This is a genomic window from Chryseobacterium sp. CS2K3, from assembly GCF_059515185.1.
The window spans coordinates 1-57671 of the sequence record NZ_JCAKRW010000016.1 but is presented as its reverse complement, the minus strand read 5'-3'; the positions used below and the strand labels follow the sequence as shown (position 1 = coordinate 57671).

Sequence of the window (57671 nt, the reverse complement as noted above, 5' to 3'; positions counted from 1 at the left end):
TCCGCCATGATTTGTAAATTTTACTCGTTAATAATATTTTGTGATTCAGTGATTGTGTAGCAAATATAGAGGCTCTTTTTTTCTAAAAAAAACTTTTAACTATAAATGTGAAAAATTGTAGTAGTTCTACGACTTTTTGTAGTAATTCTACGACATTGGATATAATAACTCTACTTAAACAGCCTAAAACAAACACTTTCAAAACATTTGTAAAGCATTGATAAAAAGGTTACTTTCCCACATACCGGAGAAATATTAAGATCTCTTTAAGACAATTTAGCATGCTTTAACAAATCGTGAAAAAACACAAAAAAAGCCGTCAATAACTGCGGCTTTCTTTATTTTTAAGCAAAAATTAAATTTATTGCTGAACTCCACTTCCTTCTTTTATTGATCTTGAAAGGATTTTAGTTTTTCTTAAAAGGAAATCGGGCATTAAATCGGTAGGAAGATAGAATGTACTTTCTCCTTTTTGCTGTAATTCCTGTACAATTCCGGGGTTCCAGGCAAGAATTTTGTCAACCTCTACATTCAGTTCATCAGCAATTACGTTCAGACTGAATCCTGCATTAATTTCAGTTTCTGAAAGGGAAGTATCCATTACTTTTCTGTTTCCGCCTTCAAAGAAAACTTTATTAAGTCTTGAGGAGTTATAATTAGTCAATACACTTTCAAGTTCTCCTGTTGCATAGCACGCATTCAGGTATTTCTTTACATGATTAATTGTTTCTCCCGGAAGATATTTAGAAAACTCGTGATAGTGTGAAGATCCGGCTGTCTGCATTGCTTTGGCAATATTTCCTTCTCCACAGTTGTAGGCGGCTACTACAGTTACCCAATTGTTGTACTTCTTATAAAGGTTAGCTAATGAAACAACGGCAGTTTTTGTACTTTTATAAATATCTGTACGGTTTTGTTCTGAAAGTCCGTACTGATTTGCATGTGCTGTCATAAGCTGCCAGATCCCTACTGCTCCGGCGCTTGAAGTAATATTTCTGTTAAAATGAGATTCAATCAGAGCCAGATTTCTCAAATGTTTCGGAAGTCCTTTCTGTAATAGTAACTGCTCAATAAATTCAACAAGATCTTTATTTGAATTAATGATCCCCTGATATTTTTTTACGCTGGTTTCTGAAGTATCGGAAGCAGCAAGAAACTGTCCGTTTACAAAAACAGTAGTTCCCAACAACATGACACCTGTAAAGATATTCCTGATTATCGTTTTCATCTTAAATGTATTTATAAAGCAGAAAGACAAATCTGCCTTTCTGCTATTTTATTTCTCAATTAATCTACTTTCCAGCTTAATTTTTCCTCTTCTTTGTTCCAATCTACATGAATGGTCTGCCCGGATTTCACTTCTTCTCTTACGATCATTTTGGAAATTGGTCTCGCAAGCTGTGCACGTATCACACCGGAGATTTGTCTGGCTCCATATTTACTGCTGAACCCGCCCAATGCAAGATTTCTTACTGCATCATCACTTATTTTTAAGGCAATTCCTAGTCTTGTCAATGAAGTATGAAGTGATTTTAGCTGGATGTTAAAGATTCTTTCCGCGATAGATTCCGTGATTGGTGCAAAAGGAATAATTTCTGTAATTCTTGCTAAGAACTCCGGTCTGAATCTTCCTGAATTAGACATAATTTGCATCAGTGATGATGATTCCGGTATTTTTCCTTCTTCAAACTGTTTTACAATTTCTTCACTTCCGATATTGGATGTAAACAGGATTAAAGCGTTACTGAAATCTCCTTCTTTTCCTAATTTATCATGTACTTTACCTTCATCCATAATCTGAAGGAATACATCAAAAACGGAATGGTGAGCTTTTTCAATTTCATCAAATAAAACAACGGTATAAGGCTGCTGTCTGATCTTATTCACCAACATCCCTCCTTCTTCGTACCCTACGTATCCCGGAGGCGCCCCATATAATAATGCTGCTGAATGTTCTTCTTTAAATTCCGACATATCAAAACGAACCATTGCTTTTTCATCATTGAAAAGTAATTCTGCCATTGATTTTGCAAGCTCTGTTTTTCCGGTTCCGGTAGGTCCTAAAAGGAAGAATGATCCAATAGGCTGTCCCGGTTTATTTAATCCGCTTCGGTTTTCAACAATAGCATCGGAAAGGATTTTCAGTGCATGATCCTGCCCTACTACTCTGTTTAATAAAAGAGATTCCATATTCAGGAGCTTTTCTTTTTCCTGAGCCTGAATTTTTCCAATTGGAATATTGGTTTTGGCAGCCATCACCGCAGCCAGCTCCAGGCGGTCTACTTTTTCTCTTTTTTTCGCAGCATGCTGTAAAAGTTCAGCATAAGTATCTTCAATAATCTTCTGGATCTGATCTACCGGCATAGAATTATCTATTGCAGGCTGCTCACTTAATGAACCCCATAAAATAGGGCTTATTTTGTCTCTTAATAAATTATAAGTCCAGATCAGTTCATCTGCTTTGTCTTTATTATCAAGATATTCTTCTTGTAAGATTTCATCATAGCTTGTTTTCCAGCTTTCCAGTTCTTTTTCTGAAAGTTCGTCAAGCATTTTAATTGCTGCCATTGTTCTGTCTAACAAATCGATTGCTGCATCTGGCAATTTTTTACCTTTTGCATATCTTTTTGCTAAGCGAACACATTCCGGAAGGGCTGTTTTTTCTACTTCGATGCCGTGGTGTTTTTTATAGCCTTCTAAAAGAACGTCAATCATTTTCACGCAGGTTTTTTCGTCCGGTTCATTTACGGTTAAAACCTCAAAACGACGGTTGAAAGCCTGTTCCGGCTCGATGATTTTTCTGTATTCTTCCTGAGTAGTTGCTCCGATTACAGTGATCTCTCCTCTTGCCAATTCCGGTTTTAAAAGGTTGGCAACATTTCCTATACTTCCTTTTGGGTCTAAAAGAGTGTGGATTTCGTCAATGAAAAGTATTGCTTTTTCGATTTTCTTACATTCATTGATTACTTTTTTCAGACGGTCTTCAATTTCTCCTTTGTAAGAAGTTCCTGCCAGTAAAGCTCCGGTATCCAGTTCTAAAAGGGTACCGTTTTTCAGCATATCAGGAACATTTCCTTTTGTAATTTCAATAGCAAATCCTTCTACTAAAGCGGTTTTTCCTACTCCCGGTTCTCCGATGATAATTACATTGGGTTTGCTTCTACGACAAAGAATTTCGACTAGCATTCTCAGTTCTTTGTCTCTACCGATAATATTTTCAAGGTTTCCGTTTCTTGCCTGTGCTGTTCTGTCTACACAATAGCTTTTAATAGACGGAAGGGATGAATCTGAGAATTCTGATCCATTGGAAAATAAAGAGGCAAAGTCTCCGTTTTCTGATACGGTGAAAGGAGTGTCTTTTCTGTATAAATTAAAAATATCGTGTTCTCTTAATGGAAGAGATTTCAATTGTTGAAGTGAAAATACAACCTGAGGTTTCACAATGGCTGTAAGGATACAGATTGGAGTGATCTCATCCAATCCTAGTTTTAAACGGATATCGTCTGCTTCTTCTATAAGAGTATCTACCGCTTCATCCTGACCTACCTCATCGGGAAGATGGCTGGTTTTTGGATATTCTTCAATACGAACATCTGCCCATTCGTAGAAATAGCCGGGATCTTTATCTATGCTTTTTAAAAACTCGTTAAGACCAATATCTTTGTGCATTAATGCCTGTAAAATATGTGGTCCGCCATAGGTTCCGTTATAGTTTTCCCTCGCTATCGACTGAGCAATATGAAATAGCTGTTTTACTGTTTCGTTGGTTACTAGTACTCCCATTTATAATTTTTCTTATATTAATATATTTGCGTTCTGTTTTAATTTTTCTTTCAGATCAACTGATTGAAATGTGGCTTTTCTCCTTTGGTGTTCAAGAAGTCAAAAGTTGTTTTTTATTTTGCTAAAATTAAATATTTTATTCTAAACGAGATAAAGATAGGTAATTCTTCAATTAGAGAAGTAATAACGCACTTTTTTTATTGATACAGGCGTTTCCAAAAATGGGTAAAATCTCCAAAATCTTACTGTAGAAGCATCTTTTTATCTTAGATATTCAAAAAGTACATTAAAATAAGACTCAACCATTGAAGTCCGATATAAATATAAAATAACATTGCAGACGGCTCTGCCAGCTCTTGCAGTTTTTCAATAAGTGTTGTCTTAATGATATCATCAAAGTTTGTATTTTCATCGCCCAGATTCAATTCATCAAATTTCACTTTATTTAAAGCATAGCTTAGAATGCGTTTCAATATTTTATTTTCCGAATTGTTTTTAAATTCATTAAGCAATCTGGTTTTTGCTAAAGCATAATCTGCACTATTCCGTACAACCACGGGCTGATTATTTTTAAATTTTTCAACAATTTTATCAATAAATGGAATTAATATCGTTTTTGAATGGTCCTGAACCAATCTGCTAATAATCTTTGACATGCCATATTTGGTAGAAAATATAGCAATACAAAATGGTGCTGCGATCATTAAAAGGTAAAAAAGTCCGGCTGATAAAGGTTTTGCCATCACTGTTGCTATCAGAAATGCCAAAGCTCCGCTATGTCCCAAGGAGGCTCCTAAGCTCTCTGCAAGAATATATATTCCCAGCGTAAAAGTAATAAGGGTGGATAGAATTCCTATTGCATAGATCTTAAATAAACTAATGATAAATATGCCTGAGAGTTTTGAAAAGTATTTTAGGTGAATTGTAATGGTGTTCATTGATGTTCAGGTTATTGTTTTAAAGCTTTTCAAGATAAGAAAATTATAGAAATTATTATTTCGACTACAAATACAAAATTATTTCCTTAATATTTTTCTAAATCTAAAAAACTTAAATCCTGAATTTTTGGCAATATATCGATTTTAATGTTTTTCTTCCTTCTATTTAGAATTTTATCCGACCCCAGCTCCTGATCAAATTCTACTTTGGTTTTTGTTAAAAGATCAATTTCCGTTTCAGATGTGGTATTTTTTCCATCCCAGATCACCCGTGAAATTTTTATCAGTTCAAAATTATTCTGTTTATATCGGAATTCATATATGCTTTTCCGGCTATTAATATCGGTGAGCATTTTTAAGTTACCATCTTCAATAATAAAATCCGGAATAGTGTTTCCGTTATGTTGTCCTTTTTTATCTTTAGGGTATTCACTTTCAATTAATTTTGTTGAAGAAACTGCCAACTTAAGTTTATGATCAGGTTGCGTGAGGAATATCTGTAATCTTAACGGTCTGGTTTCATCCTCCAGATCCATTGCTAAGACTATTCTATCATCATACTTATCCTTATTTAAATCTCCTTCTTCTGTTTGTACCAGGAATGTATAATGATCTTTCTGAACCGGTTTTTGCGAATATAAACCTGTTTTCATTAAAAGAAAAAATATAATAAAGTATGGGGTTGGTTTTTTCATGGTTCTTTTTATTACTTTAATAATTTTCCATCATCCAATAGTTATCTGCTAGATAAGATAAGCAACTACCTGAGCAGGGAATTTTTTAATAATCTCATTAAGAAGATGGGAAACCACATTATATATTTTTACTTTGCCACCATCTTGGAGATATTCTATTTTCTTTTCCTCAAGTAAACCTAAATTAATCATGCTTTCGTAGAAAAGGCAAGTTCCTGCTCAGAAAATTCATTTAATGTCTTTTGTATCTTATCCATTACCATTCAATCTTTTTCTTGATAATTTCTGATCGATTTTTCACTTTCCCTAAATTCATTATTATTTTAATAATTTTACATCCTATTTTACTTTATAGCTGAAATTTCTCCTGTTTCCGAATTAATTTTTGCTAAATATTTCAACGGAACACTTTCAATTCCTCTTTTGTCATTTAAACTAGCAAACCCAATATTATAATTGTTATCAGTCACATAAATAACTCTATCATAATTTTTTCTAAAATTCTGATCTTTCAGTATATTAACATTGACATTAAATTTGTTTTGAAAATTTGCTTCATATATTTTTATTGCATCTTCACATTTTAGAGTTGATTTTTCTTCGAATTTTGAAAAATCACTAGTATTATACATTAGTTTTTGCTCCATATTTTTACAGTTAAATAATGTAATCGTTAATGTTATTAAAAGTACTTTTTTCATAATTAAGCAACCATTGAAGCTAGTATAAATGAAATCAAAATTATAAAGAAACTTCTCCGCACACTATTCTATTTAAAATAAGTTCTCTTTTGATATTGCTTTTCTAAATTTTCTTGAGAATAGTCTTCTAAATAAATATATCGCTTGTTTTTAGGAGAAAAAATAATATTTTTAACTTTTACACTCCCACTAGTCTTTTTAGTTTCAACTTTATTAGAAAACTTGCTTTGAATCAATAAAACTTTATTTTGTGTTATTCTAAATGTAATCAGATTGTTATCCATATTAATGATGAACTCAGAATCTTTACCCTTCTCAAGAGAAATATATGGATCCCCATTTATTCCCCCACAATTTCTACAAGGAATAATATTTTTATTCACAGATAATAAAATGTTTTTGTTATTATACACCTCTACAATTCTATTTATTGTATCATTTTTCTCTCTAATGTATACATAATACTTTCCAGAGCTTATAATAATTGAATCTAATTTCTTTTCCTGCGAATAGAAAATAGAAAACATAAGTATTAAAATAATAAGGTTACTTTTTATTAAAAAATTCTTAGTGGTATTTCCAGTCATCATAAATCAAATACTTTGCTTTACAGTTTTTAATATTGAAGTAATTATTCATTGAATTTCCATAATTCTGCATTATTAAAGTATCTTTTTTATATAGTATACAAAATCATTTAGAATTATAGTATGTTGATTATTATCTAACACTTGTTTAGTTTTATTTTTAATGGAAAACAATAATTGTTTTTTACTTTAATATATCTATTTCTATTTGTGGACTACATAAACTCGAACTATCAGAAAATATTTCCCTATACTATTGTGATTTATATTTTTTGTCATAAACAATTCCAAATAAAAAAATTAACAAATACTCCATAGCTATAATACAGCTTACAATCACCTTACGGATATGTAAAAACACATTTTTTCTTTCTTTCCTTTTCTGCTGGGAACTCTTTTATATTAATATCAGAATCTGCAAGTTTTTTCAGGGAAATATTTTGCACTACCCAGCATTTACATTCTATTGCTCTTTTATCCCAATAATTCACATAATACATTGTTTTTGTCAATATCCATTTATTATTTTTGAAATCAATATAATGAACAGCGCCCGAATCACCTCTATCTGGAAAAGACGTTTCTATTTTTATTACAGCATCCTTTTTCATTGGAAGAATCCTGCTAATAACAAAACCACCATCTTCAGAAAAATTTCTTGTTTCCAGTACTTTCTTTTTGTTGATAAAGAAAAACAACCGATCTCTCATATATCGTTTACTACTGAAAACCTCATCTAAAACCTTATCTTTATTTAGATTAACTTTTAAAGAAAAAAAATTCGCAGTATCTTTCTTTAGATCTTCATAAGACTGAGAAAATAAATTTATACTCAAAAAGAACAAAATAAATAATATACTATTTTTTATTAATACATTTTTCATTTTATTCTTGCCCATATATACTGAGGAATTTTCTTAATGTCTTTCTTATGTGATTTCATTAGATCAACATATTTTTGGTAATTTTCTTTTGCCAGTTTTTGGTTTCTTACTGCCCAATAAGCATCTGCTAGATTAAGATAGGTCACTATTCGTGTAGGGAATTTTTGAAGAATTGTTTCAAAAAAAATTATAGAAGTGCTATATTCTTTTTTCTTATAAAGACCAAAAGCAAAATCATTGAGTTGTCGTACATTATTTTCAGAAATAACTAGCTTATTAATCCATGTATTTTGGGCAAAATTAAATTTATAAAAATCAAATTTTTCATCAGTAAAATCTCTTTCATTTAATTCTATAATCTCAGGGTATTCATCTTCAGAATTTTGATAATATTTTTCAATGTATTCTAAGAGTTTAAAATCTGTATTCTTTCTCAAACCCAGCTTAAAAGATGAAATAGTGTAGGATGAAGATTCTAAAGAAAAATTACAAGTAGTATAACTTAATATTTCATTTGAAAATGATAAATCTGAATACAAATTATCACACTTGCCTCCACATTCTTTGCATGGAACAACATTATCTTTATCAACTATTTTACTGTATAATTGTCTTTTATCTCCTAAAAGAACAATTAATCTTCTTTTAGATATTGAATCTGTATTATTTACTAATAGTTCATTTTCTTTTACAGAATTTAAAATCAATAAAACATCTTTAGCTTTATCATTATTAAAATCATTTTCATATTTTAAATTCACCTCAAAACCTTTAGGAATAAATGAATCTATGTTCTGTGCCAAAACATAATTATGATATGTAATAAAACATAGCATAAAGAAAATTATTATTTCTTTTCTCATTTAAAAATTTCTTTAGTAATCAAAAAAGCATCTCTACGTTCTTTGTATGATTTAGTTGAAACATTAATTTTTGCTGTTATACTATTAACATGTTCTGGATTACTACCTTTATCAGCTAATTTATCAGCTCCTCTAAATACCCAGTCTCCAAGACCTGCAAAAACAGCTTCTTTAGCAGAAAAAGCATCTTTACCTAATGATAAATCAATCCCTGAGTTAGGTAAATGTTTATCAATTTCCTTTTGGATTTCTTTATAATTTGATCTGCCGGTTATTTGCATCAAGCCTCTTCCTCTAAACTTCCATCCATCCCCTTCATAAATATTTCCAAGTTTATAACCTACTTGTCTATTTTTATCAGCATATGCAATATTTGCAATACCTTTTTTGTCCGGTATCTTTTTCCATTTTTTACCATCCTTTATCCCTCCTAGTACTCCAGCTGCTTTATAATTATCAGGATTAGTTTTGAATGTAAGAAAAGGATATCCTGATCTTAATTTTTCAATTGTATAATATATATCTTCACCATTATACGCCCCTGAAAGTTTAATACCACTCTCTACAAATGCTTGAGCAAAAAAATGAGATCTCTTTAAGCATGTATTTAATTCGAATATATCATATAGTTTCTTTGGTTCTCCATTTACAACATATGTCTTATTAAGTTCGTTTACAATATTTTGTTTCCTTTCTGTTGATGCTTCAGGCCATATTTTATCTAGCTGATCATATGTAAAATCTAAATTACAATTATTTCCTCCTTGTGTCAACTCAAACAGTTTCTGATACGAAAAATTCTTAGCATCATTGGCATCATCTCCATCATACTTCACTTCTCCATCTGCATCTAAGACTTCGACATGAAAATAAAGTTTAATCTTTTTATCTCTTGTTTTTGTTAAAATCTCTTTCCAATTTCTTTTTTCAGCATCAGTTTTAGCTTCTAAAGTCATTTCTTTCATGGCTATATTTTCCAGAGCACGAAGATTAGAGATATCATATTTATTTTTAGAATCTTCACTTTGGGCTATTTTGCCCACGGTCATTTCTGCCACACTTAAAGCTTCTACCTTTTGATCTTTATCTGTTAGTTGCTTTTCAATAGCCTGCCTTACTTCTACCTTAAGTTTCTTTCCGACTAAACCAACTGTTTTTACTTTCAAAAATACACGTTCACCTATTGAAAAACTATTAGAAATTGGTAAAGCCATTACCTTTTTGGTTTTATCAGCTGTACTTTCTTTAATTTCCTGTTTGGCAAACCCTACTTCTATTACTTCAGCTAAAGCATTGGAAAGGAGCATTTTTTCATAATCCTTATAGATTGTATTATTTGCATTCCATGCTGTAAGATCTCCAGAACTAAAACATATATTACCATCAAAAGAATGGATAACCAGATCCTCATCACTTGTATAAGTGATTTTTCCATCACAAATTACAATTTTCATGTTTAATGATTTTTTGATTTTTCTCCACTTTGCGCATAGAGTTCTGAAGAAGAATTCAGCTTTATATTCTGCTGACTATTCATTTCAAGCTCTTTAGAATGAACCTGCCTTACTTTTTCAGTATGAGACTCTATATTTCCTTTAACATATTCAGTAAGCTTTCCTGTAATCATTGTGCTCGCATCTCCAATGACTGAAGTAAGTTTCATAGCGCCTACATTTTCTGTATTATTTAAACCAATACTATCAGATTTATTCATTCCCACTGTGGTCGTCATATTCTCACCTACATTGATGTTCATATTTTTCCCTGCTGTAAACGTAATATCATTTGGAGCAGTCACTGAAATATTCCCGTTTCCGTCCATAAAATAAGTATTTCCACTTGGATCAATGATTGTCACACTTTTTTCATCATCATTCATTAGCACTTTGATCCCACTTTTTGTCTGGATGGATCTCATATGGTTATTTACACCACCTCCAAGACCGATTCCTCCATGAAACATTCCTCCCATTACGAAAGGACGATCCGGATGACTGTGTACAAAATTAACCATTACCTGATCTCCCACTTCAGGGATTGCTACATAACCTCTATTTTGAGTGATCTGATCGGTTCCTCCAGCATCAGGACTCATCACTCGTACAAAATGAGTGGTATCATTCAGCTGCCAATCAAATCGTACCTGAACTCTTCCCTGTCCTTCTGGATCCGCATTGGCAGTTACCGTGGCTATTTGAGGCTGGGCAATAGGTTCTGTAAATTCAGGCTTAGGTAAATAACCTGTATCTGCCGCTATAGATTCAAAACTGCCCGTATAATGCCCGATGGTATCGATTTCATGGACGGCTTCGGTTACCATCACTTTGGTAAAGTAAGACGTTTCATTGCTATCAGGTTTTCTCATATGAATGTCTACAACACAGCCAGGATGTAAAAAAGGAACTGTTGTAGAGCCGGAAACAGAAAAGACTCCCACCGCTTCACTCCCGGAAGTGCTTCTCTGAGAATGTTCTACATCTAAATGAGTAGATGCTTTGATAGGTGCCACCTGAAGTGCCGGAGTTTTGTATATTTTATCGTTATGGCTGTAAGCGGTTTTAGCCAGATCTCCTAAATGTTTTATTGGTGTATCTCCAGAGGTCAGCTTTTCATTTCTGCTGCTGTTATAGCCATAGTATTGAGGCTTGGTATGAACCGCTTTAAGTTCTACCTTCACATCATTCGCATTACTGCCATAGATCAGTTTTATAGGCTTGTTTTGAGGGGGAAGTTTACCGAAATGTAAGACTTCGCCATCATAGTAAAATTGCTCGCCATAAGCTTCTGCCATTCTTGCAAGGTAGTTATAGTGGGTTTCGTTATACTGACTGCTGTAAATAATCTGTGAGTAGTCATTCGTATCTACTCTTATATCAAAGCGGCTTTTATCGATTCCCTGCTTGATTACTTCTTCGGCGATAATTCCCATATTAACGGGTTGTCCGCCTCCAAAACTCTGAATATGAGGAGCCCCGTCTAATAGAATTGTCGGGCTGTATCCGGAAAGAACGATATTCCCTAGACTCATTTTCTCCTGACTGAATCCTACTTTGGTTATTACCCCTACAAAGTTTCGTTCAGGACTGTTATCGATATCTTTATAGGAAATCACCACGGTAAGTCGTTTCCCTAAAAATTTGTTGGCTTCTTCAAGGGTGTGACTTTGTCTGTCGCTAAGGGCATCATGGGCAAGAACCAGACTAAATTCATGGTGATGACTTGCCTTTTGCTTAAGCGTAAAATGTTTATAATGTTTGATAATTTTTCCCTCAACTACCAAGGAAAGTTTTACCAAACGGTTGATTCCTGCATGGTGATTTTCTGATATCCCGTCTGCATTCTGTGATGGTCGGAAAGAGGTGCCTTTTAGTTTGGATTCGGTTTTCATATGCTTTGTGTTTTTGCTTAAGTCTAAAAATAGAAATATTCCACAAAACACACAATATCAACACAATAAAACTTAAAATCATTAAATTCAAATAAAAAAAGACTGATTTCAACAGAAACAGTCTTTTTGAAATAAAATTTTAATTCTAGAGTTGATTTTTAAGATAATTAAAGATTATGGTCTGTTATCTGCTCGATAATTAACACCCAGAATTTCACCTGTGTTTGCATCTATTTTATAATCCACTTTACCTTTTGTTAAACTAGTTGAAAATCTATATTTATTAATATTAGCAATTATTTCATTAGATTGATAAGAGTACAGAGTCTCTGATAGTGGAGATTCAGACTGACCTTTTAGTTTTTTCTAAGAATAGAATCTCTCACTTTGTTTTTCAGTATAAATATTTTTTCTCCTTTGAATAATTCTTTTTGTTGTTCACCATTTTGAATTTGGATCGAAGATATAGTATCCTGATAATCGGGTTTCTTTTGAAAAATTAAAGTGGAAGAAATATGATTATTTTTAAGTAACTAAAATACCCTCTATGATCTGTTACTGTCTTAGTCTCATTTACTAAATCCAAAACCTGCATTCCGGATATTGGTTTTTTATCAATCGCATCATGTACGTATCCTTCATAGTAATGCTGCTTGCAACCTATTAGAAATAAAACCATAATGAACAACTTTAGTAATTTCATATTCTTTAATTTACAAACCCATCATACTTTACAACAGAAAAAAGGACCCGTAATTATTTCAGATTTAGGTTCAAAGCGTATATCATTTTTTTATTATAGTGATCTACAATATTCAATTCTTACTATTTTTTCCATAAGGTTAAAATGATTCTAGCTGGATAATACCTAATCTAATTGTATCAGAATCGTTAAATTTTGATATATCATATTTCTTAATTTTATACCCATCCTTTCTGAAAAAAATAAACTGATTTAATTTCTGAATTTTTCTTTTTGACTCCTGTGAATCTTCTACTTCAATTTTAGGAAAAATAAATTGACCATTGCTTCCACTGGTAATATTTCTTGGACTTAGAACATCTAAAGAATCATAATAAATATGGACATTTGACAAAGGTTTATTATCAGTATTTCTTACTATTCCAACAACAGGTTTTCGATAAACTCTATTTTTTGAGCAAGAAAAATTTGTTATATTAAGAAATATAATACCTGTAATGAATAATAAATATGTTTTAAAGCTTACTATCATTTACTTGTTAAAAATTAAAATTATCATAATATAACAATTACATGGAGAATACTATTTATAAACACCTTAACTTTAGTATTAGTTAATTAAATAGCAAGTTGCAAGCAATATTTAGTACTTATTCAAATTTGATTTTCTGCAAATAAAGAGTATCTGGAATTTTGTATATAAAATGATTGCTGTTTAGATTTTTTGTCTGTCTATATTGTGGAATACGCTGAGTAGTGTAGATTGTATCAGAAACATATCCCTCTTTGTAGAAAATTAATTTTCTTTGCTCTTGTATATTAAGTGTATTCAAGGATGAATCTGAAATTTTAAAATGTCCTCTTTTGTCAGTTAAAACAGTTTTAATAACATTATTATTTAGGGAACATTTAACTGACACATTCGGCAATGCAGTTATACTATTCTTATCTAGTACGATTCCATTATAATAATTGACAATTTCTCTATTATTCTCAGCATTTTTATGAGAACAAGAAAGTATACATGAAAAAATAAAAAATAAACTCAAAATTTCTATTTTACTAAGCCAAATTATACTCAATGAATCCTCCTTAGATAATACTACTCTATCATGATAATCTACCGGTATTTCTTCGTCAGCATATTTCATTAAATCAATTTCTTCAGTATTTTCAGGATACTTTGTACCTGGCAGAGGATCCTGCTGAATTCAAGTAGGTCCAGATGTACTTTTATGCGTATAACTATAACTACGTCCCCCATAAGTTAATAAGAGCTGATGCCCTATTTCATGGGCTGAAGTTTCTTTAAAATCTAAATCACTCTCTTTAGGATCACTATAAAACCATCCTTTAGTTACGTAAACAATGGTATTTTTATTATAAGATTTCCAATCAGAATAATATGTGTATCCAGTTTTATAGTATAACTCTCTATGTAACTCCCAATTATGGGAACGATTAAAAGTTGTATTCTTAGCATTTGTAAAATAAATAATTTTTGGAGCAGCCATTCCATTCTCATCCTGAATAGCATTAACAAATATTCCCCATTTTTCTCCATGAATATCTGTTCCTTTATTAAATGTTTTTTTATCAGTTCTGCTCCAATATATATTGATACCTTCTAAAGCCATATTTTTCAATTCTTCCCAATTTTTGGTTCTATTTTTGATCGGATTTTTCTTAAAATATTTCAATGCCTCTGTAGAAATCTTATCCCATGGGCATCTTTGTTCCCAATGCGTTTCATCTCTTGCACCGGCTAAATAGGAAGTACATTTTAAACCTTCTTCTCCTCCGTCCTTTTATTCAAAAAATTTTGAAATGAGCTAGGAATTGTAAAAAATTCTTGATAAGAATAAAGTTTATAGTTTCCTATATATGAACCAAAATTAAAAATACCCGTACCTGCTTTTTTTTAAAACTTCACATGTCTCATCATAACTGAACCCGCAGAGAGCATTAGACAGATATTTGAACGCTACCTGTAAACAGAAATACCATTGTGATTTTCAATAAGAGAGTCATTTAATTTATATTCGTTTAGTTCACAAAAAAGCTTTTTATTCCACATTGTTGACCTCTGTACCTTATTCACCTTTACTCCAGAAATTTTAAATTTCAAACTATCATCAATAATAATTACACAATCTTTCTGGAGAATATCAATCGTAGTTGTATTTATTTTCAAACGAAATTCCTTTACTCCATTATATTCTAAGTTAGGGTTCTGATAAGAAAACGATCTATTTTTAGACGATAAACTTTCAAAAGTAATTTTACCAATTTTATCATTAAACCCTTTAAAAAAAACATAATTTCCCATAGGAGTATCACCTAAGTTACACTGTTCAATATTTTTTTCTTTACAGGCAAAAAAAAATAAAAATAAACATAATACTTTTTTATTTTCCATAAACGTATCCATAAAAGTTAGTACTAAAAACAGAAGGATTAACTATCACTTTTCTAATCTCCCCCCAAGTAAATACTTCAAAATCATAAACATCCGGAGTTATTGTCCCACCTATCACTCCTTCAAAAACTATCCAATGTTCAATAGGTGTAAATACTCCAGATTTTTTATTTGATAACATATTTGCATTAATTAACATACATACGGTATAACCATCCAAATAAAGTTCCTGCATCTTTGCAACCTCTCTTGAAGAAGAATCTTCGCCATCCCAAGGTAATGCCCCTTTAGTAAATACAACATTAGTATTGTCAATAACCGATGTAAAATTCAATACATCCCTCATTAGTTTACTTAACTCTCTAGGCAGGGTTGATCCATCGAAAACTTCATCATTTTCTCCATCAAAATCTTTTAATTCATTTTCCTTATCCCTCATACAAGAAAATGGTATCCAATCCGCATAAGGCATTTTATTTGGATTGCTAGGATATTTTGTATTTGTAACTGGATTCATTTCTAGCAAATGTTTACTCTCATCAACATCAATTTTATAATTATTACAAATACCTATTCCTGTTCGATGTAACATTAATACAAAATTTTTATACTTTTCAAAATCCTTTTTAGCCAATATATATAAAATTGCAGCCATACCACAAGTCGGGGTATCATTTTGATCCGCTAAATACGGCTTATCCCGTCTTTGTTCTACTTGATCTTCTAATACCTTTCTATCAAACCATCTAAATCTGTTATGCATGAATACAGGCAATTTCCCTTCCATTTCAGAGTTTTCAATATATGCCCTAACTTCCAAATTTCCTCCACAACACTCATGCGAAGTAAAACTCACATTTAGCTCAATCCCTCTATAATCTTTATTCGTCAAAATATTTTCTGTTTTCCTACCTGTTTCAGGGTCAATATATTCTATTGCCCATCGGATACTATTTTGATTTCTTGGTTCGCCATTTGTATATTCTTTGACCTTAAATCTATAAGTTTTACCATATAGAATTCCTTCTTTTTTATTGACATCTGATCCATCATTAGCAGATCCTTCTTCAAAGTTATCAAGACACTCTATAGTTTTCACTCTTGTTACTTCAACAGAATGTCTTCCTTTATTTACATCATTATTAATCCCACCAGCTAAGCCATTCTGTATATGTCTTCCACCAGAAATATTTTTAGTATACTTACTTTCTTCTAAAATACCCCCATTTGCTGTACCTCGTATATTTTTAGCAAAGATTTGTATATGTCCTTTCTTTTGCGCTGCCATATTTTAATACTTTTATATTGAAATATTATGCATTATGTCCCTTTTCACCAGATAAATTATGAATAGTCTGTTCACTATTTTGTATATAATCCTTTGAAGCAGCAACTTCAATTCCTTCTGACGCATTTTTATGAATATCTGTTGCATCATATGTAAAATTATCTGAGGCTATATTCATAATATTTGTTGCATTTAAACTATAGTTTAAAACTGCGTTTTGCCCAATATTACCACCTGCTGTTTCAGTAATATTCATTCCCACTGAATTACTCTTATTCATTCCTACCGTCGTTGTCATATTCTCACCTACATTGATGTTCATATTCTTACAATTAAGGGTCATGGTTTCCGGTGCTGTAATATTAATGTTGCTTCCCGTGGTATCCAAATGAATCTCATTACCACTCTTATCCGTGATAATAATACTTTCATCTTCGGTAAATACAATTCGGTGTCCGCTGCGGGTTTGGATAGATTTTACACGGTTATCTGCTCCACCTCCAAGACCGATTCCTCCGTGGAACATTCCTCCCATTACGAAAGGACGGTCAGGATGACTATGCACAAAATTAACCATTACCTGATCTCCTAGTTCAGGGATTGCTACGTAACCTCTGTTTTGGGTAATCTGATCGGTTCCTCCAGCATCAGGACTCATCACTCGTACAAAATGAGTGGTATCATTCAGCTGCCAATCGAATCGTACCTGAACTCTTCCCTGTCCTTCTGGATCCGCATTGGCAGTTACCGTGGCTATCTGAGGCTGGGCAATAGGTTCTGTAAACTCTGGCTTAGGTAAATAACCCGTATCAGCAGCTATAGATTCAAAACTGCCCGTATAATGCCCGATGGTATCGATTTCATGTACCGCTTCGGTTACCATCACTTTGGTAAAGTAAGACGTTTCATTGCTATCAGGTTTTCTCATATGAATGTCTACAACACAGCCGGGATGTAAAAAAGGAACTGTTGTAGAGCCGGAAACAGAAAAGACTCCTACAGCTTCACTCCCGGAAGTGCTTCTCTGAGAATGTTCTACATCTAAATGAGTAGATGCTTTGATAGGTGCCACCTGAAGTGCCGGAGTTTTGTATATTTTATCGTTATGGCTGTAAGCGGTTTTAGCCAGATCTCCTAAATGTTTTATTGGTGTATCTCCAGAGGTCAGCTTTTCATTTCTGCTGCTGTTATAGCCATAGTATTGAGGCTTGGTATGAACCGCTTTAAGTTCTACCTTCACATCATTCGCATTACTGCCATAGATCAGTTTTATAGGCTTGTTTTGTGGGGGAAGTTTACCGAAATGTAAAACTTCGCCATCATAGTAGAATTGCTCGCCATAAGCTTCTGCCATTCTTGCAAGGTAGTTGTAGTGGGTTTCGTTATACTGACTGCTGTAAATAATCTGTGAGTAGTCATTCGTATCTACTCTTATATCAAAGCGGCTTTTATCAATTCCCTGCTTGATTACTTCTTCGGCGATAATTCCCATATTAACGGGTTGTCCGCCTCCAAAACTCTGAATATGAGGAGCCCCGTCTAATAGAATTGTCGGACTGTATCCCGAAAGAACGATATTCCCTAGACTCATTTTCTCCTGACTGAATCCTACTTTGGTTATTACCCCTACAAAGTTTCGTTCAGGGCTGTTATCAATATCTTTATAGGAAATCACTACGGTAAGCCTTTTCCCTAAAAATTTGTTGGCTTCTTCAAGGGTATGACTTTGTCTGTCGCTCAGGGCATCATGGGCAAGAACCAGACTAAATTCATGGTGATGACTTGCCTTTTGCTTAAGCGTAAAATGTTTATAATGTTTGATAATTTTTCCCTCAACTACCAAGGAAAGTTTTACCAAACGGTTGATTCCTGCATGGTGATTTTCTGATATCCCGTCTGCATTCTGTGATGGTCGGAAAGAGGCGCCTTTTAGTTTGGATTCGGTTTTCATATGCTTTGTGTTTGGATGAGTATTAAAATTAGCAATATTTTACGAAATAATCATCATATCAATAAGATATGAAATAAAAATATTTGGTGTAAATTTTATTTTAGGCAAAAAAGACCGTCTTTAATTGTGACAGTCTTTTTCTCGTATGAATGTTGATAATGTGTATTATTAGTTATTTGGCCAAAGTCCAGCATATTCAGAGTCTCCATAGCTGATGGTTTCAGCACTTACCACGAAGCTGATTAGCATACTGTTAGTATCTACTGCATCGAAGTCTACTTCGTGCTGGATTACATACCCATTGTTCCACTTTAAAGTAATTAAAGTTCCTTCTTCGTGAGACTTGTTGAATGTAATTTCTCCTACTGTCGGCTTATATTTACCGTTTAGTAAGCTTTCAAGAATATCAGATTTTTCAGTAGCTTCTACTGTAACCTTAATTAATGCATTGGAAGGATCTGATGCTACACGTCCTGAAACGTCTGTAGATCTTGATACACTATAGTTCATCTTTAATAGTTTCTGTCCTTCTCCGTTGTTGAATTTTAAGATTCCTCTCGAATTTCTTTCTGCCATGATGTGTAAATTTTAATCGTTAATAATATTTTGTGATTCGGTGATTGTGTAACAAATATAACAGGTCTTTTTTTCTAAAAAAAACTTTTGAATACAAATCTGAAAAATTGTAGTAGTTCTACGACTTTTTGTAGTAATTCTACGATATTTGATTTACAAAACTACCATAAACTACTTATTATAAAGCATTTACACACAATATACCTGATCATATAAAAGACTTTTTTTACACCTAACAGAGAAATAGCATATTAATTAAGCTTAATATTTCGAAATTTTCCTACTTCTGTTTACTAGTTTCTAATCAAGGTTAAATACCATAAAAAATAGAGTTCTTCACTTTATCAACAAAAAAAGCAGAAGTATTCTACTCCTGCTTTTTAAATTATAAAACTAACAATTAATGTTTAGTATATTCCGGTGCTTCGGTTGGAATCATTGTTGGCGTAAAGTATTCGTTAAGCCAATAAAATGTTTGTCCGTTCTGCTGAATTTTTACAGCCGGATCATTTCTATGAGCAAGCATTCTGTCTGCTAAATCCTTATAATGACGGAAATAGGTTCTTACTGTTGCATTAGGTACTCCTTTTGACTTTTTCCAGCCCTTAAGCTTATACTTCGTCATGATTTCTTCATCCGTAAGGTCTATTCCTGTACTCATTCCTACTGCATAAGCCATAGGTAACTCATAAAGATCTCCTTTATCCAGGAATTTAATTGTTGGATTATATTTCTTCAACAATTTCACATATTCCTTAATGGCTTTTGCCTGATTAAAGTCTGCTCTTTCAGCTCCTGAATTTTTATATACTTCTGTATAGAAAGCTTTAAGATTGTCATATTCAGCCTCAGAAATCAGGATTCCCTTTTCTATTCCCGGTGTATAATCTTTCAATTCTTTTGGAATATATCCTTTCACAAGGAATGGGTTTCCATAGTTGATCAACTGTGCTGCAATGCCTGCAGAAACCGGATTGGTAAGCCCCGGATACAGATATTTATATTTCACATCTACATCTGTTCTTCCTGCTCCTACTGAAGAATGGAAATAATCATTAAGTGATTTATCTACAGTCTGATTATCTAATGTAACCTGTGCAATAAGGCTATCTACAGATTTTTTCAGGAATCCAGGAGTGGTAACATCTCCTTTTTTAGGGAAAATAACAAATCCCTGAGACATACTCTGCTTTGGATAGGCTAATGAGAAAAATCCTGCATCGCCTTCCATTAAGCTAAAATTATTCTTTGTAAGAACATCATATTGATTGATGATCTTTTGCTTTTTAAGTTCGGCAATATTTTTCGCTGTGTTGGTCACTACATTTTCTGCCATTAATACAAAATCATTGTAAGTATCTGAAGACCTTGCACTGGTCTGGAACATAATTAATCTTGCCTGAGCTTGTGTAAGTGAGCTGATGACACTGTACATGTTTCCACTCTGGCTGGCAGAAGTTCCTACCGTTACCACAATATTGGTTTCATCAGGAACGTTTGAAAGAAGATTTCCGGCAGCTGAAAGCGCTTCTCCTACGGGCTGATAACCATTATTGCTGGCACAGTTCATTTCATTCGTTTTCTGATCAATAAATGTTGTGATTTTACTGTAATCTGTGCTCAGGTTAGAAACGGAAACATTATTCCCACAAGGGTTGTTCTTATAAAGTACAACTCCATATTTCACTGTATTGAAATAAGACGGTTTTTCAAATCTAAGCTGTAGATCCTGTAATAATGATTTTACAATTGGTGCATAAGGCGCGTTTCCTGCACTTACATCAAGAGCAAAAACAATATTGATATTCTTATCACGTTCTGTAATTTCTCTATAACGGTCAAAGTAGATTGGCTCTCCTAAAACATTGTATACAAAGTTTTTACTGTAATCCAGGATATTGGTAAAGTACTTGGTTTTTGAATCCGGAGTTGGAGCTTCATTTAAAGGTAATGTTACCGGGAAAATGTTTTCCAAAGGTCTTCTTTTGTTCACTTCGGTAAGAAGAATCGCTGTTTTGTTAGTAGCATCAGAAGCAGATCCTCCAGGATATCCTTCATGGATTCCCAATTCTGATTCAGTGATTCCTGTTGTATTTTTTAGTTTTACAGCGGAACGTTCTCCCCATGTAGAGATCACATTAGAGCTTACCCAGCCGTAAAGACTTTTACCAATACTATCAATATCAACAGAAGGTTTTTTACCTACCAAAAATCTCTTGTTATTTTCTGCCTGTTTGTAAACATACACCATCTGCCCGTTAGGGATCTTCACATTAGCCTCTTCAATAAGACTCGGTGAATTAAACACCATGATAGAGTCATTTTTATAGTATCTTTCAGCGCTTCTGATGACTTCACTGTTATTAGGTACTACTGCTACTCTTACAGGATATCCTGTTCTTTCACTTTTTAAAGAATTGTTCCATAAAAGCAGGTCAGATTCAGGAATCCATCCGTATGTTTTGATGGATTTTGACGAAACTTTTTTCATTAAGGCATCAGGAACATATTCTGCTACTTTTACCATTCCGTCTCTATGTTTTAAAACCATTAAAGGTTCAAGAAACTTAACTTCTTTGTATGATTTTTCATCATCTTTATCTAAATAAGCCGTGTTTCTGGATCTGTCTGAAATAACAATCCATGGAACTGACTTTTTAGGATATCCGTTGACAACGGTTGAATTATCTACCTGTCCGTATTGTGACGGTTCTGGTGTTTTCTTTGACGGAAGCTTTACCTGGCAACTCGCCAATAATACTGATAATCCTATATAATATGCTGCTAGAGGAAATTTATTTTTCATCCTATTTTATCTTTTTATGATTGGGCGCATCCGAAACCGGATGGTATTATTTGCTTTGGTTTATATCTACTTTGGTTACACAGTTTTGTGTATCGTCTAAATTCACCTTTACCGTCTGAATTACAGTATTTTTATCAAACTGAAGACCTGCGCAATACATGTAAAAATTATTTACTTTACTGTCATTTACTTTTACCACTGTATTTTCATTGTTACACAGATAAGTTTTCAACAGGTAGTTGTAGTGCATGTTAAAGCTATTTCCGTTAGCAATCTGCTGCAGGTGGTATTTAAAATCGTTATCAACTTTCGCGTAAGAGTCTTCAACAGATACGGCTTCCTGTTCTAAAGAATTATAAGCCGGAAGAATTTTAATACGGTGGTAGATAGGCTCCAGCGTTTCTTCTGTGTATAAAGTCACCAGATAATCCCCTGGTTTTTTATACGAATAAATAGCAAATTTTTCTTTGGAATCGGTATTTCCTGTTTCCCCGAATTTCCATGCAAATTGTGAAGCCTCAGAAATAGCGCGGAAATTCACGTTCTCGTTCTGCATTGCCTGTACGGGAGCTTCAATTGTTGTTTTAGATTTCACACTGTCTTTAGCCTGCTTGATACTTCTGGCAGAAACCATTACTGGGAAAGACTTGGTGTACTTGTTATCAACGATCAAAATTACCTGGTAATATCCCGGTTTATTATAGAAGTGGATTCCACTGTTTTTATCCGAAGTTGTCCCGTCTCCAAAATTCCATCTTTTGGTTTTTGCAAACTGGGTTTTATCTTCAAATAAAAGTGTATCTCCTACTGACAAAGCAGATGGGTAAACTACCCCTACAATATCATCAGCAGAATGGATTACTTTTTTCTGCAGCCATAATGCAACGAGAGCTGCAATGAGCAATGTTGCAATAACACCGATAATAATGTTCTTTTTGTTCTTTTGAAAATAATTCATAGTTAATAATTGTGATGTGTTTTATTTAAAGTTCCTAATTCCATTCCTTTATTACTGAGTTCTTGCCTGTAAGGCACTTTCTCTTTGGTAAAGTTTATCCTGCTTATCTTTATAGCCTATTCTACATTCCTCAATTTGTTTTTCAAACCTCTTAATATCCTCTGAGGTGGTAGAAATCACTTTTTTATCTTCATAATACATTTTATAGAATCTGGCAATCTGTGGAAAAGCATCTTTTCGAACATCAGTAATACTACCGTGCTCTTTAAAATAACCGTTAAGATCATTAACGCCTACAAAGATATTATTTTCTACAAAAGGCTGTGGAGTTTCGTCTGTGAGTTTGGTAATCATGGTATAAGTACTGTCCATGATAGGCAGAATAACTTTTTGATGTTGTTCAAATTCTGCTTTCTGTTCCAGATTCTGGATTCCTCTGATATCTTCATCGGAAAACGGGGATTCAAATCCTTTTAAAAAGATAACTCCCAGAAATATCATGGCAGTTACCAGCATCAGTATTAAATAAAAAAACTGATAATGCCTTTCCTTCTTAGATAGTGTAATGTGTCCTTGCATATCTTTCCTTTTTATTTTCTTCTACCTACTGTAAAATTTCTGGTAGGATCTCTTCGAAGTTCATTATTTACTCCTCTTACTTTTCCCATACATACTTCAAGATCCCTTTTTGCAGTTTCTTTTTTGTATTCCACTCCTATGATCTTTGTCTTTAGAGTGATCATGGGTTCTATTTGTTTCATCAGTTTGGCATAATGCTTAAAACTTCCGGTACTGTCTTTGCCCATAATAATTTTGGCATCTCTCACGTGATCCATGATACTTGTTCTAAGAAACAGCTCATTTTCAACCTTTTTCATGTCAAGCTGAGACATTCTGTTATAAATATCATCCACGTGATCTTTTAACATGTCACTTCTACGCATCAGTTCCATGTAATTTTCAGCTTCTCTACTGATCCCTTGTCTTTGTATATCATAACTCTTAAAGAAGAGAAATAGACATGTAAATGTAACTACCGACAAAACGGCAAAAGATAGAATAAACTTCCAGATGCCTATTCTTACGTCAGATTTGTTTAATTTTTTTTCCCTGTTCGAAGACATAAATTTGCGATTTGTTTGGCCTGTGAAAATATAAAAAAAAAAATTTATGCACAATACGTATTTTCCCCGCCCTCTATTCGTAGAATCCCTGATTAAATTAATATTAATTTTCACTTTAATAAGTTTTTCATAAATTAGGGCTCTGAATTTCAAATATCATTCGCCAAATCGATATTAAGAATGAGTAAAATATTATCTAATACCGTGCGTTTCTCTATAGCTGACAGTGATTTTTATTTTAAAAAAATAATGATCAAAACGCTTATGGAAAACCCGTTCTATATGCTTCTGAACGATTGTAACAACGGTCACGAACTGGTAAACAGAATCTACAGAAGACAAGAAGATGTATTCATTATAGAACTGTTTATGCCGGTATTAAGCGGAATAGAAGCCATCAAATACATAAGAAAAAACAATACAGAAACTCCTATTGTAACTTATTCCGGGACCTATCAGGAGGATATGGCGGAGATTCTTTCAAAAATTCCTAATACATATTACTGTCAAAAGAAAAGTACAATCATAAAGGATATCATTAAAGGAAGTATTGCATCTGAAGAATTTGATTACCAGCAATATTCTAAAGAGTGGGAACAACAGCCTCTCGCTGTACAGGAATATATGGATAGGCAGAAAAAAGGTCAGGAAGAACTTTCCCCTGCAGAAATACAGCTCATGAGGTTTTGCTATGAAGGCTTTAGTAATAAGGAAATTGCAGAAAAACTGAATCTTAGTACAAGAACGATTGATACCTACATCAACCGGCTTACTGAAAAACTGGGGCTGAAAACAAAGCTTCATCTTATCCGTTTCTGTGTAGAAAATGGATATTATAATTCCAGTATGTAAAAAATTTAAATTCTGAAGTTTAAATCATTACAAAGAATGAAAAAACTACAGGATATAATGACAGACAATAAGCAGCACTGAGCGTCTATACCTCCTATTTTAAGGCAATTATCCATAGAGATTCACTGTAATATTATTTTATTATTAAATAACCAAAAAGCCACGTTAATATAGAGTACACATTAGAAACTCAACGATCTGAATAAAAATATTTTGCCACTAATTTGCTAGTATTCAATTTTTTTAACTAAATTTGCACACCTAAAATTTAAAATTAAAATAAGGAAATGACAAAGGCAGAATTGGTAAACACCATCTCAAATAAGTTGGGAACAGAAAAGAATGAAACACAGAAAGTTGTAGAAGCTTTTATGCAGGAGATCAGAACTTCTATGTATAATGGGGATAACGTTTATCTGAGAGGTTTTGGATCTTTTATCATTAAAACAAGAGCTGCTAAAACAGGAAGAAATATTTCTAAGAACACTGCAATTGAGATTCCTGCTCACAACATTCCTGCTTTCAAACCTTCAAAATCTTTTGTAGAGAAAGTAAAAACAAAAGTTGCAGTAAAATAAGAACATTAACTGAATATTAACTAGTTACTAAAAAATTAAAATTATGCCAAGCGGAAAGAAAAGAAAAAGACACAAGGTTGCGACTCACAAAAGAAAGAAAAGAAGAAGAGCGAACAGACATAAGAAAAAATAATCTCCTCTTCTCGAGATTTACAATATAATAATATAGTTGGTGATTTTAATTTTTTAAACTTCGCCGACTATATTTTTGTTTGCAACTATAAGATTCTGCGGAAAACGGACAGTTTCAAATATTATTTTAATAAACATATTAAGGTTTACATTCAAAATCCTTATATTTAATAGATGAATTAATCGAGAACCACACCAATTTCCTAAAATCTTAACAATTTTATCTTATAACAAAATGAAGAAAGAACTAATAGTTTCGCATGAAGATGATCTTACAAAGATTGCACTGCTGGAAGACGGAAGACTATGTGAACTTCATGAGCAAGAGGACAAAAGCGATTTTATAGTTGGAGATCTGTTTATAGGAAAAGTAAAAAAACTGGCACCAAACCTGAATGCTGCATTCGTAAATATCGGATACGACAAGGATGCATTCCTGCATTATCAGGATTTAGGACCACAATATCTTACTTACAAAAAGTTTTTAAAAGATACTATTTCTAAAAAACAAAGCGCTTCAAGCTTAAAAAATTTCGAGATACAACCCGAAATAGATAAAAACGGAACGGTAGACAAAGTAATTGCAAAGGATGATCTTGTTCTCCTACAAATCACTAAGGAACCTATTTCCACAAAGGGACCCAGAATTTCTACTCAAGTTTCATTGACTGGGCGTTTTCTGGTTTTAATTCCATTCGACAATAAAGTTTCCATTTCTAAAAAGATCAAAAGTTTTGAGGAAAAGGAAAGATTAAGAACACTGATAGACAGTATAAAACCAGAAGGTTTTGGGGTTATCATCAGGACTGTTGCCGAAGGAAAAAAAGTTGCCGACCTTCATAATGATATGAATCAGCTGATTCAGAAATGGGAAAGCACTTTTAAAAATATCCAGAGAAACAAAGTTCCGTCCAAAGTTTTAAGCGAAGAAGACAAAGCTTCAGCTATTTTAAGAGACAATTTTAATCAGGATTTCGTCAATATTATCTGTGATGATGAGCAGATGGTGAGTGAGATGAAGAATTACATTGAAGTAATTGCTCCTGAAAAGAAAAATATTGTCCAGTTTTATGATTCTCATATTCCACTCCTGGAATATTATAATGTTGAAAAACAGCTTAAACAGAGCTTTGGAAAGCACGTAAACATTCCAAGTTCTAAAGGCGCTTATCTTGTTATTGAACACACAGAAGCACTTCACGTTGTAGATGTCAACTCCGGAAACAATATCACTACCGGAACAGCTGTTAATAAAGAGCATGCACTTAAAGTGAACAAAATGGCAGCCACTGAGATTGCCAGACAGCTTCGTCTACGAGATATGGGAGGGATCATTGTGATTGACTTCATCGACATGCCTAACTCTGACCACAGAAGAGATCTCTATGAGCATCTGAAAGAGGAAATGAAACGTGATAAAGCACGTCATAAAATACTTCCTCCAAGTAAATTCGGTCTGATCCAAATCACCAGACAAAGAAACCGTCCGGAAAAACAGATCGAAACCAAAGAAGAAAACCCGAACAAAGATGGAGAAATTGTAGCTCCAATTGTAATCGTGGAAAGAATGGGTGAAACTTTAAGAAACATCCTGCAGAAAGAAAAAGGAAAAATTTATCTGCATGTACATCCATTCGTAGAAGCCTATTTAACAAAGGGCATCAAAAGTATCCAAATGAAATGGTTTATCAAATACAAAAAATGGGTAACTATTGTTCCAAGGGATTCTTTTAAATATTTAGAATACAAAATCTATAATTCTAAAAAAGAAGAATTGATAGAATTTTCTAATTAAGACAAAATTCAAACCTCCGGTAAATGCCGGAGGTTTTTTTATTATTTTTTGTTATGATAAGTTCAATGGATATTCTTATATGCAGGCTGGGATAAAGCCCAACCCTATTGAATTTTAACAATAAAATCTTGTATCTTGTATCTTGTATCTTGTATCTTGTAATTATTTAAACATGAAAAACCATCATTACAAAGCGACTATTCAATGGACAGGAAATAAAGGAACCGGAACCAGCGGATATAGAGACTATGAAAGAAGCCATACTATTTCAGTAGAAAATAAGGCAATTATTGAAGGTTCATCCGATCCGGCATTTCGTGGGGATAAAACAAAGCACAATCCTGAAGAAATGTTTTTATCTTCGCTTTCATCATGTCATATGCTTTGGTATCTGCATTTTTGTTCTGAAGCCGGTATTATTGTCACTGATTATCGCGACGAAGCTACAGGAATTATGACAGAAACATCTAATGGAAGCGGTCATTTCACTGAAGTCACTCTACATCCTACAATTTATATAACAGAAGAATCAATGATTGAAAAAGCAAAAGAGCTTCATCATAAAGCTAATGAATTTTGTTTTATTGCCAAGTCGGTAAATTTCCCTGTGAAACATATCCCGGTTGTGTTAGTTAAATAATTTATTCAAACTATCAAGCATCTTAAAAACCCTGTATTAAAAACATTTTTATAAGGATAACTCTAAATTTCCAAATTAAAACTCAACAAAAAGAGAATTATTTAAATAATAATCAACAAAAATAACATTTTATTATAATAATATTTACATAAATTTAAAATTATTTATCAATTTTACACAAAATCTCAAGTTTTTTTTATATTTTTATATAAACAAAACTAACCATGATGAAACCAAGATTAACTATTTTTGATGAACCGATGTTATATACAGAAGGCTTATCAAAACTATTGACACAGAGCAAAATTTTCAATAATATTGATATCTGTAATTCCCTCGAAACCCTCTCTAAACATCTTAAAGAAGAGCCTCCTGAAATTCTTATGATGAGTTCAAACATGCTCATGCTTACAGAATTATATAAGTCTGTAGAAAATATCACTTCTGAGCATCAGAATATAAAAATCATTATCATAGGAAGCTGCTACGATATTATTGATATCCGCAAACTCTTCAATAAAGGCATCAAAAGTTATCTTGACAAAAACTGCAGGTATGATGAGTTTATAAAATCCATTAATGCTTTACTTCTGAACGAGATCTATATTTGTGATCAGGCGAAAGAAAGAATGATCAGCTTTATCAGCAATGAACAGGAAAAACGAAAACTTCACCTCAGAGATCCCCTCACCCGCCGTGAAATGGAAATCCTGAAACTTATTTGTGACGGCTACAGCAGCAAAGACATCTCTGAAAAACTATTTATCAGCATCAATACGGTAGAAACGCACAGAAAAAAAATTCTCCTGAAACTCAATGTCAAAAATACGGTAGGCGTTGTAAAATATGCGCTTGAAAACCATATTATTGACTGATTGCAACTGTTTAACTAAAAAATTCCAGACCTTATGATCTGGAATTTTTCTTGCCTATTCCCAAATTTCTATTAATAAAAAGTCAGGCAAACAAACTGATTATTAATTGTTGTTGATAGAGTAATGAATGAAGTAGCAATTGTGAATTTTTGCTTTGCAAGTAAATCAGAGAACCAAAGCGTTAAACATTAAACTTTGAACCTTAAACTCAATTATAAAGTGAATAGTCAACTATCGCACTGAATAAAAATTGACAAGCACAGCAAATTGACCATTCACATTTGACCACTCAATTCCATTTTATTCGTAATCCGGCATTTCTCCATTGCTGAAAAGTGCGGAACGGGTAAGGTCTGTCATTCCACTATTCAGACTAATAACCATAATATTTCGTTGAGAAATATTGTCGTTGGAAGTATTCATAAAGATAATCTGAGCATTATTTGGGGAGAATCGTGGATCAAGATCATTGGTCCCCATTGCTTTTTCGCTTTCAGAAGAAATATCTGTGATCGCATCATTGGTCAGATTATAAATGAAAATATGGGAATCCAACTGACGATAATTTCCGCTTCCGTCTTCATATCCTGCAACATCCCGTGTGAAGAGAAGAAGTTGTCCGTCTACAGAAAAATTCAATCCTCCGCTTGCTCCAGCCGTTCCGGATAATACTGTCTTAATGACATTTCCTGTGGTATCTATGATGTATATTTTTGTATTATAACCATTATAATCATTTGTTTTAAGGGCAATTTTGCTACCGTCATAGCTCCAGTCACATTCAGAGATCATGCTTCCGTCAGGAGTTGTGTATACTAAGGTCAAACCGCTGCCATCTTTATTGATCCTATAGAGTTTATTAAAGTTTGAATAGAGAATTTCTTTACCATTAGTGCTCCAGGCGAAATCCATTTCGAAGTTATTAAATCCTGCTACCGGAACCGTAGTAACTTTAAACGGATTTGAACCGTCAGGATTTGCTGTGTATATATGAGTACTTCCGCCTTCGGTACGAAGAAATGCGATGAGCCCTGCATTATTATTTTTCCTTGGTCGCCAGCTGTTATAAGAAGCATCCGTAAACTGAAAATTGTTTCCCTGTTCATCACTGGATATAATCACAAAATTACCATTTTGTTTTCGGGTATAATGATACCTGTTAGCAGGAACTGTATTGGTAGTAAATTTACTGATCGAGCTTAAAACTGGCTGGTGAATGTCGTCCGAAACAGACACCTGCCAGAAGTAGCTTACACCAAACTTCAGATTTGAAAGCGTATAATGATTCGCTGTCAAATCATTAACCTGAATCACATTAGTGTCAAGATTATTTTTAATTGTTAAACTATATTTTAAAACATCTGCTGTATCCGGATCTGTTGCGCTCCAGGTCAGTTCAACACTTAAGGGTTGATTTACCGCATTATCTATCGGACTTAGAAGCTGCGGCGTAGAAGGTGGAGAATTTAAAGAGGTATCATCGTCCATTTCAAATACGATGGTCACCACCTGGTTTTGAGTCTGCATATTTACAGACTGAAAGCTTGTAATATATCCTGAAAGTTCTGCTTTTACGGAATAGTTTCCTATCGGCATAGCTGTGATTTCAAACGAACCATCGGTACCACTGAAAACAGTTTGCGTTGTGGGGTTAGTGAAAATTTTCACATTCGCAAGAGGAGTATTACTGCCTCTTTTCACTACTTTTCCTTTTAACGTTCCTGTCTGAGCTTGCTCTACAAGCTCTTCACTACATGAAAACAGACAAAATGTTAGGATGAATATGCTGAGTATTTTAATTAAAGTTTTCATAATTCGTGTTTTTATTTGTTTCCAAGATAAAAATTGATTCCCAATGCAAAGCGTAATGCCTGATCTTTTCTTTTTCCGTTGATAAGCCCTTCCCAATTGTCTTTAAAGCCAAGATCATATTGAGCGGATGCTCTTAGTGAAAAATTATTATCTATCATGTATTCAAGACCGCCTCCGAACTGTCCTTTATATTGAGGTTTATATTTGGAATACATGGCTCCTGCGCCTCCATAAATATATGGGCTGAATCTGTATTTCGGGAAAAGAAGATATTCAATATTTACTTCAGGACCGTAATAATTTCTTTTTACAATATCTTTATTTTCGAGGGTAAAATAATTACCGTTAACCTCAACGTTAAAGTTGGGGGTTAAAAAGTATTTCATTCCTATTTTACCTCCAATATTCATTTTAGGATTTACATAATCATCTCTTACTTTTTGAGCTTCAACATTAGCGAACACAGCCATTTTCTGTCTGTAATTCCCAGGATATCTGTTCCCGACTACTCTTCCGTTGTTATCTTCCTGTTCTCTTTTATATTCATTAATCAAAGCCTGATAACTGGTTGTATTATCTATTGCTTTTCCCCATATTTTATCCTGAATTCCTTCAATAACGAGAGATTTCACAGCTTTCTCAATGGCTTCGGTTACAGCTAGCTGAATAGGTTCATTCTGAGTAAATCCTACTTCAGCTTCCATCAGTCTTTCTGTATCGATATATCGGAAAAAGCTTCCGTTCACGCTGGTGGAAAGAATATTTTTGGATGTATAAACGGTTTTAAGAATTTCTCCGTTGAGAGTGGAAACAGCACGAAGATAAATGGTAATTCTATCCTGGCGATATTGAGTGGATGCCCCGATTCCAAAGTATCGTGCACCAAGACCGCCTGTCAGGATATTGCTGTCATAGGAAATGACTCCGCCTTCCAGAAGAATTCCCGCATAAAGAAGCGGAGGAAGTGACTGTGTGTTTTTATCGGCATCTTTGATGTATTCCTGACGTGTGGATCGGATGATCTGTCTCTCATTGAGCAGGTTAGCAATATTTTCCCTTTCAATAGGAATAAACCAACGGCTGTCTTCTAGTGCCTTGATAAGAATGGTAGTAGTACCTTGTGGCACTGCAGTACTCCAGTTATTACCGTTTTCAGATGGTTTATACTGCCCTGTCTGGTCTCTGAATTTGTAAACTCCAATGACAATTTTCTCTTTCGGTAGAGGAAGTTTTTTCAGTTCTTCTGTGGAAGATGTCACCTCTCCCATCGTCGGCTTTTCAGGATCTGAAGGTAAGCCAAAAATCGAACTACAAGCCTGTAGAATGCATAGGAGAAAACTACAGAAAAAAATTCTGGTGTAGATGTAAGCTCTCATGATAAGTTTGGTTTTAAGTTTTTATTTATTTTGGAATTACGATCTCGGACTGATCGCCTGTGCTGGTATCCAAAATATTGATCAAAAGTCCCTGATTAGTTGTGGTAATCTGTAAATAAAGAGACCCGAAGAGGTAATTTCCGGGTTGTATATTTCCGTCTCCGAACTGCTCTTCAAAAATTTTTCTTGAAAGCTCACTTAAAATCTGTCTGTTCAGGCTTTGAGTAAAGCTATCAAGAGAATTGGCACGATCAAGCAGATCTTTGAAGTCATTTTTTTCATCAAACTGGTTTTGGGCATTTGCTGAGCTTAAGAGCCACTGATAATTAAATGTATCTCCCCCGAATGCAGGGTTTATCGGCTTATAAACGAGTTGCTGAGATTTCCCAGAGAAAATACCCGCAATAAAGATTAAAATAATGGTAAAAGTTTTCATGGCGGACGTTTTTAGTAAATAAATTCATTTTTAATAAGGTTTTTCTTCGCGTTAAATTCTTTGATGTATTTTAAGCTAAAAGCTAATTGTTCTTTTAAATAATCTTCCCCAGGATTGGTCATAAAACTATAAATTACCTTATCATCAATCTGAATATTGATCTGACCGCTGGTCCCACGGAGAGGAAGTTCTGAGATGGTAACAGCACTACTGCTTTTATCGGGAAGCTGGCTGTATTGGAGATAAAACATATCATAGAAATCTTTACCAACTTTTGTCTTCGTTTCATCAATAGTAAGTCCTTTAAGCTCATAAACAGCATCCTCTTCCGCTCTTACCGCTTTATTTCTGAAAAGATCATTATTGAGCTCAAGACTATCTTTTGCCACCAAGGTACGGGTTTCTTCATCTCTGATATAAAGGAAAGCCTTCAGGGCATCTTTAGGTTCAAGATTTACACTTATCTCGGATAAAGCTTTCACTTCATTAGGGTTTACAGAAAATTTACCACTCTGCTGATTGTTGGAAAGATTTCCCCCATCTCCCTTTTTTATAGATACTAAAAGATAATTAAGTTCTTTGTAAACCGCTGTATTATTAATAACAACAGCTTTTAATTTTATCTGGTTTTCAATATGGCTGCTTTCTATTTTTGCGGTTACTTTTTTATCCTCCTGCCCGTAAGCCAGTACAGACAGGAAGATAAATAAAGCACCCAGACTAAGGGAATATAAAATTTTCATCATCTGTGTTTTTAATAATTTCTCATGAAGACGGTTTTATTATCTCCCTTTACATTAACCTGAATTCCATCAGAAATACTGTTGCTTCCTGTAATATCAATAATATTATTACTTCCTTGTGTCGTAATAGCAGTTTTGGTTTCTTTATCTGTAAATGAATTATTAAAATAAAGGGCATTAAAGTCACCGAGCTGCTTTACAGCAATAGTACTTTTGTTATTAAGAGAAAGTTCAGCATTATTATAATCACCTATTTGAATGATCGCAGAATGATAGGCATTCAGATCAATATCCTGTCTGGTTATAAGATTAAAGACTGTATTACTGTTTACCTTATTCCAGTCTATTTCCTGAGCATCCAATGGCAGTATTACAAAAAGAGCCAAAACACTCCATCTCAAGTTAAGCATGGCATTATATTTTTATTAAAGGTACATCAATAGAGTATTGAATAAAACACACCCAGCAGGTAGTCATGTGAAATCATGGTTTCCGGGTATATTTGATCTTTAAGCTGAAAAAAGGAGAAACCACTACCTGTAGCTTCTCCCTTTCATTTTAAAGATTACAGTATAATTACAGGGCTTAGTTAGACTGAGTCACAATCATTGAGTTTCCGTTACCTATTTGAGTTCCTATGTGAATATGAGAATCACCGGACTGAGATACCCAGGTAAAGTTTCCGTTACCCATCTGAAGATCAAGGGCTGTATTAGAATTTCCTGCCTGAAGTTGATACAATTGGTTATTACTTCCCACTTGCAGTCCCATAGCATTATTATCATCACCTACCTGAGCAGAGACAGCTAAGTTACCGCTACCTACCTGTGTATGATCTGCGTTGTTATCATCACCAGCCTGGAATTGAACAAGTACGTTGTTTGCACCAACCTGAACACCATTAGCTTCGTTTCGTCTTCCAACCTGAATTTGATAAGCTTCGTTTCCGGCTCCTAGTTGTAAAGCTGAAGCTTCGTTTCTTCTTCCGTCCTGATATTGATAAACAGCGTTACCTACACCTACCTGAATTGAAGAAGCATCGTTTCGTCTTCCGATCTGAATCTGTTCAGTAGAGTTTAAAACTCCTAATTGCCAGGTTGAAGCAGAATTTCTGTTTCCAGTCTGAGTCACCATATTAGAGTTTGCAATACCGACCTGATCTACATCTATTGAGTTTCTGTTTCCATTACTTACTGCAGTATTCATATTAAGGATACCTATCTGATCAATATCCGCAGTATTACGATTCCCATTCTGTGTTAAAGAATTAATGTTCAAAAGACCTGTCTGGTCCACAGTAGCTACATTTAAGTTTCCTGTTTGTGTAGTCACATCAATGTTTAATTGAGCGAAACTGAAACTCATGGCGATTAGTGTAAACACACCTGCAAGTAAATTTTTCATCTTAGTAAAAATTAATTGGTTAATAGTAAGACAAAGGTATACCCTACACCCAAATGAAAAACCACCGCCAAAGTGTAAATTGCAAAAGTCATGGTTTACAGTTCCTTAAGTCACCGTTTATGGTATCTGAGACATCATAGATTTCCGTTACGTAGAAATACGGAATACATAGCTTAAGATAAGTATTGATGATCAACAGCCAATTCGTAGCATTTGTCAATTAAATTCAAAGTTCTGAATGTAAAGTTTTATATTTCGGATTCAAAGTTTAATCTTATGACGGGAAATTCACTTTCGCAAAATTCACGCTTCATTTTGTAAAGCAAAAATTGACCATTGATTTTCTCTCTGCCCACACTTCATAGGTTAATTAATGTTAAGGCATTTATTTCTTCAAGATATATTGTTAAATTTGAAGTATGGAAAGTTTTGGAAAAGATTTATTACGGAAAATAAAAAGTGTAGAGCTTCCCGGCGAGCATGCCCATGGAATATTTTCTCCTCCCTACCGCCCCGTTTTCACTTATGATGAAGTGCTGGCAAAAAATCCCAAGTTTGCAGCAGTCAATATTGTATTGTATCTGAAAAATAACGAGTGGTATTTTCCTTTGATCCAAAGAACCATCAATGAACATGACAGACATAGCGGACAAATCTCTTTACCAGGAGGAAAACGTGAAGAAATGGATCGTGATTTTGCAGAAACAGCCGTACGCGAAACTTCTGAGGAAATCGGGATCGATAAACATTATGTGAGAGTAATTAGAGAAATGTCTCCTATCTATATTCCGCCAAGCAATTTTTACGTATATACTTATATTTCGTATACTAAAAAGAATCCGCTCTTCGTTCTTCAGCAGAGTGAAGCGGTAGAAACTATTGAATTTCCTATCACTTCTTTTTTAAACCTATCTGATACCCCAGAAATCATGGCGCTTCCAAGTGCCGGAGGTCATGAAGTTCCTGTAATCAATTTCAACGGATACATTATTTGGGGTGCCACAGCAATGATATTAAGTGAATTCAGCCAGTTGCTGAAAAAAATGTAACTTTGCACAACCGTGTTTAATTGAAAAATGGCGAAGAAAAATATTTTCACCGATGCATTCGGAACACCTTATTTTTTAAAGAGGTTTATTATTTTTATATTAGGAGTTGTATCATATAGAAGATTCAACGGCTTTAATAAGTTAAAAATAACCGGAACAGAACACCTTGTGGATCTTCCGAACTCCAACGTACTGTTTGTATCTAACCATCAGACGTATTTTGCGGATGTAGCAGCAATGTATCATGCATTCTGTGCTGTAAATAACGGATATTTAAATACGATCAAAAATCCGATTTATCTATTAAATCCAAAGATCGATTTTTATTATGTGGCAGCTGAAGAAACCATGAATAAAGGAATTCTTCCTAAAATATTCAAAATAGCAGGAGCTGTAACGGTGAAAAGAACCTGGAGATCGGAAGGAAAGAATGTCAATAGAATGGTAGACATGAGCGAGGTAGATAATATTATGAAAGCATTGGATAATGGCTGGGTGGCTACCTTCCCGCAAGGAACCACATCTGCTTTTGCACAGGGACGAAGAGGTACTGCCAAATTGGTTAAAAACCAGCGTCCTATTGTAATTCCAATCAAAATTAACGGATTCAGAAGAGCATTCGATAAAAAAGGACTTCGCGTAAAGGTTACCGGTGTAAAGCCTACGATGGAGTTCAAAGCACCTTTGGATATTGATTACGATAACGAAAAAGCACCGGAAATTTTATTGAAGATCATGACTGCTATTGAACAGACAGAAGACTTCAATGTACTACACAATTATGATGAAGAACTTAAAGCTAAAAAATTAGAACAAAAGGACTCAAATAATTAAAGTAAAGTAAAAATTATGAACAGAATAATTGGAATCTTATTCGCCCTCATAGTATTAGTTTCGTGCAACAGCCAAAAAGTATATTCGGATTTCGATATCAGCTATTCGAAAAGCGGAGGCTATGCTCCTGTATATGAAAATCTACTGATTAAAGGCAATAACGTACACTATTCTTTTGAAGGACAAGGAAAAAAATACAAACAGGATTTTACAATTTCCAATGAAGATTTAAAAAAACTGGATCAGATTCTTTCTCAGAATAATTTCAGAAGAATACAGGAAGACCGCAAAAAACTGTATGATAATATTTCTACTTCCATCAATGTGAAGAAAGGTCCTAATGAAGGCAGCAAAACTGATGCAAGTCTTATCATCCCGAATTATCAGACCAATTGGAATAATATTCTCGGAGCTTTCCAGAACATCATTAATACTAATGTTAAAAAACAGTAAATACAATTGAAAACCCACTTCATTGCTATAGGCGGAAGCGCCATGCACAATCTTGCCATTGCATTAAAAGATAAAGGATATCAGGTTACAGGTTCAGATGATGCTATTTTTGAACCTTCAAAATCCAGATTGGAAAATAAGGGAATATTACCTCAGGAAATGGGCTGGTTCCCGGAGAAAATCACTTCGGATATTGATGCTGTCATTCTTGGGATGCATGCCCACCAGGACAATCCGGAATTGGCAAGAGCAAAAGAATTAGGGTTAAAAATATATTCTTATCCGGAATTCCTGTACGAACAGTCTAAAAATAAAACAAGGGTTGTTATTGCCGGCTCACACGGTAAAACTACGATCACTTCCATGATTCTTCATGTCCTGAATTTCCATCAGAAAGATGTAGATTTCATGGTAGGCGCTCAGCTGGAAGGTTTTGACTGTATGGTAAAGCTTACTCAGGATAATGACTTTATGGTGTTGGAAGGCGATGAATACCTTTCCTCACCTATTGATCTTCGTTCCAAATTTTTATTATACCAACCGAATATTGCTCTAATGAGTGGGATTGCATGGGATCATATCAACGTTTTCAAAACATTTGATGATTATATTGAACAGTTCAGAAAATTTGTGGCAAGCATTACTGCTGGTGGTGTTTTAGTTTATAATGAAGAAGATGCTGAAGTAGTGAAAGTGGTAGAAAATGCTGAAAATTATTTCAGAAAAATACCTTACAAAACGCCTGAATATGAGATCAACAACGGGAAAGTATACTTAAAAACTGAAATGGGTGACGTTCCGCTTTCTGTTTTTGGGGCACATAACCTACTAAACCTTGAAGGAGCAAGACACATCTGCCAGCAGCTTGGCATTATGGATGAAGACTTCTATGAAGCAATCATGAGCTTTAAAGGAGCTTCCAAACGCCTTGAAAAGGTAGAAAGAGAAGATAAAGGAACATTATATAAAGACTTCGCTCACGCACCAAGCAAGGTAAAAGCAGCTGTAAAAGCATTTGTTGAGCAGTTTAAAAATGAAAAAAAATACGGATTCCTTGAGCTTCATACTTATTCAAGTTTAAATCCTGCATTTTTGGAGCAATATGACCACGCAATGGACGGATTGGATGAAGCTATTGTATTCTATTCCGAAGATGCTTTAAAAATCAAAAGAATGGAACCTATTTCTCCGGAATTCATTAAGGAAAAATTCAAGAATGAAAGCCTGAGAGTTTTCACCAACGCAGAAGACCTTCATGCGTACTGGAATACTTTGGATAAAACCAATGGTGTTTATCTGATGATGAGCTCTGGAAACTTTGGCGGACTGGATCTTACAAAATAATTTAATTTCAGAACCTATTATAAAACAAAACTCCTTTCTATCGAAAGGAGTTTTTTATTTATTTAATTCTTTTAAAATACCATGTTTTCACATCTTTGATTCCGTCCCCATCCACATCCTCAAGATGATCTTCAAAAACCATATCCGTTTCTGTTAGTTGAGAAACGATATAAGGAAAATCTTTATCATTCTCATACCAGAACTTCTTAGATACCGGGTCATACGTATAATTTCTGGTAACAACATCTGTTTGTACACATTTATCGTTCTCGGGAGCGAAAGTTGTAGATGTCATATTTTTAGCTCCAAATTCATGGGTGCTTTTTTTCTCACATTCGCTTGGAGTATGCACTACTGTTTTCTTATTTCCAGATGTATATTGTTCTGCTTTATCGATAGACCATTTTCCAACAATGGAGGCATTATTAGCTTGTGGTTCATCGTCATTGCTGCTGCATGCTACTATGGAAAGAATAGCAAATGGTAGAAATAATTTTTTCATGTTTAAAGTTTAAATTGCATTTAAGCCCCGAAGGTAAAGCAATTTTCCTTACTCCCTTTCAGTTTCAGTTATGAGATTTCTCAGGATATCTTCTGTAGAAAGCTCACTATAGTTATGAATAGACTGTCCCGTCCAGATTCCTACAAAATCCAGATTCTGCTGAGATTTTGCTGCTTTGCGTAATGCATTTGTCAATTTGTTCTGATAAGGATACGGTAAAATATATTCTGAATTTTCCACAATCTGAGTATATTTATTTTTAATTCCTCTTGCGTATCGCCCGGAAAAGCTCTTCGTTAAAACAATCTCATCTTCATTTACCTTTTTAAGTCTATCTTTTTCGAAAGGCATTAAAGAAGTTTCCTGAGAAGCCAACAAAAGATTTCCAACCTGAAAGCCCTGAGCCCCCAAATCTTTTACGGCATGTAACGTCTTTGCATTATAAATTCCTCCTGCATAAATCAATGGAACCTTTACATGATCATAAACTTGAGATAATAAAGACAGTCCTCCTATCTGCAGAACATGATCAGGATCAAAAGTTCCCCTGTGTCCTCCAGCTTCCGTTCCTTGTACACAAATAATATCAATTCCTGATTTTTCGAGAATTAAAGCCTCTTTTACAGAAGTGCAGGTTCCGATAAGCGTTACCTCATTTTCTTTTAATTTCTGAATGCTTTGGTCATCAAGATTTCCAAAAGTAAAACTTACAATTTTACAGTTTTCTTCTATTATTACATCGATCAATTCATGGTAACCATTTATGGTAAGATCAGATAATTCAGGAAGTGCAACCTCAATATTATTTTCTTTGGCTAATTGTTCGAGGAAGTGTTTTGTTTTAGAAAACTGATCCTTTAATGCGTCGGTTATTTCAGGAATATAATGAGCAAAAATATTAACGGCGAAAGGTTTATCTGTCAGCTTCTTTGTTGCCCGAATCAATTCAGCAGCTTCATTCGCTGAAAGATCTCCCAAAGCCAATGATCCCAAACAACCTGCTCTCGCAGCCGCGGCTACCATCTGTATTGTACTCACCCCAAACATCGGAGCCTGAATAACAGGATATTTCACTCCTGCTCTTTTACTGATTGTATCTGACCAAAACATAAGAATTATTTTACTTAAAAAGGTACAAAAATTAGGAACATCTCATTTTCAACAAGATATGATATTCCTCACAATTACATAAAATAAATCCCGCAGATCTCACAACCTATGTGCAATCTGCGGGAAATATCTTATTAATTAAGCTTAAATATCTGCTACAGCATTCAGCATTTTCTGCTCCCATTCCGGATCTTTCGGATCAAAGAACAATCTTTTTCCTGTATCTAAAGAACGAACGACATTCATTTCATCTTCTGTCAACTCAAAATCAAATACATTAAAGTTTTCTTCAATTCTTGACGGTGTTACAGATTTCGGAATGACAACAAAACCTTCCTGCAAATGCCATCTCAGGATTACCTGAGCTACTGTTTTTCCATATTTCCCGGCAATTGCTTTTAACTCTTCATTAGATAAAAGATTTGCATTTCCGTTTCCAAGCGGGCTCCAAGGCTGAGTGATAATATTATTTTCTCTATCATAAACCTGCAATTCTTTTTGCTGGAATACCGGATGCAGCTCAATTTGATTGATTACCGGAAGAATTGTAGAATTTGCCTTCAATTCCTCTAGTTTTTCAACTGTAAAATTACAGACACCAATTGCTTTGATTTTTCCTTCGTTATAAAGTTCCTCTAAAGCTTTCCATGTTCCAATAAAATCTCCATACGGCCAGTGGATAAGATACATATCCAGATAGTCCATCTGCAATCTGTCTAATGTTCTCTGAAAAGCACTTTTTGCTTTCTCATATCCATGATCCTGAACCCAAACTTTTGAAGTAATAAACAATTCATCTCTATTTACCCCGCTATCTTTTACCGCTGCTCCTACCGCAGTTTCATTTTGGTAAATAGCAGCCGTATCAATCATTCTGTATCCAGTCTGAATTGCTTTAAGAACTGCATTTTCACATTCTTTCAAATCTTCCATCTGCCACACTCCAAAGCCTAAAGCAGGAATATCTACTCCGTTATTTAAGGTAACTACAGGTTGTCCTGTATATGTTTTCTTTTGCATAAATCTTTATTTTAATGATTAATATAAAGTGATTAAACAAATTTGCGATAAAAAATCGGAAGTTGCGCTTACCAATTTTACTGTTTTTTGTTAAAAAAATGTTATTTAATAAGTGTTTCCTGTAATATTGGGAAATCACAAAGACACTATTCTTTCTTTTGGAGACGTTGTATTTAGTGGGCAAAGGTTTTATCTACGATACTTTCTTATAATTGCCACTGATGCACGAATTATTTTACCTGTATATTCGTGTGATAAAAAATAATTAATCATTTATTAATGCATTCGGAGAAAAAAAATCAGCCGTATATTAAAGTCCATTATGATTGCTTTTTGCAAACTAAAAAACTTTTATACATCTCATACTCTCTGGTTTCAACACCTATTTTCACTATTTTTGTGAAAATTTAAAATTATGTCACACCCAATAAGACTTGCCAGCACTGAAGACTATCCAAAAATCATGGAGATCTGGGAATCTGCAGTAAAAGCCACTCACGATTTCCTTGCTGAAGAAGATTTCAATGAGTTTAAAGAAGCGATTCCTAGAGATTACCTTCCTCATTTAGAAGTTTATTTAATTACTGAAGATAATGATCCAAAAGGTTTTGCTTCCGTAGCTGAAGGCAATCTTGAAATGCTTTTCATTCATAATGATATGCGTGGAAAAGGCTATGGTAAAGAACTTTACCGCTTTATGAAAGAACAGACCGGACTTACCAAAGTAGATGTTAATGAGCAAAATCCACAGGCAATTGGGTTTTATGAAAAAATGGGCTTTAAAAGAGTGGGAAGATCAGAAAAAGATGGTTCAGGAAAAGATTATCCGCTTATCCATATGAGTTTATAATATGGAACGATTTATCTTTAATAAAATTGATAAAGATTCGGCAATCCCATATGAATTACTTTTGTTAGCAGATGAAACAATTGATGCCGTTAATCAGTATATTTTTAAATGTGACATCTATTTGCTCAGCGACGGAACGGAAAATATTGCTGTAATGGCTTTATATAAAAACAGTGATTCTGAGCTTGAAATCAAAAACATTGCTGTTATTGAAAGGTACAGAAGCAAAGGAATCGGAAGTATTTTAATCAATAAAGCAAAAGAAATTGCTTTTAACTATCATTACAAAATACTGAGTGTAGGGACTTCGGATACCGGCTTTCAACAGATCAGGTTTTATGAGAAAAACGGTTTCAAAAAAACAGGGATACGTAAAGATTTCTTTATTGAAAATTACCCATCCCCGATTTATGAAAACGGTTTGCAGATGCGAGATATGGTTATTTTAGAATTTTCTTTATTTTAACCTTTCCAATCTGCTTGTTGAATAGCATAAATTAAGCCTTTATGCCCATCAAAATTAAATTCCTTATTAAAAGTCAGCCCTAATTTCTGTAATACCATTATAGAAGCTGTATTTTCAGACATTGCTCTCCCAACAATTCTGTTAAGATGTAACTGTTCAAATCCATATTTCAAACAGGCGGTAGCACTTTCTGTGGCTAATCCTTTATTCCAATGCTCCTCAAAGAATCTAAAACCAATATCTGTTTCATTTTTAGAACCGTCATATTTCAGCCCACACCATCCTAAAAATTCATGACTCGATTGATCAATTACAGCCCATCTTCCATATCCATTGACTTCATAATCCTTATAGTTTTCCAAGAAAGTATAGGCATCTTCAATATTTTTAAAGGATGAATCTCCAGTATATCTTATAACATTCGGATTTTCATTCAGCTTATAAAAATCAACTGCATCTTCAACAGTTAATTCCCTTAACAAAAGCCGATTTGTTTCCAAAACTTTCTTCATTTCAAACTGTATTAATTTTTACTCATCATCTTACGAAATAATCCTTTTATATGTTCTATTTCCGTTTGATAATTGGTTTTCTTTCTGCAACCAAAATATAAGGTATTTTCAAGTTTTTTCTTGCCTTCCCAGATCAGTTTTACTTCTCCGTTATCAATCTCATTTTTGCATAAAAAATCAGGAACCACAGCCAAGCCGGAACCTCCTTTCAGACAACGGATGATGGAGTTTAAGTTCGGTACAATATAATTCGGGCGGAAATTTGGTTTGTGTCCAAAATTCAATGTCCAGAATTGGAAAAGATGTTCCATATCTCCGGTGGTTCCGTACCATTTCTCATTCTTCAGCCACGCTTCGATCTGTTCAATATCTTTTGTTTTCAAAACCTTCTTGAATGCCTCTGTATCTACATCTTTCCCCCCTACCAGAATAATCTGTTCGGAAGAAAAAGCTTCATGTTCTATATTGGGTGAAGAACCTTTTTTAGGAGTGATGATAAGATCTAAAATACCTTTATCCAGCTGATCAAGCATTTCAGGATATTCTCCAAAACTAATGATCAGGTTAAAAGGCAGTGAAGAAACATATTGTTCCAAAGTGGTCTGAAAAGTTTCAAAACACATTCCCACACTAATAGTAGGTGTATGTTTTTCCGTAGATTTCTGGAAATTCTTTTCTACATCTTCCAGTTTGGTAAGAGGTTCCGCTACCGCATTGAATAACACTTTCCCTCTCTCTGTAGGAATCATTTTTCTTCCGGTTCTGTCGAACAATTTATATCCTACATACGCTTCCAGTGAACTTAAGTGTAAGCTCACCCCGGGCTGTGAAATGAATAAGGCATCAGCTGCGCCTGTCAATGTCCCGGTTTTATAGATCGCCTTAAAAGTACGATACCATTCTAAGTTAACCATGACTTAATTATTAATATTATAATGCAAAGTTACAAAATAATTATAATATTAATACATTTTCGTTTTTCAGGAAAGAAGCATAATAATCCGGAATTTCACTTTCTTTGATCCTTTCTATCACTTCTTCAATCGGATAGCTTAGCTGTATGATTTCAGGAGTTATCTTTTCTTCAGTTAAGGTCAATATTAAATAAGAAGCAAGACGGTTTTCTTCCTTGGATCTGCCAACAGAACCACAATTGACAGCCCATTTCTTATTTTCAAACTGTTTTGTGAATGATATATGAGTATGCCCCATCATAATAATATCAGACTTTGATTCTTGCAGCATATTGGTAAAAACCTCATCATGTTCTGATTCGTATAAGTAAGTATCATTGCTTTCCAGACTGGAATGTACCAACTGAATATTCCAGTGTTTATCGGCTATCTTATAGTTTAATTTCAGGTGAAAAGGAAGTTCGGAAAGAAATTTTTTATTTTCTTCTGTAATATGTTTTTTCGAGTAATCAATCGCAACAAATCTCGCCTTTGTTTCTTCTTCAGAATGCTTAGCTAAAGGAAAAACAGGTAAATCAAAAGCAATTCTTTCATCATGATTTCCAAGAATACAAGGGATGTTTAAATTTTTAATTCTTTCTATCACTTCATTTCCCCAAGGAGCAAAATCTACAAGATCACCCAGACAGAACTTCTGGCGAATTCCTCTCTCTTCAATATCCTTCAACACTGCTTCCAATGCAGGAAGGTTCCCATGCACATCACCAAAAACTGCTATCTGTATCATTGTCTGTCAATTTGTTAATCAAATGTACGGGACAAATGGAAATTCCAGCTCAGAGATAGCATGACATTTCACCATGGTAAAGGTTAATTTTTGCATCATAAAGTCAATCCTCAATTTGCTTCCCAAGTGAATAGTGAATGATTACGAGCTATAAAAATTCACAAGTAAAACGAATTCACAATTCATCATTCACATTATAAATTTGACAATATAAATATTCTGATACATTGCTATAATTTATATTATTTTTATTATACAAAACTCCATAGTAACTTTGCAGAGTAAAATTTAAACAATCATAAAAAAATGAAAAAAGTATTAATCATCAACGGAGGACAAAACTTCGGACATTCCGGAGGAAAATATAATCAGACTATCGCAGAAAATACATTAGCCGTTCTTAAAGAATTTGATAATGTGGAAGTGAAGGTTACAAATGTAAGTGAAAATTATGACAAACATGAAGAAGTACAAAAATTCGTTTGGGCAGATTATATCATTTACCACACCCCCATCTGGTGGTTTCAACTTCCGAACGGATTGAAAAAATATATTGATGAAGTTTTCACAGCAGGTCACGCTAAAGGTATTTATATGAGTGATGGAAGAAATGCTGCCAATCCTGAAATCAACTACGGAACAGGAGGAATGCTTGGCGGAAGAAAATATATGCTGACTACAAGCTGGAATGCTCCTGCAACAGCCTTTACCCTTCCTGGAGAGTTCTTTGATGAGAAAAGTGTAGACGAAGGACCTCTATTCGGGTTCCACAGAATGAACGCTTTCGTATCTTTAGAAAAAATGGACAGCTTCCACTTCCATGATGTGGAAAAGAATGCCAACGTAGAGCGTGATATGAAACTTTACAGAGACCATGTGAGAAATGTATTTGAAAAAGAATTAAAACCAGAATTAGTATAATGAAAATTCACCTTACCGCAGTTATTAAAGCCAAAGAAGAACACCGTTCAGAAGTATTGGAAGTTCTTCAGAATATGGTAAAAGAAACAAGAAAAGAAGAAGCCAACGAACTGTATAACCTTCACCAGGGAATTGAAGACAAAAATCATTTTGTATTCTACGAAATCTGGAAAAGTGAAGAAGGATTAGCACAGCATAATGAACAGCCTTATATTAAAGCTTTCAGTGCTTTGATTGATGAAAAACTTCAGGAAGTACCTCAGCTTTACATCACCAACCTCATTTAAGAATGAAAAAACTGGCGCTTTTATTTCTAAGCCTTTTCACAATAGGATTTATTCAGGCTCAACACCAAAAATCTATTGATATGAAAAAGAAAATTCTATTCGTTGTAACCAGCCATGACAAAAAAGGCAGCACAGACGAAAAAACAGGATATTATCTGGGCGAAGTTTCCCATCCGTGGGAAGTTCTTCACAAAGCAGGATATGAAATTGACTTTGTAAGTCCGAAAGGCGGAACTCCACCAGTAGACGGATTTGATTTAAAAGATCCTGTCAACAAAGAATTCTGGGAAAACAAGGAATATAGAAACAAGATTGATCATTCTTTAACACCGTCACAGATAAACCCAAAAGATTACTCAACAATATTTTATGCGGGCGGACATGGAGCGATGTGGGATCTGGCTGATAATAAAGAATTGGCAGATATTGCCTCAACTATTTATGAAAACGGAGGAATTGTAGCAGGTGTATGCCACGGACCGGCAGGTTTGGTAAATATCAAACTGAATAACGGAAAATATCTGGTAGATGGTAAAAAGATCAATGCTTTTACCAATGAAGAAGAAGCCGCCGTAAAATTAACAGATGTTGTTCCCTTCTTACTGGAAAATAAATTAAAAGAAAGAGGAGCACAATTTGAAAAATCCGGACTTTGGCAGAATCATGTTGTTTCAGATCAAAAAGTTATTACCGGACAAAATCCACAATCTGCAAAGAGTGTTGGAGAAGCAATTTTAAAAGAATTAAATAACAAATAATTTTAACCACAAAAGGCACAAAAGTTTTTAACACTTAAGTAAACAGAAGTGATGATGCAGACTGTTGAGAAAAGCACCTAAGTTTTAGAAAATCTCCAATTTTCACGAGTATCTAATCGAACGACTGAAAATTCTCCTCCTCTGGAGGGGTGGCAAATCAAAGATTTGACGGGGTGGTTTACAAAACGTCTGTAAGATCTCTAATGTCTTTCAAGGTTTAACACACAATAACAAATTTTAAAAACAAGAAAAAATGGAATACAGAAAATTAGGAAATACAGATTTAGAATTATCAGCAATCACACACGGAGCTTTTGCAATCGGTGGTAATATGTGGGGTGGTAATGAAAAACAAGATTCTATTAACTCTATTCACGCATCATTGGATCATGGAGTAACTTCTATCGATACGGCACCTTTCTACGGTTTCGGATTAAGTGAAGAAATGATTGGTGAAGCCATTAAAGGAAAAGACCGTTCAAAAATCCAGCTGTTAACAAAATTCGGTTTGGTATGGGATGGAAGCAACAACGGAAAAGGAGAATTTTTCTTTGATGCTGAAGATGAAGGAAAAGTAATTCCTGTCTATAAATTAGCTTCTAAAGCCAATATCATCAAAGAAGTTGAAGAAAGCTTAAAAAGACTGGGTACTGATTATATCGACCTTTTACAACTTCACTGGCCAGACAGCACAACAGCAATCAGTGAAACAATGGAAGCTATGGAATTATTAATCCAACAAGGAAAAGTTCGCTCTGCAGGGGTAAGTAACTACAGTGTTGCCCAAATGGAGGAAGCAAACAGAACGTTGAAATTGGCAAGCAACCAGGTTTCTTACAGTATGCTGAACCGTTCTATTGAAAGCGACCTTGTTCCTTATTCTTTAGAGAACAATTCAGGGATCATCGTATACAGCCCAATGGAAAGAGGTCTTTTAACAGGTAAATATTTCAAGGATAACAAATTAAAAGACAACGACCACAGAAACGGTTATTTCTCTCAGTTTGATTTAAATAAAGTAAAAACGTTCCTTGAAAAAATTGAACCGATTGCTCAGGAAAAAGGAGCTAGCCTTTCTCAATTGGTATTAAGATGGACTACTCTACAGCCAGCCATTACAGTAGTATTAGCAGGAGCAAGAAATGCAGAACAGGCTATTGATAATGCAAAAGCAATGGATATCAACCTTTCTCAGGAGGAATTAACATTCATCAACGCTGCTTTAAGCGAGATTTAATATAAAAGCTGGGAGCTGGAAGAAGGAGGATGGAAGTACTGTCAGGTTATTGATGACTTTCAATCCTTTGATTCAAGTTATCATCAGGCTGTAAGATGGAAATATGAAGTTGAAAACACTAGCGTGTATTGTTAACTTACAGTCTGTAATTTAATTAAAAGTTGGAAGCCGGAAGAAGGAGGATGGAAGTATTGTCAGGTTATTGATGACTTTCAATCCTTTGATGCAAATTATCATCAGGCTGTAAGATGGAAATATGAAGTTGAAAACACTAGCGTGTATTGTTAACTTACAGTCTGTTAATTTAATTAAAAGTTGGAAGCCGGAAGAAGGAGGATGGAAGTATTGTCAGGTTATTGATGACTTTCAATCCTTTGATGCAAATTATCATCAGGCTGTAAGATGGAAATATGAAGTTGAAAGCACTAGTGTGTATTGTTAACTTACAATCTGTTAATTTGAATAATTACAACAACTTATTTAATACAATATCAGCTGTTGGGTGACTTCAAAAAACTTCCCTCTCCCCTCCTCCAGCTTCCTTTATCTTTAAAGGAAAGTAAAACAAGAAGCATATTTCAAATAAACGGAATGTCAGTTGTTCAAAGACCGCAACAACTCCCCTCTTCCAGCTTCCCACTTCCCTTCTCTTATTTAACCTATACATCATAAAAAAATGAAAAAGAATCTGATCAAAACATTCGGGTTAGTAACCCTATTGACAATAAACAGCATTGCGTTAAACGCACAAACCCTTGTAAATCAGGAAGATAAATCATGGTATCCGTCAACGTACGGAGCTCAGGATGAAATCGGAGCGGCAAATTTATTAACTCCTGAAGTGGTAAAACAAGCACTAGGATTAGTAAAACAAGGTAAAACTTTAGCATTAGCTGTTCCTATTGATAAAAATTTACCAGCTTTCAGACACAGAAGCTTCAACCTTTACAATATTCAACCGGGAGAACAAGGTGGAAAAAGTATTGGTCCTAACAAATTTACATTCAACGACGAATTAGTGAACGGATGGACCGGAGTTGGAACTCAGCTTAACGGTATCGGGCACATTGGTATTGACAATGTTTACTACAACGGAAATAAAGCTACCGATTTCGTAACCGTAGAAGGTGTAAAAAAACTTGGTGTTGAAAAAGTACCTCCATTTGTGACCAGAGGCGTAGTGCTTGATATGGTGGCTCATTATGGAAAAGCTATCGTACCTGGTGGAACAGAATTCACCGTTGAAGATATCAAAGCTGTTTTAAAGAAACAAGGTCTTACTTTAAGAAAAGGAGATGTTATTCTTTTCAATACAGGATGGCTTAAACTGGTAGGTAAAGACAACAAACAGTTCTTAGAAACTGAACCGGGAATCGGAATGGATGCTGCCAAATGGTTAGCAGACCAAGGAATTGTAGCTTTTGGTGGTGATACATGGGCTTCTGAGGTATACCCAAATCCAAAAAGTAAAGAAGAATTTCCAATCAACCAATATATGCTTGCCAAAAAAGGAATCTATAACTTAGAATTAATCGACAGCCGTCCATTGGTTAAGCAAAAAGTTTGGGAGTTCCTATTTGTCTTAGGACAACCTTTATATGTAGGATCTACACAAGTAAATGTAAATCCGGTGGCTATTTATTAGTTTAAATATCAAAAATAAGACGTAATTTAAGATCCTAAATCTGAGTTACTGATCACACAATTTTAATATCAATTACAAAATTTTAAACAATGGAAAACACAACAAAAGGGTTCACTCGCGCCAATCACGTAGGAATCACTGTAAAAAATTTAGAGAAATCAATTGCTTTTTATGAGGCATTGACCGGAACTAAAGTTTCCAATATCGACGTTATCGGTGGGGAAAGAATGGCAAAGACACAAGGTCTTACAGATACTAAAATAAAGTTTGCCAACCTTAAATTAGATAATATCAATCTTGATATTCTTGAATACGTAATTCCTGAAGCTGAACAGGCATCTTACTCCAACAATCAGATCAGTGCCATGCACCTTTGTTTTGAAGTAGACAGTATTGATGAAGCTATGCAGAGATTAAAGGAAATTGGTGTAGAACCGGATGGAGAACCCATTGTATTTGAAGAATCTGACGGATTAAAAGCCGGATACGGAACTGCAGTTGCTTATTTCCAGGATCCTGATGGAACTAACCTTGAAATTATCGCTCCACAAGGACCTTTCCAAAGAAAGAACCCATAAAAATGAGGAACAAATAAGAAGTAATTTCGTAAACAAACTTAATATTTACCATTAAGATTTATTTTAGAATTAATACCACGGAATCTTTCGCTTTGTTATTCACATCATAAAAAAAGAGCTTTTCAATACTGAAAAGCTCTTTTTTTGTTAATAACCGACACCAATACCTTTCTATTTAGCAATTGGCAAATGTGTACTGATGGCAATTCTGTTCCATGCATTGATAGTAATGATCGCCATAATAATCTGAGCAATCTGAGCTTCATCAAAGAACTTTTTAGCTTTCTGGTAGGTTTCATCAGTTAATCCTTTTTGGCTGATCAAAGTAATTTCCTCAGTCATTGCCAAAAGTACCTGCTCTTCTTCTGTAAAAAACTCTTTTGCCTCTGTCCAGCCATCTAAAATAAAGATTCTTTGAGGTGTTTCCCCATATTTAATGGCATCTTTGGTGTGCATATCCAGACAAAAAGCACACTTATTGATCTGGGAAGCCCTGATTTTAATTAATTCCTTTTGAATATGGTTTAAAGAAGTATTCTGTAAATACCCTTCCAGTCCCAACATTGCTTTGTACGCTGCGGCATCAGTAGTTGCCATGTTAAATCTTGCACTCATTATATTTATTTTTTGGTTAATTGATCGATACTAAAAGAATATTTTTGCTGCACAGCCAGTAAAAGAGCGGCAGCACTTCCCACCCAGACTGAATAATTGAGTGGAGCTTTAGAACCTAATGCAATGGTCATTGATACGGCAAAAATCAAGAGTAAAATACTGCTTCCATAAGCTGCAATTCTTGTTTTAAAGCCAGCAATCAGCATCAATGGAAATAGAATTTCTAAAAATGTAGCTGCATAAGCAGAGAAAATACTCAAAGCTTCCGGAAGAAAAAAAGTCAGTGATCTTGTATATTCTTCAAAGCTTTTCATATTTCCCCATGAAGAATTTCCTGCACTCCACAATCCGAAACGGTCTGCCACTGCAGAAAGCATGGTCACAGCAATTGCCAGTCTTAAAAATAGCTGCGGAAATTGATTTTGTGTATTTGTCATTGCACTCGCTTTTAATTACATGACAAATTTCCGATATCCGATCCGTAAAAAACTTAAACTGGTTTAAGAACGTAATTTTGCTTTAATCTCACTCAAATATTCCGGAGTAAAACCAAGAAATGAGGCAATAAGATATTGGGGAATTCTCTGAATAAACCATGGATATAATGTACTGAAATGAACATAAAGCTCCTCTCTCGAGTACTCAGCCAGATAACGGAGTTTTCTTTCAGAAGCAGCATAAGCGCGCTGATATATAATTCTGAAATATTTTTCCATTACCGGATGTTTCTCTAATAATAATTCCTGATTTTTAAAATCAATAACAAGAATGGTTGATTTTTCAACAGACTGAATATTGAAGTCCGTCTGCATCTGCCGTTCATAGGCAAAGGTATCAGTCACCCACCAGTTTTCAATGGCAAACTGAGTAGTATGTTCTACCCCTTTTTCATTGATAAAATATTTTCTCAGACACCCCTCTATCACAAAATACATATTCCTGCATACTTCACCTTCCAGCATCAGGGTTTCCTTCTTTTTGACCTTTAAGACTTCAAAGAATGAAAAAATTGAAATATACTCATCGTCTGATACCGTAATGAATTTGTTTAAATGTGCCTTAAAATTATCCATCTTTAGAATTGAATACTCAAACTTAACTTTATTTTTTTAGTTTTACAATGACAAAAATATTAAATCATGGAACTCATTGCCAAAATTCTTATCGCTGTTGTTGCAATAGAACACCTGTATATTCTTTGGATGGAAATGTTTGCCTGGGAAACCAAAGGAAAGGAAGTTTTCAAAGCAGCCCTACCTGCAGAAATGTTCAAACCCACAAAAGGATTAGCTGCCAATCAGGGATTGTACAATGGTTTTCTTTCGGCTGGATTAATCTGGTCTTTTCTGATTAAAGATCCGCAATGGCAGGATAATATAGCATTGTTCTTTTTAGGATGTGTAGCAGTAGCAGGCATTTATGGAGCCATTTCTGCTACGAAGAAAATCTTTTTTGTTCAGGCTTTGCCGGCAATATTAGCAATCATTGCGGTTTTACTGAAATAATTTTCTGGATATTTGTTGGAAAAACGCTAAGGGCGCAAAAGTTTTTCCTTTTGATACGTTGTATTTAAGGCGCTAGGATTTTATCTGCGATAAAATTGAATACCGCTCATTTTAATGCCATTAATACACGAATAAAATACTGCTTGCATAATTTCATATAAAATCTATGTGTCTATCTGGTTTAATAATTTTTACCATTTAGACTTTGAACTGTATATAAATTATTCGTGCATTCGTGGCAAAATAATAACAGTGTTGCACTGCTGAAAATCTTCGATTTTCTTGCGCCTTAAAAAACAGCATATTATTTTAAGATCTTTGCGTCTTATCGTTTTCCAACAAAATAAAATTTCCAAAAATTTTTCATCTGTAAAATTTTCAAAAGACTTTTATCCTGAATGATAAGGAGAAATTTACCAAGAAGATCTCATTCCATAACTTGACTTAAAACCAGCTTCTTAGGTTCTTAAAAAACCATTTAAAATAAAATTCGTAAATTTGCATCGCTGTAAAAATCTGATATACAGGTTTTTTACGGTGGTCTACATTTTGATGCAATGTAGGAATTCAAGTTGTTCAGTACACATATCTTTAATTACCTCATCAGTAATTTAATTATAGAATTGATGTAAAAGGTTCATTTCTTTTTACATAAGACACTCTTTTTTCTAGAGTAAAATCTATTGAAATATTTAAAATAAACATAAGGCAGGAGGGCTTTGTGCTTTTATTTTTTTGTCATAAGCTTTTAATGATAAAAGCTTGGAGAACTATTTTTTATGCTCGCCACCAAAAGAACAACACCCAAAGATTAAATGTTTAATCGTATAATGATATACCACATTGTGTATCAATTATTAATTAAAAAATTCTGAATATGGAAAAAAATGAAAACAGTAGAAAAGTAAAACTTAAAGTTGAGGATCTGACTATTATTTTTGGTAAAAACAAAGAAAAAGCACAGGAACTTTTAGACAAAGGTTTTTCCAAAAAAGAAATTCTTGAAAAAACAGGCTGTACAGTAGGAATCAACAAAGCAAGTTTTGAAATCTATGAAGGAGAATTCTTTGTAATTATGGGATTATCCGGAAGTGGAAAATCTACCCTACTCCGATGTCTTAACAGGCTGAATGAGCCTACTTCTGGAAAAGTATACATCAATGATGATGATATTACAAGTAAAAACAACAAGCAATTGCTGGAAGTAAGAAGAACCGAGATGAGTATGGTATTTCAAAAATTCGGATTACTTCCCCATCACAACATCTTAGACAATGCCGGTTTCGGACTTGAAATCAGAGGTGAAAGCAAAGCTTCCCGAGACGAAAAGGCACAAAAAGCATTAGATATTGTAGGTTTAAGTGGTTTCGAAAATCAATATCCTTCTCAACTTTCAGGAGGAATGCAGCAGAGAGTAGGCTTAGCAAGAGCCTTAGCAAATGATCCGGAAGTACTGCTGATGGATGAAGCTTTCTCTGCGCTGGATCCTTTAATAAAATCTGAAATGCAGGATCAGATGCTCGAACTGCAAAACACTTTACAAAAAACCATTGTCTTCATTACCCACGATTTGGATGAAGCCATAAAGATTGGTGACCGTATCGTCATTATGAAAGATGGGGTTATAGAGCAAATAGGAACTGCAGAAGATATTTTGACCAATCCCGCAAGTGATTATGTAAAAGCATTTGTAGAGAAGGTAGACCGTAAAACAATTATCACTGCAAGATCTTTAATGTTCGACAAAGCAACCGTAGTACGTTTTAGAAAAGACGGTCCCGAGGGAGCTTTAAGAAAAATGAGAGCTACAGGATTGGAAAACTTGCCTGTTGTAGATTTCCAAAATAAATTTCTTGGTTTTGTAACACTTAATGACGTTGTCAGAATTGCAAAAAAGAAAGAACCTACAGTACAATCCATTATCAACAGCAATGTGCCTTCTGTCTATCCCGAAGTAACTGTAGAAGAAATGTTACCACTGATTTCAGGAAGCAAATCTGCCATTGCTGTTATAGACGAAAACAATAAATTTTTAGGTCTTGTTACCCAATTATCTCTTGTCATAGAGGCTACTAAATTTAACGAAGAAGAAATCATTGAATTAAAAGAAATCGCAAACAACCAATAAGATGAATAAAATTATAGATATAGGTCAATATGTAGAAACTGCAATCAATTGGCTCACGGAAAACGGAAAACCTGTATTTGATATTATAAAACATATAGGAAACTCTTCGATTATGGGGATTGAATGGATCCTTATAAATACTCCTTTTTATGTCATCATACTCTTTATTTCCCTCTTAGCATTATGGAAAGCCGGAAAAGGTATCGCCATAGTAACTGTTGCAGGGTTGAGCCTGATATTTTTAATGGGATTATGGAAAGAAACTATGGAAACACTGGCGCTTATTTTCGTGGCTACCATCACTGCCTTGGTCTTTTCCATCCCTCTGGGAATTTTAGCGGCAAAAAATAAAATTGCGGCAAAAATTATTCGTCCTTTACTGGATTTAATGCAGACGATGCCCGCTTTTGTTTATTTGATTCCGGCTGTACTGTTTTTCAGTATCGGGAAAGTTCCGGGGGCTTTTGCAACCATCATTTTTGCCATGCCGCCAGCAGTACGTTTAACAACACTGGGAATTGAATCTGTTCCGAAAGATATTGTAGAAGCGGCACGCGCTTTTGGAGCAACAAACCGTCAGATTTTATTTAAAGTAGAACTTCCTCTGGCTATGAAAACTATTTTAACAGGTATCAATCAAACCATCCTTTTATCACTTTCTATGGTTGTGATCGCCGGAATGATTGCCGCAGGTGGATTGGGAGAAAAAGTACTGGAAGGAATTAACAACCTGGATATCGGACTTGGATTTGAAAGCGGATTATCTGTTGTTATTTTAGCCATCATTCTCGATAGGATTACCCAGGGATTTGTAAAGAAAAAACAATAAGATGAAACACATAAAATATCTATTTTTTCCCATTTTAATAGCAGTGTTTGCTGTATTAAACTCATGCGGAAACATAAAAAACTCTAAATACATTACCATAGGAATGGTAGATGGCTGGGCAGAAGATGTTGCCATGACTCATGTAGCCAAAGCTATTTTGGACCAGCAGGGTTATCATGTTATTATTCAAAAAGCGTCTACAGATATGATTCTGGCGTCCATGAATAATGAAGATACAGACCTTTTTATGGGAGTCTGGCTTCCTTACACCCATGCTAAGAAACTCGCCAAATTTCCAGGATTAATGCATATTGGAACCAACTATGACAATGGTCGTATTGGATTAGTTGTTCCAGAATATGTTCCTATTCACTCTATTGAAGAGCTTAATCAGCATAAGGATCAATTCAATCACAGAATCATTGGAATTGAAAAAGGGGCGGGATTAACTACCGGAACAGATAAAGCTATTGTAGATTATAAATTGGATTATAAACAGATCAATTCTTCCACTATTGCCATGATTACTGAATTACAGAATGCCATACAACGTAAAGAATGGATTGTAGTAACCGGATGGCAGCCCCACTGGATGTTTGGTAAGATGAAACTGAAGTTTCTTGAAGACCCCAAAAAGATTTTTGGTGAATCTGAACAGATTAAGACCTATGCAAGAAAAAGCTTCAGTAAAGATCATCCTGATTTAGCGGAATTCTTTTCCAGACTTCACTTTGATGATGAAAACATGAGTGATCTTTTAATCCAAATGGAGCACAGTAAAAATAAGGAAGAAACCGCCAAAGAATGGGTGAAAGCACACGCCGAACTGGTTAATTCCTGGCTCAACAAAAAATAGTATAACCAACTATTTATATGACTGTAAATCCTCAACTCTCATGAGTCTGAGGATTTTTTTATTGCTCTTTTAAGATCCTGAAGTAGCCATTGATTCCTTAATCTTCTCTCTATGAAGTATACCCCAGTTCACCAATGTCTCTGTCACCGGAAATACAGATTTCCCATATTCCGTCACAGCATACGTAACGGTAATTGGTTTTGTATTCTGAATGGTTCTTGTGATCAGGAGATTCGCTTCCAGTTCTTTCAGTTCTTTACTTAACATTTTAGCGGAAATCCCTTCAATACCTCGTTCTAATTTTTTAAAATGAATCTGTTGATCAGTTCTATTAGTCAGATAACGTAAAATCATCAGTTTCCATTTTCCGCCCAATACATCAAGACTGTCACGCATTGCAAACAATTCTTCAGTACAGCTTGCCTCTCTTTCTATTCCGTTTTCAATAATTTTTGCCATAATAGTTTCATCAAGGTAACTAGTAACCATTTGTTAACTAGTAGCAAATATAAACTATTCCCGCTTTACATTTGTACATCAAATCAATCATATGAAAGCAGTCATTTTAAATAAAAACTTTGAACTTGAAGATGGTTTCACGGACAACCCTCAGCCTAAACCTCATGAAGTATTAATCCAGATTAAAGCAAGCGGTTTCAACCCTATTGATTATCAGATGTTGGAAAACGAACTGGAACGAAAGCTCATCAGTTCTCCCATATTGGGACGCGAATTATCCGGAATTGTAGTAGAAAAAGGAGCAGAGGTCACTCAGTTCAATATTGGAGACGAAGTTTTCTGTGGAAGTGGGTCTATGGGAAGTAACGGAACTTATGCAGAGTATATTTCAGTTCCCGAAGTGATCGTCGCCCATAAACCAAAAAATATTTCTTTTGAACAGGCAGCCGCTATTCCATCCGCAGGGCTTACTTCTCTGCAAATTTTTAAAAGACTAAAATTACAGCCAGAGCAATCTATTCTCATTACCGGAGCAGCTGGAGGTGTGGGTTCCTTTTTAATTACAATTCTATTAGCGCACCACATTGAAAATTTCGTTGCCACTGTGGGAAGTGAAGAAAACAGCCAGATGCTTCTCAACATGGGAGTAAAAGCTCATCAAATCGTTAACTATAAGGAAAACAACCTTATAGAAAACATTTTACAGGCTAATCATCATCAACCTTTTGATATTGGTATTGATCTGGTAGGAAACTATATGGCTGAAATTACCGCTGAAGTATTGAAAATTAACGGAACCTATGTAGATGTTACCGCTCTTGTCACTAAGGATGCTCATGAAATTCTTTTCAACAAAGGAACTTTAATCATGAATATCTCCAATTATGCTTACAGCATGGTCAAAAAGTATGATTATTACAAAAACAGTCTGGAAGAAATTACAGTGCTTTTTGAAAACAACTCCATCATTTCACCTCAATACAAGATAATCGGTAATCTTTCTTTGGAAACTGTTCTCAAAGCTCATTCCATGCTTAAAAACAACCAGACCCAAGGTCATAAACTCATTATGAAAAATGCATAAATCAATAAACAACATACCAAGACGAATCGTAACAGGCATTAAAAACGGAAAATCTATTATCGTAGAAGATCAGCAGGTAGAAAATTCAGTAGAACACTTCCCCGGGCTGATCATTTCAGATATATGGAATACTCAGGCAACTCCTGCACCCCTTGATTTTGAAACAAAAATTCCCAATACCGGATTTCCACAAACTCCTAAAAATGGAACCTATTTCCGATATGTAGTGATCCCACCTGATAAAGACTTAGGAGTTGAATTCAAGAAAGGAGAACCTCATCCGATGATGCACCAAACGCCTACATTAGATTATATTATTATTCTTTCCGGTGAATTACATCTTATTATGGATGAAGGCGAAACACTTCTAAAACCGGGAGATGTTGTAATCCAAAGAGGAACCAATCATGCATGGAGTAACAGATCTGATGAACCTTGCATACAGCTTGCTGTTTTAATAGATGCTAAAGATTAATTTTTTATACCAAAAAGATCTGCTAAATCTGTGAGAGTTATATTTTTTGTTGGAAATCGCAAAGGCGCAAAGATCTTAAAATAATATGCTGTTTTTTAAGGCGCAAGAAAATCGAAGATTTTCAGCAGGCAACATTTTTATTATTT

At 34.3% G+C, this 57671-nt stretch carries 63 protein-coding genes (1 of these 63 running past the window's edge); 24 read left to right on the top strand and 39 right to left on the bottom strand.

Features of this window, described 5'->3' with window-relative positions; all coding sequences use genetic code 11:
- The 23 genes from tssD (AC5YGG_RS19935) to tssO form a co-directional block, all read right to left on the bottom strand.
- Positions 1 to 8: the 5' end (the start) of a type VI secretion system tube protein TssD gene (gene tssD / locus AC5YGG_RS19935; protein WP_496146183.1), read on the bottom strand. The gene continues 400 nt to the left of window position 1, outside the view; only the first 8 of its 408 coding nucleotides appear in the window; the start codon lies at positions 6 to 8; its stop codon lies beyond the left edge, outside the window.
- Between the two features lie 353 nt (positions 9 to 361).
- Positions 362 to 1228, bottom strand: coding sequence for a lytic transglycosylase domain-containing protein (locus AC5YGG_RS19930; protein WP_496146182.1), 867 nt, complete (start codon positions 1226 to 1228; stop codon positions 362 to 364).
- 59 nt (positions 1229 to 1287) lie between these two features.
- A complete protein-coding gene (locus AC5YGG_RS19925; RefSeq protein WP_496146181.1) occupies positions 1288 to 3783 on the bottom strand; it encodes an ATP-dependent Clp protease ATP-binding subunit in 2496 nt (831 codons plus the stop codon).
- A 266-nt stretch (positions 3784 to 4049) separates the two neighbouring features.
- A complete protein-coding gene (locus tag AC5YGG_RS19920; RefSeq protein WP_496146180.1) occupies positions 4050 to 4721 on the bottom strand; it encodes a hypothetical protein in 672 nt (223 codons plus the stop codon).
- Between the two features lie 86 nt (positions 4722 to 4807).
- On the bottom strand, positions 4808 to 5416 hold the full coding sequence (locus AC5YGG_RS19915; protein ID WP_496146179.1) for a hypothetical protein: 609 nt from the start codon (positions 5414 to 5416) through the stop codon (positions 4808 to 4810).
- A gap of 48 nt (positions 5417 to 5464) precedes the next feature.
- Positions 5465 to 5608 (bottom strand): hypothetical protein, encoded by a 144-nt coding sequence (locus AC5YGG_RS19910; protein WP_496146178.1) that lies wholly within the window; start codon positions 5606 to 5608, stop codon positions 5465 to 5467.
- 152 nt (positions 5609 to 5760) lie between these two features.
- The gene (locus tag AC5YGG_RS19905) at positions 5761 to 6117 is read right to left on the bottom strand and encodes a hypothetical protein (RefSeq protein ID WP_496146177.1); all 357 of its coding nucleotides are present in this window, start codon (positions 6115 to 6117) and stop codon (positions 5761 to 5763) included.
- 68 nt (positions 6118 to 6185) lie between these two features.
- A complete protein-coding gene (locus AC5YGG_RS19900; RefSeq protein ID WP_496146176.1) occupies positions 6186 to 6707 on the bottom strand; it encodes a hypothetical protein in 522 nt (173 codons plus the stop codon).
- Positions 6708 to 7045: 338 nt separating this feature from the next.
- Entirely contained in the window at positions 7046 to 7588 is a 543-nt protein-coding gene (locus tag AC5YGG_RS19895) for a hypothetical protein (protein ID WP_496146175.1), read from the bottom strand.
- On the bottom strand, positions 7585 to 8451 hold the full coding sequence (locus tag AC5YGG_RS19890) for a tetratricopeptide repeat protein (protein ID WP_496146174.1): 867 nt from the start codon (positions 8449 to 8451) through the stop codon (positions 7585 to 7587). The genes AC5YGG_RS19895 and AC5YGG_RS19890 overlap by 4 nt, the downstream gene beginning before the upstream one ends.
- Positions 8448 to 9905: a glycoside hydrolase family 19 protein gene (locus tag AC5YGG_RS19885; protein ID WP_496146173.1), complete on the bottom strand. Its 1458-nt coding sequence runs from the start codon at positions 9903 to 9905 to the stop codon at positions 8448 to 8450. Before AC5YGG_RS19885 ends, AC5YGG_RS19890 begins: the two co-directional genes overlap by 4 nt.
- 2 nt (positions 9906 to 9907) lie before the next feature.
- The gene (locus tag AC5YGG_RS19880) at positions 9908 to 11839 is read right to left on the bottom strand and encodes a type VI secretion system Vgr family protein (protein WP_496146172.1); all 1932 of its coding nucleotides are present in this window, start codon (positions 11837 to 11839) and stop codon (positions 9908 to 9910) included.
- Positions 11840 to 12681: 842 nt separating this feature from the next.
- On the bottom strand, positions 12682 to 13074 hold the full coding sequence (locus AC5YGG_RS19875) for a hypothetical protein (protein WP_496146171.1): 393 nt from the start codon (positions 13072 to 13074) through the stop codon (positions 12682 to 12684).
- Between the two features lie 118 nt (positions 13075 to 13192).
- A complete protein-coding gene (locus AC5YGG_RS19870; RefSeq protein ID WP_496146170.1) occupies positions 13193 to 13693 on the bottom strand; it encodes a hypothetical protein in 501 nt (166 codons plus the stop codon).
- Between the two features lie 60 nt (positions 13694 to 13753).
- On the bottom strand, positions 13754 to 14179 hold the full coding sequence (locus tag AC5YGG_RS19865; RefSeq protein ID WP_496146169.1) for a hypothetical protein: 426 nt from the start codon (positions 14177 to 14179) through the stop codon (positions 13754 to 13756).
- Between the two features lie 347 nt (positions 14180 to 14526).
- Positions 14527 to 14961 carry a hypothetical protein gene (locus AC5YGG_RS19860; RefSeq protein WP_496146168.1) on the bottom strand — a complete coding sequence of 145 codons (435 nt, stop codon included), beginning with the start codon at positions 14959 to 14961 and terminating at the stop codon, positions 14527 to 14529.
- Positions 14951 to 16249, bottom strand: a complete 1299-nt coding sequence (locus AC5YGG_RS19855; RefSeq protein ID WP_496146167.1) for a hypothetical protein — start codon at positions 16247 to 16249, stop codon at positions 14951 to 14953. Before AC5YGG_RS19855 ends, AC5YGG_RS19860 begins: the two co-directional genes overlap by 11 nt.
- Before the next feature lie 25 nt (positions 16250 to 16274).
- Positions 16275 to 18200: a type VI secretion system Vgr family protein gene (locus AC5YGG_RS19850; protein WP_496146166.1), complete on the bottom strand. Its 1926-nt coding sequence runs from the start codon at positions 18198 to 18200 to the stop codon at positions 16275 to 16277.
- Positions 18201 to 18368: 168 nt separating this feature from the next.
- Positions 18369 to 18776 carry a type VI secretion system tube protein TssD gene (tssD, locus tag AC5YGG_RS19845; RefSeq protein WP_496146165.1) on the bottom strand — a complete coding sequence of 136 codons (408 nt, stop codon included), beginning with the start codon at positions 18774 to 18776 and terminating at the stop codon, positions 18369 to 18371.
- A gap of 400 nt (positions 18777 to 19176) precedes the next feature.
- Complete coding sequence (gene tssR, locus AC5YGG_RS19840) at positions 19177 to 21582, bottom strand: type VI secretion system protein TssR domain-containing protein (RefSeq protein WP_496146164.1); 2406 nt, start codon at positions 21580 to 21582, stop codon at positions 19177 to 19179.
- A gap of 46 nt (positions 21583 to 21628) precedes the next feature.
- Positions 21629 to 22540, bottom strand: a complete 912-nt coding sequence (locus AC5YGG_RS19835) for a PKD domain-containing protein (RefSeq protein ID WP_496146163.1) — start codon at positions 22538 to 22540, stop codon at positions 21629 to 21631.
- Between the two features lie 51 nt (positions 22541 to 22591).
- Complete coding sequence (locus AC5YGG_RS19830; RefSeq protein WP_496146162.1) at positions 22592 to 23119, bottom strand: type VI secretion system transmembrane protein TssO; 528 nt, start codon at positions 23117 to 23119, stop codon at positions 22592 to 22594.
- Between the two features lie 11 nt (positions 23120 to 23130).
- A complete protein-coding gene (tssO, locus tag AC5YGG_RS19825) occupies positions 23131 to 23664 on the bottom strand; it encodes a type VI secretion system TssO (protein ID WP_496146161.1) in 534 nt (177 codons plus the stop codon).
- Between the two features lie 180 nt (positions 23665 to 23844).
- Between tssO and AC5YGG_RS19820 the strand changes: the two genes are divergently transcribed.
- The 5 genes from AC5YGG_RS19820 (at position 23845) to AC5YGG_RS19800 (ending at position 28536) form a co-directional block, all read left to right on the top strand.
- A complete protein-coding gene (locus AC5YGG_RS19820; RefSeq protein ID WP_496146160.1) occupies positions 23845 to 24516 on the top strand; it encodes a LuxR C-terminal-related transcriptional regulator in 672 nt (223 codons plus the stop codon).
- Positions 24517 to 24803: 287 nt separating this feature from the next.
- Complete coding sequence (locus AC5YGG_RS19815) at positions 24804 to 25094, top strand: HU family DNA-binding protein (RefSeq protein ID WP_002984212.1); 291 nt, start codon at positions 24804 to 24806, stop codon at positions 25092 to 25094.
- A gap of 367 nt (positions 25095 to 25461) precedes the next feature.
- The gene (locus tag AC5YGG_RS19810; protein ID WP_496146159.1) at positions 25462 to 27021 is read left to right on the top strand and encodes an Rne/Rng family ribonuclease; all 1560 of its coding nucleotides are present in this window, start codon (positions 25462 to 25464) and stop codon (positions 27019 to 27021) included.
- Between the two features lie 172 nt (positions 27022 to 27193).
- Entirely contained in the window at positions 27194 to 27661 is a 468-nt protein-coding gene (locus AC5YGG_RS19805) for an OsmC family protein (RefSeq protein WP_496146158.1), read from the top strand.
- 224 nt (positions 27662 to 27885) lie between these two features.
- Positions 27886 to 28536, top strand: coding sequence for a response regulator transcription factor (locus AC5YGG_RS19800; RefSeq protein WP_496146157.1), 651 nt, complete (start codon positions 27886 to 27888; stop codon positions 28534 to 28536).
- Positions 28537 to 28836: 300 nt separating this feature from the next.
- On the opposite strand, the gene AC5YGG_RS19795 is transcribed toward AC5YGG_RS19800, so the two are convergent.
- The 6 genes from AC5YGG_RS19795 to AC5YGG_RS19770 form a co-directional block, all read right to left on the bottom strand.
- Positions 28837 to 30348: a carboxypeptidase-like regulatory domain-containing protein gene (locus AC5YGG_RS19795; protein WP_496146156.1), complete on the bottom strand. Its 1512-nt coding sequence runs from the start codon at positions 30346 to 30348 to the stop codon at positions 28837 to 28839.
- Between the two features lie 11 nt (positions 30349 to 30359).
- Entirely contained in the window at positions 30360 to 31724 is a 1365-nt protein-coding gene (locus tag AC5YGG_RS19790; RefSeq protein ID WP_496146155.1) for a CsgG/HfaB family protein, read from the bottom strand.
- A gap of 25 nt (positions 31725 to 31749) precedes the next feature.
- A complete protein-coding gene (locus tag AC5YGG_RS19785; RefSeq protein ID WP_496146154.1) occupies positions 31750 to 32160 on the bottom strand; it encodes a curli production assembly/transport component CsgF in 411 nt (136 codons plus the stop codon).
- An 11-nt stretch (positions 32161 to 32171) separates the two neighbouring features.
- Positions 32172 to 32906, bottom strand: a complete 735-nt coding sequence (gene csgH, locus AC5YGG_RS19780) for a curli-like amyloid fiber formation chaperone CsgH (protein ID WP_496146153.1) — start codon at positions 32904 to 32906, stop codon at positions 32172 to 32174.
- Positions 32907 to 32914: 8 nt separating this feature from the next.
- Complete coding sequence (locus AC5YGG_RS19775; RefSeq protein ID WP_496146152.1) at positions 32915 to 33313, bottom strand: hypothetical protein; 399 nt, start codon at positions 33311 to 33313, stop codon at positions 32915 to 32917.
- A 175-nt stretch (positions 33314 to 33488) separates the two neighbouring features.
- The gene (locus AC5YGG_RS19770) at positions 33489 to 34307 is read right to left on the bottom strand and encodes a hypothetical protein (protein ID WP_496146151.1); all 819 of its coding nucleotides are present in this window, start codon (positions 34305 to 34307) and stop codon (positions 33489 to 33491) included.
- A gap of 419 nt (positions 34308 to 34726) precedes the next feature.
- On the opposite strand from AC5YGG_RS19770, the gene AC5YGG_RS19765 reads away from it, so the two are divergent.
- Genes AC5YGG_RS19765 through AC5YGG_RS19750 form a run of 4 tightly spaced genes read left to right on the top strand, consistent with a single transcriptional unit; the run spans position 34727 to position 37987 of the window.
- Entirely contained in the window at positions 34727 to 35356 is a 630-nt protein-coding gene (locus AC5YGG_RS19765; RefSeq protein WP_496146150.1) for an NUDIX hydrolase, read from the top strand.
- A 27-nt stretch (positions 35357 to 35383) separates the two neighbouring features.
- A complete protein-coding gene (locus AC5YGG_RS19760; RefSeq protein WP_496146149.1) occupies positions 35384 to 36190 on the top strand; it encodes a lysophospholipid acyltransferase family protein in 807 nt (268 codons plus the stop codon).
- Between the two features lie 15 nt (positions 36191 to 36205).
- Positions 36206 to 36643, top strand: a complete 438-nt coding sequence (locus AC5YGG_RS19755; protein ID WP_496146148.1) for a hypothetical protein — start codon at positions 36206 to 36208, stop codon at positions 36641 to 36643.
- A gap of 6 nt (positions 36644 to 36649) precedes the next feature.
- Positions 36650 to 37987: a UDP-N-acetylmuramate--L-alanine ligase gene (locus AC5YGG_RS19750; protein ID WP_496146147.1), complete on the top strand. Its 1338-nt coding sequence runs from the start codon at positions 36650 to 36652 to the stop codon at positions 37985 to 37987.
- Positions 37988 to 38045: 58 nt separating this feature from the next.
- Here the strand turns inward: AC5YGG_RS19750 and AC5YGG_RS19745 are convergent, their stop codons facing one another.
- From AC5YGG_RS19745 to AC5YGG_RS19735, 3 genes are all read right to left on the bottom strand, one after another.
- Positions 38046 to 38489 carry a lipocalin family protein gene (locus AC5YGG_RS19745; protein WP_496146146.1) on the bottom strand — a complete coding sequence of 148 codons (444 nt, stop codon included), beginning with the start codon at positions 38487 to 38489 and terminating at the stop codon, positions 38046 to 38048.
- Between the two features lie 48 nt (positions 38490 to 38537).
- Complete coding sequence (locus AC5YGG_RS19740) at positions 38538 to 39599, bottom strand: NAD(P)H-dependent flavin oxidoreductase (protein ID WP_496146145.1); 1062 nt, start codon at positions 39597 to 39599, stop codon at positions 38538 to 38540.
- A 144-nt stretch (positions 39600 to 39743) separates the two neighbouring features.
- On the bottom strand, positions 39744 to 40619 hold the full coding sequence (locus AC5YGG_RS19735; protein ID WP_496146144.1) for an aldo/keto reductase: 876 nt from the start codon (positions 40617 to 40619) through the stop codon (positions 39744 to 39746).
- A gap of 415 nt (positions 40620 to 41034) precedes the next feature.
- Here AC5YGG_RS19735 and AC5YGG_RS19730 point away from each other — a divergent pair, with 415 nt between their 5' ends.
- On the top strand, positions 41035 to 41469 hold the full coding sequence (locus AC5YGG_RS19730) for an acetyltransferase (protein ID WP_496146143.1): 435 nt from the start codon (positions 41035 to 41037) through the stop codon (positions 41467 to 41469).
- Between the two features lies 1 nt (position 41470).
- On the top strand, positions 41471 to 41935 hold the full coding sequence (locus AC5YGG_RS19725) for a GNAT family N-acetyltransferase (RefSeq protein WP_496146142.1): 465 nt from the start codon (positions 41471 to 41473) through the stop codon (positions 41933 to 41935).
- On the opposite strand, the gene AC5YGG_RS19720 is transcribed toward AC5YGG_RS19725, so the two are convergent.
- From AC5YGG_RS19720 to AC5YGG_RS19710, 3 genes are read right to left on the bottom strand one after another with little or no spacing between them, the layout of a single operon-like run.
- The gene (locus tag AC5YGG_RS19720; RefSeq protein ID WP_496146141.1) at positions 41932 to 42447 is read right to left on the bottom strand and encodes a GNAT family N-acetyltransferase; all 516 of its coding nucleotides are present in this window, start codon (positions 42445 to 42447) and stop codon (positions 41932 to 41934) included. The two genes, AC5YGG_RS19725 and AC5YGG_RS19720, sit on opposite strands and share 4 nt — an antisense overlap.
- Positions 42448 to 42458: 11 nt before the next feature.
- A complete protein-coding gene (locus AC5YGG_RS19715) occupies positions 42459 to 43361 on the bottom strand; it encodes a LysR family transcriptional regulator (RefSeq protein ID WP_496146140.1) in 903 nt (300 codons plus the stop codon).
- A 40-nt stretch (positions 43362 to 43401) separates the two neighbouring features.
- Complete coding sequence (locus tag AC5YGG_RS19710) at positions 43402 to 44148, bottom strand: metallophosphoesterase family protein (protein ID WP_496146139.1); 747 nt, start codon at positions 44146 to 44148, stop codon at positions 43402 to 43404.
- 306 nt (positions 44149 to 44454) lie between these two features.
- Between AC5YGG_RS19710 and AC5YGG_RS19705 the strand changes: the two genes are divergently transcribed.
- The 7 genes from AC5YGG_RS19705 to AC5YGG_RS19675 all read left to right on the top strand — a co-directional run bounded on the left by AC5YGG_RS19705 (position 44455) and on the right by AC5YGG_RS19675 (position 49574).
- Positions 44455 to 45069, top strand: coding sequence for an NAD(P)H-dependent oxidoreductase (locus AC5YGG_RS19705; protein WP_496146138.1), 615 nt, complete (start codon positions 44455 to 44457; stop codon positions 45067 to 45069).
- Positions 45069 to 45356, top strand: a complete 288-nt coding sequence (locus AC5YGG_RS19700) for a putative quinol monooxygenase (RefSeq protein WP_496146137.1) — start codon at positions 45069 to 45071, stop codon at positions 45354 to 45356. The genes AC5YGG_RS19705 and AC5YGG_RS19700 overlap by 1 nt, the downstream gene beginning before the upstream one ends.
- Positions 45357 to 45358: 2 nt before the next feature.
- Positions 45359 to 46114, top strand: coding sequence for a type 1 glutamine amidotransferase domain-containing protein (locus AC5YGG_RS19695; RefSeq protein WP_496146136.1), 756 nt, complete (start codon positions 45359 to 45361; stop codon positions 46112 to 46114).
- A 253-nt stretch (positions 46115 to 46367) separates the two neighbouring features.
- Positions 46368 to 47351 (top strand): aldo/keto reductase, encoded by a 984-nt coding sequence (locus AC5YGG_RS19690; RefSeq protein WP_496146135.1) that lies wholly within the window; start codon positions 46368 to 46370, stop codon positions 47349 to 47351.
- A gap of 256 nt (positions 47352 to 47607) precedes the next feature.
- Positions 47608 to 47793, top strand: coding sequence for a hypothetical protein (locus tag AC5YGG_RS19685; RefSeq protein ID WP_496146134.1), 186 nt, complete (start codon positions 47608 to 47610; stop codon positions 47791 to 47793).
- A 234-nt stretch (positions 47794 to 48027) separates the two neighbouring features.
- On the top strand, positions 48028 to 48996 hold the full coding sequence (locus AC5YGG_RS19680; protein ID WP_496146133.1) for a cyclase family protein: 969 nt from the start codon (positions 48028 to 48030) through the stop codon (positions 48994 to 48996).
- Between the two features lie 89 nt (positions 48997 to 49085).
- A complete protein-coding gene (locus AC5YGG_RS19675; RefSeq protein WP_496146132.1) occupies positions 49086 to 49574 on the top strand; it encodes a VOC family protein in 489 nt (162 codons plus the stop codon).
- Positions 49575 to 49745: 171 nt separating this feature from the next.
- Here the strand turns inward: AC5YGG_RS19675 and AC5YGG_RS19670 are convergent, their stop codons facing one another.
- The 3 genes from AC5YGG_RS19670 to AC5YGG_RS19660 form a co-directional block, all read right to left on the bottom strand.
- The gene (locus tag AC5YGG_RS19670; RefSeq protein ID WP_496146131.1) at positions 49746 to 50189 is read right to left on the bottom strand and encodes a carboxymuconolactone decarboxylase family protein; all 444 of its coding nucleotides are present in this window, start codon (positions 50187 to 50189) and stop codon (positions 49746 to 49748) included.
- Positions 50190 to 50194: 5 nt separating this feature from the next.
- Complete coding sequence (locus tag AC5YGG_RS19665) at positions 50195 to 50626, bottom strand: DoxX family protein (RefSeq protein WP_496146130.1); 432 nt, start codon at positions 50624 to 50626, stop codon at positions 50195 to 50197.
- A gap of 63 nt (positions 50627 to 50689) precedes the next feature.
- A complete protein-coding gene (locus AC5YGG_RS19660; protein WP_496146129.1) occupies positions 50690 to 51262 on the bottom strand; it encodes a Crp/Fnr family transcriptional regulator in 573 nt (190 codons plus the stop codon).
- A gap of 66 nt (positions 51263 to 51328) precedes the next feature.
- Between AC5YGG_RS19660 and AC5YGG_RS19655 the strand changes: the two genes are divergently transcribed.
- The 4 genes from AC5YGG_RS19655 to AC5YGG_RS19640 all read left to right on the top strand — a co-directional run bounded on the left by AC5YGG_RS19655 (position 51329) and on the right by AC5YGG_RS19640 (position 55507).
- Complete coding sequence (locus AC5YGG_RS19655) at positions 51329 to 51694, top strand: DUF1304 domain-containing protein (RefSeq protein ID WP_496146128.1); 366 nt, start codon at positions 51329 to 51331, stop codon at positions 51692 to 51694.
- A gap of 877 nt (positions 51695 to 52571) precedes the next feature.
- Complete coding sequence (locus tag AC5YGG_RS19650; RefSeq protein WP_496146127.1) at positions 52572 to 53822, top strand: quaternary amine ABC transporter ATP-binding protein; 1251 nt, start codon at positions 52572 to 52574, stop codon at positions 53820 to 53822.
- Between the two features lies 1 nt (position 53823).
- Positions 53824 to 54651 carry an ABC transporter permease gene (locus AC5YGG_RS19645; RefSeq protein ID WP_496146126.1) on the top strand — a complete coding sequence of 276 codons (828 nt, stop codon included), beginning with the start codon at positions 53824 to 53826 and terminating at the stop codon, positions 54649 to 54651.
- 1 nt (position 54652) lies between these two features.
- Positions 54653 to 55507 carry a glycine betaine ABC transporter substrate-binding protein gene (locus AC5YGG_RS19640; protein WP_496146125.1) on the top strand — a complete coding sequence of 285 codons (855 nt, stop codon included), beginning with the start codon at positions 54653 to 54655 and terminating at the stop codon, positions 55505 to 55507.
- A 69-nt stretch (positions 55508 to 55576) separates the two neighbouring features.
- Here the strand turns inward: AC5YGG_RS19640 and AC5YGG_RS19635 are convergent, their stop codons facing one another.
- Positions 55577 to 55966 (bottom strand): winged helix-turn-helix transcriptional regulator, encoded by a 390-nt coding sequence (locus AC5YGG_RS19635; RefSeq protein ID WP_496146199.1) that lies wholly within the window; start codon positions 55964 to 55966, stop codon positions 55577 to 55579.
- Positions 55967 to 56057: 91 nt separating this feature from the next.
- Between AC5YGG_RS19635 and AC5YGG_RS19630 the strand changes: the two genes are divergently transcribed.
- Positions 56058 to 57050, top strand: a complete 993-nt coding sequence (locus AC5YGG_RS19630) for an NADP-dependent oxidoreductase (RefSeq protein ID WP_496146124.1) — start codon at positions 56058 to 56060, stop codon at positions 57048 to 57050.
- Positions 57043 to 57525 carry a cupin domain-containing protein gene (locus AC5YGG_RS19625; protein ID WP_496146123.1) on the top strand — a complete coding sequence of 161 codons (483 nt, stop codon included), beginning with the start codon at positions 57043 to 57045 and terminating at the stop codon, positions 57523 to 57525. The genes AC5YGG_RS19630 and AC5YGG_RS19625 overlap by 8 nt, the downstream gene beginning before the upstream one ends.
- Positions 57526 to 57671: the final 146 nt, after the last annotated feature.

Coding starts and splice junctions, on each gene's coding strand:
- AC5YGG_RS19930 (WP_496146182.1), bottom strand. CDS start 1,228: ATGAAAACGATAATCAGGAATATCTTTACAGGTGTCATGTTGTTGGGA.
- AC5YGG_RS19925 (WP_496146181.1), bottom strand. CDS start 3,783: ATGGGAGTACTAGTAACCAACGAAACAGTAAAACAGCTATTTCATATT.
- AC5YGG_RS19920 (WP_496146180.1), bottom strand. CDS start 4,721: ATGAACACCATTACAATTCACCTAAAATACTTTTCAAAACTCTCAGGC.
- AC5YGG_RS19915 (WP_496146179.1), bottom strand. CDS start 5,416: ATGAAAAAACCAACCCCATACTTTATTATATTTTTTCTTTTAATGAAA.
- AC5YGG_RS19910 (WP_496146178.1), bottom strand. CDS start 5,608: ATGATTAATTTAGGTTTACTTGAGGAAAAGAAAATAGAATATCTCCAA.
- AC5YGG_RS19905 (WP_496146177.1), bottom strand. CDS start 6,117: ATGAAAAAAGTACTTTTAATAACATTAACGATTACATTATTTAACTGT.
- AC5YGG_RS19900 (WP_496146176.1), bottom strand. CDS start 6,707: ATGATGACTGGAAATACCACTAAGAATTTTTTAATAAAAAGTAACCTT.
- AC5YGG_RS19895 (WP_496146175.1), bottom strand. CDS start 7,588: ATGAAAAATGTATTAATAAAAAATAGTATATTATTTATTTTGTTCTTT.
- AC5YGG_RS19890 (WP_496146174.1), bottom strand. CDS start 8,451: ATGAGAAAAGAAATAATAATTTTCTTTATGCTATGTTTTATTACATAT.
- AC5YGG_RS19885 (WP_496146173.1), bottom strand. CDS start 9,905: ATGAAAATTGTAATTTGTGATGGAAAAATCACTTATACAAGTGATGAG.
- AC5YGG_RS19880 (WP_496146172.1), bottom strand. CDS start 11,839: ATGAAAACCGAATCCAAACTAAAAGGCACCTCTTTCCGACCATCACAG.
- AC5YGG_RS19875 (WP_496146171.1), bottom strand. CDS start 13,074: ATGATAGTAAGCTTTAAAACATATTTATTATTCATTACAGGTATTATA.
- AC5YGG_RS19870 (WP_496146170.1), bottom strand. CDS start 13,693: ATGAAATATGCTGACGAAGAAATACCGGTAGATTATCATGATAGAGTA.
- AC5YGG_RS19865 (WP_496146169.1), bottom strand. CDS start 14,179: ATGGCTTTAGAAGGTATCAATATATATTGGAGCAGAACTGATAAAAAA.
- AC5YGG_RS19860 (WP_496146168.1), bottom strand. CDS start 14,961: ATGGAAAATAAAAAAGTATTATGTTTATTTTTATTTTTTTTTGCCTGT.
- AC5YGG_RS19855 (WP_496146167.1), bottom strand. CDS start 16,249: ATGGCAGCGCAAAAGAAAGGACATATACAAATCTTTGCTAAAAATATA.
- AC5YGG_RS19850 (WP_496146166.1), bottom strand. CDS start 18,200: ATGAAAACCGAATCCAAACTAAAAGGCGCCTCTTTCCGACCATCACAG.
- tssD (WP_496146165.1), bottom strand. CDS start 18,776: ATGGCAGAAAGAAATTCGAGAGGAATCTTAAAATTCAACAACGGAGAA.
- tssR (WP_496146164.1), bottom strand. CDS start 21,582: ATGAAAAATAAATTTCCTCTAGCAGCATATTATATAGGATTATCAGTA.
- AC5YGG_RS19835 (WP_496146163.1), bottom strand. CDS start 22,540: ATGAATTATTTTCAAAAGAACAAAAAGAACATTATTATCGGTGTTATT.
- AC5YGG_RS19830 (WP_496146162.1), bottom strand. CDS start 23,119: ATGCAAGGACACATTACACTATCTAAGAAGGAAAGGCATTATCAGTTT.
- tssO (WP_496146161.1), bottom strand. CDS start 23,664: ATGTCTTCGAACAGGGAAAAAAAATTAAACAAATCTGACGTAAGAATA.
- AC5YGG_RS19820 (WP_496146160.1), top strand. CDS start 23,845: ATGAGTAAAATATTATCTAATACCGTGCGTTTCTCTATAGCTGACAGT.
- AC5YGG_RS19815 (WP_002984212.1), top strand. CDS start 24,804: ATGACAAAGGCAGAATTGGTAAACACCATCTCAAATAAGTTGGGAACA.
- AC5YGG_RS19810 (WP_496146159.1), top strand. CDS start 25,462: ATGAAGAAAGAACTAATAGTTTCGCATGAAGATGATCTTACAAAGATT.
- AC5YGG_RS19805 (WP_496146158.1), top strand. CDS start 27,194: ATGAAAAACCATCATTACAAAGCGACTATTCAATGGACAGGAAATAAA.
- AC5YGG_RS19800 (WP_496146157.1), top strand. CDS start 27,886: ATGATGAAACCAAGATTAACTATTTTTGATGAACCGATGTTATATACA.
- AC5YGG_RS19795 (WP_496146156.1), bottom strand. CDS start 30,348: ATGAAAACTTTAATTAAAATACTCAGCATATTCATCCTAACATTTTGT.
- AC5YGG_RS19790 (WP_496146155.1), bottom strand. CDS start 31,724: ATGAGAGCTTACATCTACACCAGAATTTTTTTCTGTAGTTTTCTCCTA.
- AC5YGG_RS19785 (WP_496146154.1), bottom strand. CDS start 32,160: ATGAAAACTTTTACCATTATTTTAATCTTTATTGCGGGTATTTTCTCT.
- csgH (WP_496146153.1), bottom strand. CDS start 32,906: ATGATGAAAATTTTATATTCCCTTAGTCTGGGTGCTTTATTTATCTTC.
- AC5YGG_RS19775 (WP_496146152.1), bottom strand. CDS start 33,313: ATGCTTAACTTGAGATGGAGTGTTTTGGCTCTTTTTGTAATACTGCCA.
- AC5YGG_RS19770 (WP_496146151.1), bottom strand. CDS start 34,307: ATGAAAAATTTACTTGCAGGTGTGTTTACACTAATCGCCATGAGTTTC.
- AC5YGG_RS19765 (WP_496146150.1), top strand. CDS start 34,727: ATGGAAAGTTTTGGAAAAGATTTATTACGGAAAATAAAAAGTGTAGAG.
- AC5YGG_RS19760 (WP_496146149.1), top strand. CDS start 35,384: ATGGCGAAGAAAAATATTTTCACCGATGCATTCGGAACACCTTATTTT.
- AC5YGG_RS19755 (WP_496146148.1), top strand. CDS start 36,206: ATGAACAGAATAATTGGAATCTTATTCGCCCTCATAGTATTAGTTTCG.
- AC5YGG_RS19745 (WP_496146146.1), bottom strand. CDS start 38,489: ATGAAAAAATTATTTCTACCATTTGCTATTCTTTCCATAGTAGCATGC.
- AC5YGG_RS19740 (WP_496146145.1), bottom strand. CDS start 39,599: ATGTTTTGGTCAGATACAATCAGTAAAAGAGCAGGAGTGAAATATCCT.
- AC5YGG_RS19735 (WP_496146144.1), bottom strand. CDS start 40,619: ATGCAAAAGAAAACATATACAGGACAACCTGTAGTTACCTTAAATAAC.
- AC5YGG_RS19730 (WP_496146143.1), top strand. CDS start 41,035: ATGTCACACCCAATAAGACTTGCCAGCACTGAAGACTATCCAAAAATC.
- AC5YGG_RS19725 (WP_496146142.1), top strand. CDS start 41,471: ATGGAACGATTTATCTTTAATAAAATTGATAAAGATTCGGCAATCCCA.
- AC5YGG_RS19720 (WP_496146141.1), bottom strand. CDS start 42,447: ATGAAGAAAGTTTTGGAAACAAATCGGCTTTTGTTAAGGGAATTAACT.
- AC5YGG_RS19715 (WP_496146140.1), bottom strand. CDS start 43,361: ATGGTTAACTTAGAATGGTATCGTACTTTTAAGGCGATCTATAAAACC.
- AC5YGG_RS19710 (WP_496146139.1), bottom strand. CDS start 44,148: ATGATACAGATAGCAGTTTTTGGTGATGTGCATGGGAACCTTCCTGCA.
- AC5YGG_RS19705 (WP_496146138.1), top strand. CDS start 44,455: ATGAAAAAAGTATTAATCATCAACGGAGGACAAAACTTCGGACATTCC.
- AC5YGG_RS19700 (WP_496146137.1), top strand. CDS start 45,069: ATGAAAATTCACCTTACCGCAGTTATTAAAGCCAAAGAAGAACACCGT.
- AC5YGG_RS19695 (WP_496146136.1), top strand. CDS start 45,359: ATGAAAAAACTGGCGCTTTTATTTCTAAGCCTTTTCACAATAGGATTT.
- AC5YGG_RS19690 (WP_496146135.1), top strand. CDS start 46,368: ATGGAATACAGAAAATTAGGAAATACAGATTTAGAATTATCAGCAATC.
- AC5YGG_RS19685 (WP_496146134.1), top strand. CDS start 47,608: ATGAAGTTGAAAACACTAGCGTGTATTGTTAACTTACAGTCTGTTAAT.
- AC5YGG_RS19680 (WP_496146133.1), top strand. CDS start 48,028: ATGAAAAAGAATCTGATCAAAACATTCGGGTTAGTAACCCTATTGACA.
- AC5YGG_RS19675 (WP_496146132.1), top strand. CDS start 49,086: ATGGAAAACACAACAAAAGGGTTCACTCGCGCCAATCACGTAGGAATC.
- AC5YGG_RS19670 (WP_496146131.1), bottom strand. CDS start 50,189: ATGAGTGCAAGATTTAACATGGCAACTACTGATGCCGCAGCGTACAAA.
- AC5YGG_RS19665 (WP_496146130.1), bottom strand. CDS start 50,626: ATGACAAATACACAAAATCAATTTCCGCAGCTATTTTTAAGACTGGCA.
- AC5YGG_RS19660 (WP_496146129.1), bottom strand. CDS start 51,262: ATGGATAATTTTAAGGCACATTTAAACAAATTCATTACGGTATCAGAC.
- AC5YGG_RS19655 (WP_496146128.1), top strand. CDS start 51,329: ATGGAACTCATTGCCAAAATTCTTATCGCTGTTGTTGCAATAGAACAC.
- AC5YGG_RS19650 (WP_496146127.1), top strand. CDS start 52,572: ATGGAAAAAAATGAAAACAGTAGAAAAGTAAAACTTAAAGTTGAGGAT.
- AC5YGG_RS19645 (WP_496146126.1), top strand. CDS start 53,824: ATGAATAAAATTATAGATATAGGTCAATATGTAGAAACTGCAATCAAT.
- AC5YGG_RS19640 (WP_496146125.1), top strand. CDS start 54,653: ATGAAACACATAAAATATCTATTTTTTCCCATTTTAATAGCAGTGTTT.
- AC5YGG_RS19635 (WP_496146199.1), bottom strand. CDS start 55,966: ATGGCAAAAATTATTGAAAACGGAATAGAAAGAGAGGCAAGCTGTACT.
- AC5YGG_RS19630 (WP_496146124.1), top strand. CDS start 56,058: ATGAAAGCAGTCATTTTAAATAAAAACTTTGAACTTGAAGATGGTTTC.
- AC5YGG_RS19625 (WP_496146123.1), top strand. CDS start 57,043: ATGCATAAATCAATAAACAACATACCAAGACGAATCGTAACAGGCATT.